Annotated in this window: 53 protein-coding genes (2 of these 53 cut by a window edge); 20 read left to right on the top strand and 33 right to left on the bottom strand. The window is 63.5% G+C overall.

From position 1 onward, the window contains the following. Together olsB and HU760_RS05530 are read left to right on the top strand one after the other, a co-directional pair. Positions 1-14: the 3' end of an L-ornithine N(alpha)-acyltransferase gene (gene olsB / locus HU760_RS05535; RefSeq protein WP_186675104.1), read on the top strand. Its footprint begins 742 nt before the window's first position; only the last 14 of its 756 coding nucleotides appear in the window; the start codon falls outside the window, past its left edge; its stop codon occupies positions 12-14. After that, a complete protein-coding gene (locus HU760_RS05530; RefSeq protein WP_186675105.1) occupies positions 14-802 on the top strand; it encodes a lysophospholipid acyltransferase family protein in 789 nt (262 codons plus the stop codon). Before olsB ends, HU760_RS05530 begins: the two co-directional genes overlap by 1 nt. A gap of 32 nt (positions 803-834) precedes the next feature. Here HU760_RS05530 and HU760_RS05525 read toward each other — a convergent pair whose 3' ends face one another. After that, entirely contained in the window at positions 835-1,410 is a 576-nt protein-coding gene (locus HU760_RS05525; protein ID WP_186675106.1) for an acyl carrier protein phosphodiesterase, read from the bottom strand. Positions 1,411-1,560: 150 nt separating this feature from the next. Here HU760_RS05525 and HU760_RS05520 point away from each other — a divergent pair, with 150 nt between their 5' ends. Continuing rightward, complete coding sequence (locus HU760_RS05520) at positions 1,561-1,863, top strand: ArsR/SmtB family transcription factor (protein WP_170032314.1); 303 nt, start codon at positions 1,561-1,563, stop codon at positions 1,861-1,863. 17 nt (positions 1,864-1,880) lie between these two features. After that, on the top strand, positions 1,881-2,930 hold the full coding sequence (locus tag HU760_RS05515) for an alkene reductase (RefSeq protein ID WP_186675107.1): 1,050 nt from the start codon (positions 1,881-1,883) through the stop codon (positions 2,928-2,930). 108 nt (positions 2,931-3,038) lie between these two features. Here the strand turns inward: HU760_RS05515 and HU760_RS05510 are convergent, their stop codons facing one another. The 3 genes from HU760_RS05510 to HU760_RS05500 all read right to left on the bottom strand — a co-directional run bounded on the left by HU760_RS05510 (position 3,039) and on the right by HU760_RS05500 (position 5,931). After that, entirely contained in the window at positions 3,039-3,908 is an 870-nt protein-coding gene (locus HU760_RS05510) for an ATPase (RefSeq protein ID WP_186675108.1), read from the bottom strand. Positions 3,909-3,995: 87 nt separating this feature from the next. Beyond that, entirely contained in the window at positions 3,996-4,991 is a 996-nt protein-coding gene (locus HU760_RS05505) for an NAD-dependent epimerase/dehydratase family protein (RefSeq protein ID WP_186675109.1), read from the bottom strand. A gap of 49 nt (positions 4,992-5,040) precedes the next feature. Then, positions 5,041-5,931, bottom strand: a complete 891-nt coding sequence (locus HU760_RS05500) for a LysR family transcriptional regulator ArgP (RefSeq protein WP_186675110.1) — start codon at positions 5,929-5,931, stop codon at positions 5,041-5,043. Positions 5,932-6,032: 101 nt separating this feature from the next. Here HU760_RS05500 and HU760_RS05495 point away from each other — a divergent pair, with 101 nt between their 5' ends. Beyond that, entirely contained in the window at positions 6,033-6,632 is a 600-nt protein-coding gene (locus HU760_RS05495) for a LysE/ArgO family amino acid transporter (protein ID WP_186675111.1), read from the top strand. A 237-nt stretch (positions 6,633-6,869) separates the two neighbouring features. Next, on the top strand, positions 6,870-7,466 hold the full coding sequence (locus tag HU760_RS05490) for a superoxide dismutase (RefSeq protein WP_003255187.1): 597 nt from the start codon (positions 6,870-6,872) through the stop codon (positions 7,464-7,466). Positions 7,467-7,588: 122 nt separating this feature from the next. On the opposite strand, the gene HU760_RS05485 is transcribed toward HU760_RS05490, so the two are convergent. Beyond that, positions 7,589-8,338 (bottom strand): hydroxypyruvate isomerase family protein, encoded by a 750-nt coding sequence (locus HU760_RS05485; protein WP_186675112.1) that lies wholly within the window; start codon positions 8,336-8,338, stop codon positions 7,589-7,591. Between the two features lie 232 nt (positions 8,339-8,570). Here HU760_RS05485 and HU760_RS05480 point away from each other — a divergent pair, with 232 nt between their 5' ends. The 7 genes from HU760_RS05480 (at position 8,571) to HU760_RS05450 (ending at position 20,418) form a co-directional block, all read left to right on the top strand. Then, the gene (locus tag HU760_RS05480; RefSeq protein ID WP_186675113.1) at positions 8,571-10,625 is read left to right on the top strand and encodes a putative bifunctional diguanylate cyclase/phosphodiesterase; all 2,055 of its coding nucleotides are present in this window, start codon (positions 8,571-8,573) and stop codon (positions 10,623-10,625) included. A gap of 158 nt (positions 10,626-10,783) precedes the next feature. Then, positions 10,784-12,121 (top strand): imelysin family protein, encoded by a 1,338-nt coding sequence (locus HU760_RS05475; protein WP_186675114.1) that lies wholly within the window; start codon positions 10,784-10,786, stop codon positions 12,119-12,121. 244 nt (positions 12,122-12,365) lie between these two features. After that, on the top strand, positions 12,366-13,793 hold the full coding sequence (locus HU760_RS05470) for a di-heme oxidoreductase family protein (protein WP_186675115.1): 1,428 nt from the start codon (positions 12,366-12,368) through the stop codon (positions 13,791-13,793). Between the two features lie 21 nt (positions 13,794-13,814). Further along, positions 13,815-14,879 (top strand): imelysin family protein, encoded by a 1,065-nt coding sequence (locus HU760_RS05465; protein ID WP_186675116.1) that lies wholly within the window; start codon positions 13,815-13,817, stop codon positions 14,877-14,879. Positions 14,880-14,881: 2 nt separating this feature from the next. Further along, a complete protein-coding gene (locus tag HU760_RS05460; protein WP_186675117.1) occupies positions 14,882-15,979 on the top strand; it encodes a DUF1513 domain-containing protein in 1,098 nt (365 codons plus the stop codon). 233 nt (positions 15,980-16,212) lie between these two features. Beyond that, positions 16,213-17,361 (top strand): efflux RND transporter periplasmic adaptor subunit, encoded by a 1,149-nt coding sequence (locus HU760_RS05455; RefSeq protein WP_186675118.1) that lies wholly within the window; start codon positions 16,213-16,215, stop codon positions 17,359-17,361. Between the two features lie 12 nt (positions 17,362-17,373). Next, positions 17,374-20,418 (top strand): multidrug efflux RND transporter permease subunit, encoded by a 3,045-nt coding sequence (locus HU760_RS05450; protein WP_186675119.1) that lies wholly within the window; start codon positions 17,374-17,376, stop codon positions 20,416-20,418. Positions 20,419-20,506: 88 nt separating this feature from the next. On the opposite strand, the gene HU760_RS05445 is transcribed toward HU760_RS05450, so the two are convergent. The 5 genes from HU760_RS05445 to colR form a co-directional block, all read right to left on the bottom strand. Further along, positions 20,507-20,740, bottom strand: a complete 234-nt coding sequence (locus HU760_RS05445) for a hypothetical protein (protein ID WP_186675120.1) — start codon at positions 20,738-20,740, stop codon at positions 20,507-20,509. Continuing rightward, positions 20,737-21,438: a lipopolysaccharide kinase InaA family protein gene (locus HU760_RS05440; protein WP_186675121.1), complete on the bottom strand. Its 702-nt coding sequence runs from the start codon at positions 21,436-21,438 to the stop codon at positions 20,737-20,739. Before HU760_RS05440 ends, HU760_RS05445 begins: the two co-directional genes overlap by 4 nt. Before the next feature lie 6 nt (positions 21,439-21,444). Continuing rightward, on the bottom strand, positions 21,445-22,128 hold the full coding sequence (locus tag HU760_RS05435) for a class I SAM-dependent methyltransferase (protein ID WP_186675122.1): 684 nt from the start codon (positions 22,126-22,128) through the stop codon (positions 21,445-21,447). 107 nt (positions 22,129-22,235) lie between these two features. Then, positions 22,236-23,540 carry a sensor histidine kinase gene (locus HU760_RS05430; RefSeq protein WP_186675123.1) on the bottom strand — a complete coding sequence of 435 codons (1,305 nt, stop codon included), beginning with the start codon at positions 23,538-23,540 and terminating at the stop codon, positions 22,236-22,238. Further along, positions 23,530-24,213 (bottom strand): two-component system response regulator ColR, encoded by a 684-nt coding sequence (gene colR, locus HU760_RS05425; RefSeq protein WP_186675124.1) that lies wholly within the window; start codon positions 24,211-24,213, stop codon positions 23,530-23,532. The genes HU760_RS05430 and colR overlap by 11 nt, the downstream gene beginning before the upstream one ends. 181 nt (positions 24,214-24,394) lie before the next feature. On the opposite strand from colR, the gene HU760_RS05420 reads away from it, so the two are divergent. Beyond that, positions 24,395-25,123 carry a phosphatase PAP2 family protein gene (locus tag HU760_RS05420; protein WP_186675125.1) on the top strand — a complete coding sequence of 243 codons (729 nt, stop codon included), beginning with the start codon at positions 24,395-24,397 and terminating at the stop codon, positions 25,121-25,123. A 99-nt stretch (positions 25,124-25,222) separates the two neighbouring features. On the opposite strand, the gene groL is transcribed toward HU760_RS05420, so the two are convergent. The 5 genes from groL to HU760_RS05395 form a co-directional block, all read right to left on the bottom strand. Then, a complete protein-coding gene (gene groL / locus HU760_RS05415; protein WP_170032376.1) occupies positions 25,223-26,863 on the bottom strand; it encodes a chaperonin GroEL in 1,641 nt (546 codons plus the stop codon). Positions 26,864-26,910: 47 nt separating this feature from the next. Continuing rightward, complete coding sequence (locus tag HU760_RS05410) at positions 26,911-27,204, bottom strand: co-chaperone GroES (RefSeq protein ID WP_003260750.1); 294 nt, start codon at positions 27,202-27,204, stop codon at positions 26,911-26,913. Positions 27,205-27,453: 249 nt separating this feature from the next. Further along, a complete protein-coding gene (locus HU760_RS05405) occupies positions 27,454-27,915 on the bottom strand; it encodes an FxsA family protein (RefSeq protein ID WP_186675126.1) in 462 nt (153 codons plus the stop codon). Positions 27,916-27,982: 67 nt separating this feature from the next. Further along, positions 27,983-28,714 carry a HugZ family pyridoxamine 5'-phosphate oxidase gene (locus HU760_RS05400; RefSeq protein ID WP_186675127.1) on the bottom strand — a complete coding sequence of 244 codons (732 nt, stop codon included), beginning with the start codon at positions 28,712-28,714 and terminating at the stop codon, positions 27,983-27,985. Between the two features lie 143 nt (positions 28,715-28,857). After that, the gene (locus HU760_RS05395) at positions 28,858-29,868 is read right to left on the bottom strand and encodes a DUF481 domain-containing protein (protein ID WP_186675128.1); all 1,011 of its coding nucleotides are present in this window, start codon (positions 29,866-29,868) and stop codon (positions 28,858-28,860) included. A gap of 151 nt (positions 29,869-30,019) precedes the next feature. Here HU760_RS05395 and HU760_RS05390 point away from each other — a divergent pair, with 151 nt between their 5' ends. Together HU760_RS05390 and HU760_RS05385 are read left to right on the top strand one after the other, a co-directional pair. Further along, positions 30,020-30,373: an MGMT family protein gene (locus HU760_RS05390; protein WP_186675129.1), complete on the top strand. Its 354-nt coding sequence runs from the start codon at positions 30,020-30,022 to the stop codon at positions 30,371-30,373. A gap of 43 nt (positions 30,374-30,416) precedes the next feature. Further along, complete coding sequence (locus tag HU760_RS05385) at positions 30,417-31,964, top strand: AmpG family muropeptide MFS transporter (RefSeq protein ID WP_186675130.1); 1,548 nt, start codon at positions 30,417-30,419, stop codon at positions 31,962-31,964. A gap of 69 nt (positions 31,965-32,033) precedes the next feature. Here the strand turns inward: HU760_RS05385 and HU760_RS05380 are convergent, their stop codons facing one another. The 3 genes from HU760_RS05380 to HU760_RS05370 all read right to left on the bottom strand — a co-directional run bounded on the left by HU760_RS05380 (position 32,034) and on the right by HU760_RS05370 (position 34,853). After that, the gene (locus HU760_RS05380) at positions 32,034-33,278 is read right to left on the bottom strand and encodes an MFS transporter (RefSeq protein WP_186675131.1); all 1,245 of its coding nucleotides are present in this window, start codon (positions 33,276-33,278) and stop codon (positions 32,034-32,036) included. A gap of 133 nt (positions 33,279-33,411) precedes the next feature. Then, complete coding sequence (locus HU760_RS05375) at positions 33,412-34,254, bottom strand: mechanosensitive ion channel family protein (RefSeq protein ID WP_186675132.1); 843 nt, start codon at positions 34,252-34,254, stop codon at positions 33,412-33,414. Positions 34,255-34,367: 113 nt separating this feature from the next. Further along, complete coding sequence (locus tag HU760_RS05370; protein WP_170032394.1) at positions 34,368-34,853, bottom strand: YajQ family cyclic di-GMP-binding protein; 486 nt, start codon at positions 34,851-34,853, stop codon at positions 34,368-34,370. Positions 34,854-34,953: 100 nt separating this feature from the next. On the opposite strand from HU760_RS05370, the gene HU760_RS05365 reads away from it, so the two are divergent. Genes HU760_RS05365 through HU760_RS05355 form a run of 3 tightly spaced genes read left to right on the top strand, consistent with a single transcriptional unit; the run spans position 34,954 to position 38,508 of the window. After that, positions 34,954-35,871, top strand: coding sequence for a putative 2-dehydropantoate 2-reductase (locus HU760_RS05365; RefSeq protein WP_186675133.1), 918 nt, complete (start codon positions 34,954-34,956; stop codon positions 35,869-35,871). Positions 35,872-35,909: 38 nt separating this feature from the next. Beyond that, on the top strand, positions 35,910-37,940 hold the full coding sequence (locus HU760_RS05360; protein ID WP_186675134.1) for a sensor histidine kinase: 2,031 nt from the start codon (positions 35,910-35,912) through the stop codon (positions 37,938-37,940). A gap of 1 nt (position 37,941) precedes the next feature. Further along, entirely contained in the window at positions 37,942-38,508 is a 567-nt protein-coding gene (locus tag HU760_RS05355) for a cob(I)yrinic acid a,c-diamide adenosyltransferase (protein WP_186675135.1), read from the top strand. Between the two features lie 38 nt (positions 38,509-38,546). Here HU760_RS05355 and HU760_RS05350 read toward each other — a convergent pair whose 3' ends face one another. The 4 genes from HU760_RS05350 to secA form a co-directional block, all read right to left on the bottom strand. Beyond that, entirely contained in the window at positions 38,547-39,491 is a 945-nt protein-coding gene (locus HU760_RS05350; RefSeq protein ID WP_186675136.1) for a Nudix family hydrolase, read from the bottom strand. Continuing rightward, on the bottom strand, positions 39,488-40,120 hold the full coding sequence (locus HU760_RS05345) for a glutathione S-transferase family protein (protein WP_186675137.1): 633 nt from the start codon (positions 40,118-40,120) through the stop codon (positions 39,488-39,490). The genes HU760_RS05350 and HU760_RS05345 overlap by 4 nt, the downstream gene beginning before the upstream one ends. 136 nt (positions 40,121-40,256) lie before the next feature. Further along, positions 40,257-41,474 carry a bifunctional glutamate N-acetyltransferase/amino-acid acetyltransferase ArgJ gene (gene argJ, locus HU760_RS05340; protein WP_186675138.1) on the bottom strand — a complete coding sequence of 406 codons (1,218 nt, stop codon included), beginning with the start codon at positions 41,472-41,474 and terminating at the stop codon, positions 40,257-40,259. Between the two features lie 172 nt (positions 41,475-41,646). Continuing rightward, positions 41,647-44,382 (bottom strand): preprotein translocase subunit SecA, encoded by a 2,736-nt coding sequence (gene secA, locus HU760_RS05335; protein ID WP_186675139.1) that lies wholly within the window; start codon positions 44,380-44,382, stop codon positions 41,647-41,649. A gap of 392 nt (positions 44,383-44,774) precedes the next feature. Between secA and HU760_RS05330 the strand changes: the two genes are divergently transcribed. Then, positions 44,775-45,230 (top strand): DUF721 domain-containing protein, encoded by a 456-nt coding sequence (locus HU760_RS05330; protein WP_186675140.1) that lies wholly within the window; start codon positions 44,775-44,777, stop codon positions 45,228-45,230. 47 nt (positions 45,231-45,277) lie between these two features. On the opposite strand, the gene lpxC is transcribed toward HU760_RS05330, so the two are convergent. From lpxC to HU760_RS05275, 11 genes are all read right to left on the bottom strand, one after another. Then, positions 45,278-46,189 carry a UDP-3-O-acyl-N-acetylglucosamine deacetylase gene (gene lpxC / locus HU760_RS05325; protein ID WP_186675141.1) on the bottom strand — a complete coding sequence of 304 codons (912 nt, stop codon included), beginning with the start codon at positions 46,187-46,189 and terminating at the stop codon, positions 45,278-45,280. A gap of 112 nt (positions 46,190-46,301) precedes the next feature. Then, entirely contained in the window at positions 46,302-47,498 is a 1,197-nt protein-coding gene (gene ftsZ, locus HU760_RS05320) for a cell division protein FtsZ (protein ID WP_003251871.1), read from the bottom strand. A 55-nt stretch (positions 47,499-47,553) separates the two neighbouring features. Continuing rightward, positions 47,554-48,810 (bottom strand): cell division protein FtsA, encoded by a 1,257-nt coding sequence (gene ftsA, locus HU760_RS05315; protein WP_015271706.1) that lies wholly within the window; start codon positions 48,808-48,810, stop codon positions 47,554-47,556. Between the two features lie 14 nt (positions 48,811-48,824). Continuing rightward, on the bottom strand, positions 48,825-49,694 hold the full coding sequence (locus HU760_RS05310) for a cell division protein FtsQ/DivIB (protein WP_186675142.1): 870 nt from the start codon (positions 49,692-49,694) through the stop codon (positions 48,825-48,827). 5 nt (positions 49,695-49,699) lie between these two features. Then, positions 49,700-50,656, bottom strand: coding sequence for a D-alanine--D-alanine ligase (locus HU760_RS05305; protein ID WP_186675143.1), 957 nt, complete (start codon positions 50,654-50,656; stop codon positions 49,700-49,702). Continuing rightward, positions 50,653-52,101, bottom strand: a complete 1,449-nt coding sequence (gene murC, locus HU760_RS05300) for a UDP-N-acetylmuramate--L-alanine ligase (protein ID WP_003251860.1) — start codon at positions 52,099-52,101, stop codon at positions 50,653-50,655. Before murC ends, HU760_RS05305 begins: the two co-directional genes overlap by 4 nt. Then, on the bottom strand, positions 52,094-53,173 hold the full coding sequence (gene murG, locus HU760_RS05295; RefSeq protein ID WP_186675144.1) for an undecaprenyldiphospho-muramoylpentapeptide beta-N-acetylglucosaminyltransferase: 1,080 nt from the start codon (positions 53,171-53,173) through the stop codon (positions 52,094-52,096). Before murG ends, murC begins: the two co-directional genes overlap by 8 nt. Continuing rightward, entirely contained in the window at positions 53,163-54,377 is a 1,215-nt protein-coding gene (gene ftsW / locus HU760_RS05290; protein ID WP_189665465.1) for a putative lipid II flippase FtsW, read from the bottom strand. The genes murG and ftsW overlap by 11 nt, the downstream gene beginning before the upstream one ends. Further along, the gene (gene murD / locus HU760_RS05285; protein ID WP_186675145.1) at positions 54,374-55,720 is read right to left on the bottom strand and encodes a UDP-N-acetylmuramoyl-L-alanine--D-glutamate ligase; all 1,347 of its coding nucleotides are present in this window, start codon (positions 55,718-55,720) and stop codon (positions 54,374-54,376) included. The genes ftsW and murD overlap by 4 nt, the downstream gene beginning before the upstream one ends. 6 nt (positions 55,721-55,726) lie before the next feature. Beyond that, positions 55,727-56,809 carry a phospho-N-acetylmuramoyl-pentapeptide-transferase gene (mraY, locus tag HU760_RS05280; RefSeq protein ID WP_015271711.1) on the bottom strand — a complete coding sequence of 361 codons (1,083 nt, stop codon included), beginning with the start codon at positions 56,807-56,809 and terminating at the stop codon, positions 55,727-55,729. After that, positions 56,809-57,156: the 3' portion of a UDP-N-acetylmuramoyl-tripeptide--D-alanyl-D-alanine ligase gene (locus tag HU760_RS05275; protein WP_186675146.1), read on the bottom strand. The gene runs 1,020 nt beyond the window's last position; only the last 348 of its 1,368 coding nucleotides appear in the window; the start codon falls outside the window, past its right edge; its stop codon occupies positions 56,809-56,811. The genes mraY and HU760_RS05275 overlap by 1 nt, the downstream gene beginning before the upstream one ends.

Raw genomic sequence — 57,156 nt, 5'->3', positions numbered from 1 at the left:
AGGCGGCGGTCTGATGCCGAAGCTGCGGGTACTGGCCCGCCTGACACGACTGCTGCTGGTACTGCTGCTGGGCATGCTGCTGGCCAGTGCGATCACCTTGGGCGAACGCTTGGGCTTCAAGCCATCGATAGAGCGCCGCCAGCGCTGGACCTGCCTGTTCATGAAACGCCTGGTCGCGGCGCTGCCGTTCGACGTGCGGGTGCTCGGCGAGCTGCCGCAGCGGCCAATGCTGTGGGTCAGCAACCATGTGTCGTGGACCGACATCCCTTTGCTCGGCATGCTGCTGCCACTGTCGTTCCTGTCCAAGGCCGAAGTGCGCCACTGGCCGGTGGCCGGCTGGCTGGCGGAAAAGGCCGGCACGCTGTTCATCCGCCGAGGTGGTGGTGACAGCCAGCGCCTGCGCGAACAGATCGCCGGGCAACTGGGCCTGGCCCGCCCGCTGCTGATCTTCCCCGAAGGCACCACCACCAGCGGACGAACCCTGCGCACCTTCCATGGCCGCCTGCTGGCAGGCGCCATCGACCGTGGTGTGGCAGTACAACCGGTGGCCATCCAGTACTTGCGCAACGGCCAGATCGACCCGATTGCGCCCTTCATCGGTGAGGATGACCTGGTGTCGCATCTGCTGCGCCTGTTCTCCCAGCCGCGAAGTGAAGTGTGCATCCACCTGTTGCAGCCGATCGGCAGCGTAGGCAAGGAGCGGGCGGTGCTGGCGTTGCAGGCGCAACAGGCCATTCAGCTGGCGTTGTTCGGGGCTGCAGAAGTTGAAGTGGGGACTCGGCGGCAGGCGCGGGCAGCCTGAGCTGCTGCTTTTTCCGGACTGCTCTAAGTGTCTTAGGTGCGCCCCAACGCCGCGAACGCCTGCAACTGTGGATAGAATTCGCGAAAATCCGCCAGCAACGGCTCATACAGCCGCGCCAGCTCATCCATCACCCCAACCATCCCCTCCGGCCGCGACAGCCTTCGGGCAATGCCGTTGAACACCTGTTCCAGCGTGGCGAAATCACCATATGCACCGAGCCAGTCATCCGCCGCCATGAATGGCGCAATCCGCGCCAGCCGCCCGGGCAGTTCGGGTTCCGCCAGCAGCACCCGATAAAACGCCTCGGTGAACTGCGCCAGCGGCTGCTCGGCATAATCCTGCCAATGCCGGGCCAGGCAATGATCGAAGAACACATCCAGAACGATGCCGGCAAAGCGCCGCCGCTCCCGTGGAAAGCGTGCCAGTGCCGCCAGTACCAACGGATGCTGGTCGGTATAGCTGTCGATACGGCGATGTAGCCTGATGGCCGCCTCCAGCGTTGGCGGAAAGCGCCCTTCCAGCGAGCCTTTGACGAAGTCGCCATACAGGCTGCCAAGCAGTTGTTGCGGCGCCGGGCCGCCCAGGTGCAGGTGTGCGAGGTAGTTCATGGCCGCAGTCTAGCACCGTCCGCCGCTGTATCGTTATAACGCGATATAGCGATTCGCACTCAGCTCAGAACCTCTTGGTATTTGTATATCGGCATTTCACGATTTACATTTCGTCCTATCGCGATATACCGCTACCACGAGCCTCAACCCATGCCTCTCGATCTCGACGAAATCATAAAAGCGCTGGCCCACCCGGTCAGGCGAGAAATCCTCGGTTGGCTGAAAGACCCGGCAACGCAGTTCCCGGACCAGTACCACAGCACCGAGAACGGTGTCTGCGCCGGGCAGATCGACCAACGCTGCGGCCTGTCGCAGTCGACCGTTTCCGCCCACCTGGCCACCCTGCAACGCGCCGGGCTGGTCAGCAGCCAGAAGATTGGCCAGTGGCACTTTTTCAAACGCAACGAAACCACCATCCAGGCGTTTCTCGAACAATTGCGCCAAGCACTCTGAACAGGCAGGTAACCGTCATGACCACGCTTTTCGATCCAATCACCCTGGGCGACCTGCAATTGCCCAACCGCATCATCATGGCCCCACTCACCCGCTGCCGCGCCGATGAAGGCCGCGTGCCCAATGCACTGATGGCCGAATACTACGTACAGCGCGCCAGTGCCGGGCTGATCCTCAGCGAGGCGACCTCGGTCAGCCCGATGGGCGTCGGCTACCCGGATACCCCTGGCATCTGGAACGATGAGCAGGTGCGGGGCTGGAACAATGTAACCAAAGCCGTGCACGCTGCGGGCGGGCGCATCTTCCTGCAGCTGTGGCACGTTGGCCGCATCTCCCATCCCAGCTACCTGAACGGCGAACTGCCCGTAGCCCCCAGCGCAATCCAGCCCAAGGGCCATGTGAGCCTGGTTCGCCCGCTCAGTGACTACCCCACCCCGCGGGCGCTGGAGACCGAAGAAATCGCCGATATCGTCGAGGCCTACCGCAGCGGTGCCGAGAATGCCAAGGCAGCCGGCTTCGATGGCGTGGAGATCCACGGTGCCAACGGCTACCTGCTCGACCAGTTCCTGCAAAGCAGTACCAACCAGCGCACCGACCGTTACGGCGGCTCGCTGGAAAATCGTGCGCGCCTGCTGCTGGAGGTGACCGATGCGGCCATCGAGGTGTGGGGGGCGAGCCGTGTTGGCGTGCACCTGGCGCCGCGTGCCGATGCCCATGACATGGGCGATGCCGACCGCGCCAAAACCTTTACCTATGTGGCCCGGGAGCTGGGCAAGCGGGGCATTGCTTTCATCTGCTCACGGGAACGGGAAGCCGACGACAGCATTGGCCCATTGATCAAGCAAGCGTTCGGCGGCCCGTACATCGTCAACGAGCGGTTCGACAAGGCCAGTGCCAATGCGGCCCTGGCCAGTGGCAAGGCGGATGCGGTGGCGTTCGGCGTGCCGTTCATCGCCAACCCCGACCTGCCGGCGCGGCTGGCGGCAGACGCACCGTTGAACGAGGCCCGGCCGGAGACCTTCTATGGCAAGGGCCCGGTGGGATACATCGACTATCCACGGTTGTGATTGAGGGCTATTCGTGGGCTCGCCCGCTCCCACAGGTACGGCGACAAGCTTGAAGATTGTGCTGTTCCTGTGGGAGCGGGCGAGCCCGCGAAGAAGACTCAGGTGATTTCAGGGCCGGGCGTTGATCTGCTGCTGCAGGTTCTGGATCTGGCTCTGCAAGGTATTCAGGTTGCGGGTCGTCTGCGCCCGGAAGGCATCGAACTCCTGCACCGAAGCCCCACTGGAGGCCGCCGCAGCCGGGCGATTGTCGATCTGGCTCTTGAGCACCAGGATGTCCTGCTCCAAATCCTGGATAGCCGCGCTCGGGTTACCTTGCTTCTTCAGCGCTGCCACCTCGCTGCTCAGGCTCTTGAGCTGGCCATCAAGCTTGCCACCGTCGGCCTGCGCGGCCTTCAGTGCCGCAACCTGCTCGTTCAGGCCCTTGAGCTGGGTATCCAGCTTGCCCCCATCGACCTGGCCCGAGCGCAACGCGGCCAACTCGCCGTTCACCTGCTTCAATTGCGCCTGCAGTTGGCCTTGCAGCTCGGTCACAGCCTTCTGCTGTTCACGGGTATCCGCCAGCACCTGCTCCAGGCGCTTGCCCAGGTCACCGGTCTGTCCGGCCATCCCCTGCTGCAACTGGCGCAGTTGCAGCTTCAGCGCCTCGCTATTGGTCATGGCACCCGACTCGCTGGCCGCCACCTTGCCGCTGATGGCCTGCAGGCGCCCGGCCGCTTCCTCGCTGATGCGGGCAAAGCTCTCCTGGGTTGCCACCAGCTGCTGCTCCATCAGGGAAATCTGCTGGAAGCTCCACCAGCCGAGGCCCGCCAAGGCGATGAACGAGGCGCCGAGCAATGCCCACAGCGGTGCCGTACTGGCCCCGCGGGCGGCTTTCTGACGGCTGCGCACCACGTGCGCCGGCATCAGTTCGTCATCGTCATGGGTGCCGGCCCGCAAGCCAGGCACTTCATCGTAGTCATCGTGGGCATGGTTACGCATGGATACATTCAACCGCGGTAGTCGCAAAGAGGCACGAGTATAAACCGCCCGCGCGGCGCGTTGATGACCGTCGTCGGCCCGGCGGCTTCATTGCCCTGGCGGCAGGTGCTGCCACCAGGCACAGAATTCGTCCAGCGCCGTCCACACGCTGACCTTGGGCTGGTAGTCCAGGTATTGCCGGGCGCGGCTGATATCCAGGGTGAAATCGCGGCTCATCACCTGCATCCCCAGGCGTGACAGGGTCGGTTGCGGGCGCCCCGGCCATAGCAGGCAAGCCGCCTCGTTCAGCGCCGCCAGGCTGTAGGCCAGGCCGTAGGAACGGTAGCGAGTGACCTGCGGCAGCTGCATCTTACGCATCACATAGTTGACCACGTCCCATAGCGGCAATGGCTGACCGTTGCTGATGTTGTAGGCCTGGCCCAGCGCCCGCTCGTCAGCGAACAGGGCGCTGAGCAGCGCCTCGTTGAGGTTGTGCACGCTGGTGAAATCGACCTTGTTCAGGCCGTTGCCGATGATCGCCATGCGGCCCTTGCGCTGCATCTGCAGCAACCGCGGGAAGATACTCGCATCGCCAGCCCCGGTGACGAAACGAGGACGCAGCGCCAACACCTCGAGGCCGAACTCCTGGGCGCCGAACACCTTCTGCTCGGCCAGGTACTTGGTCTGCCCGTAGTGGTCATGGAGGCGACGTGGCACCTGATCTTCACGAATGCCCAGGCGCGAGCGGCCAGTGAAATAGATCGACGGCGAGGACAGGTGCACCAGACGTCTTACGTGCTCCTTCAAGCAGCCCTCGACCACGTTCTCGGTGACTACCACGTTGCCTTGATAGAAGTCCTGATAACGCCCCCAATTGCCCACCGCGCCAGCACAGTGCACCACGGCCTCGACCCCCTGGCACAGGCGGCGAGCGAGCTCGGCATCGCCCAGGTCGCCGGGGATGAACTGGGCGCCGCGCTTGACCAGGTGCTCGACCCCTTCCGCGCGGCGGCCGCTGACCCGCACGTCCAGGCCTTGCTCCAGGGCAAAGCGCGCAAAGCGCCCGCCAATGAAGCCGCTCGCGCCGGTGACCAGAATTCGCATGTAAGACTCCGTCTTGCCAGATTTCAGATGCAACTGACGCCAGCCGTGGCTACAAGGGCACCAGCCATTGCCTTGCGCAGTGGCGCAGGTGCTCGGTCAGTTGCGTGAGCAGTTGCCCGCCGTTGCGCCAATGATGCCAGTACAACGGCACATCGATGGGAGTATCGCGGCAGATTTCCACCAACTGCCCGGTCGCGAGCTGCTCCCGGGCCTGCAGTTCGGGCACCAGGCCCCAGCCCAGGCCGGCTTCGGTCATACGCAGGAAGCCTTCCGAGGACGGGCACAGGTGGTGCAGGAAACCGCCTTCGATGCCCAGCGATGCCAGGTAGCGGTGCTGCAGGAAGTCGTCCGGGCCATAGACGATCGCCGGGGTACGGGCCAGGCGGCTGGCGGCAAAACCCTGCGGGAAATGCTGCGCCATGAACCCGGGGCTGGCCAGCGCCCGATAGCGCATGGCCCCCAGCGGCAGGCTACGCGCGCCAGCCACCGGCCGCTCGCTACTGCACAGGCAGGCCGCCACTTCGCCGGCGCGCATGCGTTTGAGGCCGACCTCCTGGTCTTCCACGACGAAGTCGGTCAGCAGCTTGTGCTGCGCACAAAAGTTGCCCACCGCTGCCGCCCACCAGGTGGCCAGGCTGTCGGCGTTGAGGGCAATGCGCAGGCGCTCCGGCATGCCCTCCTCGTCCAGCGCCGGCACCTGGCGCTGCAGGTCACGCTCGAGCAGGCGCACCTGTTGTACATGGTTGAGCAACTGGCGGCCGACCTCGGTCGGGCTCGGCGGCGTGGCCCGCACCAGCACCGGTTGGCCGACCCGTGCCTCGAGCAGCTTGATGCGCTGCGATATGGCCGACTGCGACAAACCCAGCACCTGCGCCGCGCGCTCGAAACCACCCTGTTCGATCACCGCCGCGAGGGCGGCCAGCAGTTTGTAGTCGAACATCGATTTTCCTAATGGCGGATCAGCTTTATTTGTTTTTCTTATACAGCCCGTTTCCACACAATTGCCAGCATCTTTTCTCGACATACATGGAGAGCGGGCCCATGTGGCAAAGCTATCTCAACGGCATGCTGGTGGCTTTCGGCCTGATCATGGCCATCGGTGCCCAGAACGCCTTCGTCCTCGCCCAGAGCCTGCGCCGTGAGCATCACCTGCCGGTGGCGGCGCTGTGCGTCCTGTGTGATGCGATCCTGGTGGCTGCCGGGGTGTTCGGCCTGGCAACCGTGCTGGCGCACAATCCGACCTTGCTGGCGGTCGCCCGCTGGGGCGGCGCGGTATTCCTGGTCTGGTATGGCGCCAAGGCGTTGCGCAGCGCCTGTTCCAGGCAGAGCCTGCAGCACCAGCAGGGCCAGGGCACGCGTTCACGCCGCGCGGTACTGCTCAGCGCCTTGGCGGTGACCCTGTTGAACCCGCATGTGTATCTCGACACGGTGTTGCTGATCGGCTCGCTGGGAGCCCAGCAGACCGCGCCTGGCGCCTATGTGGCCGGGGCTGCCAGCGCCTCGCTGGTGTGGTTCTCGACCCTGGCGGTCGGCGCGGCCTGGCTGGCGCCGTGGCTGGCACGGCCAGCGACCTGGCGCATGCTCGACCTGATGGTCGCCGTCATGATGTTCGCGGTGGCGGCGCAGTTGATCTTCGATTGACCCTGCCGCTACAGGGCCCCGCGCAGGGCTGCCAGCCTGGAAACGACCACCGCCGGTCAGCACCCGCCAACCGCTCTGGAACCTCTATTCCCTATCTTTGTTGCGTGGTTATGCGCCGGGCCCGGTGCTATGATCCAGCCCTTGCGTCGCAAAGAGTACAATCTCGCTGACGCTGATCGGGCCGCCCGTGATCGGCCTTGCGCAAACCGCAAACAGACCTGAATCAGGAGATCCACCATGGCTTTTGAATTGCCGCCGCTGCCGTACGCCCACGATGCCCTGCAGCCGCACATCTCCAAGGAAACCCTGGAGTATCACCACGACAAGCACCACAACACCTATGTCGTGAACCTGAACAACCTGGTCCCAGGCACCGAATTCGAAGGCAAGACCCTGGAAGAGATCGTCAAGAGCTCTTCGGGCGGCATCTTCAACAACGCCGCTCAAGTCTGGAACCACACCTTCTACTGGAACTGCCTGTCGCCAAACGGTGGCGGCCAGCCGACCGGTGCCCTGGCTGACGCCATCAATGCCGCTTTCGGCTCCTTCGACAAGTTCAAGGAAGAGTTCACCAAGACTTCGGTTGGCACCTTCGGTTCCGGCTGGGGCTGGCTGGTGAAGAAGGCTGACGGTTCCCTGGCCCTGGCCAGCACCATCGGCGCCGGCTGCCCGCTGACCAGCGGCGACACCCCGCTGCTGACCTGCGACGTCTGGGAACACGCCTACTACATCGACTACCGCAATCTGCGCCCCAAGTACGTCGAGGCATTCTGGAACCTGGTCAACTGGGCCTTCGTTGCCGAACAGTTCGAAGGCAAGACCTTCAAGGCCTGAATCATCCAGCCTTGAGCGAGAAGCCCGGCATCTGCGCCGGGCCTCTTGCCAGACACCGATGCCAGTCTCCCTGGCATCGGTTTTTTTTCAGGGCGTTGGCAGGGGCTCGGCGCGCAGGGCTGTCATGACACGTACTGATCAAGCCAGCCAAGGCTATCCGCAGTAGCCCCCGCAGGCCGGTATTCACACCCGACCCACCCCGCATAGCCGCGCTGGTCCAGCATCGTGAACAACCCGGCAATGTCCATCTGCCCTGTCCCCGGCTGATGCCGCCCCGGACAATCGGCTACCTGCACATGCACCGTCCGCGCAAAGAACTGCTCCAGCATATCGGCAGCATTCCCGGTCAGCACCTGCGCATGGTAAAGATCAAAGATCAGCCCGACACTCGCATGCGCCTCCAGCACCTGCTGTGCCTTGCTGAAGTCGGCCATGTAGTATCCGGGCATTTCCTGCGCGCAGATCACCTCGATCAACGGCCGCAGCCCCTGGTCCTCGAAGTACTTCACGGCATAGTCCAGGTTGCTCGCGTACACTTTGCCGGCGTCCTCATCATGGGTTATGCCGGACATCAGGTGTACATCCGTACACGCCAATGTGCGGGCATAGCTGACCGCCTGCCGCAACCCGTCACGGAACTCGGCTTCCTTGCCCGCCACCGCAGCGAGGCCCTTGGCAACGCCAGCCGGTGCAGCAAACTGGACCAATGGCAAAGCATGCTGCGCCAGTTGATCAGCCAGCAGGCTCGCATCGAACTCGTAGGGCGAGGGGAATTCTACCGCGCGAAATCCAGCAGCAGCGGCGGCTTCGACACGCTGCAGAAAAGGCAGTTCGTTGAACTGGAAGCCAAGGTGAGCATTGAACTTGAGCATGCGTACACATCCATCCTGGAAAAAACGTTCGTTGATTCAAAGGCTGAGTCGCGCCACCCGCAAAACGCTTGCTCAGCCCGCATACCACGCTAACATCAAACCTCTGGAAGATTGATACAGCGCATTCAAGTTGCGGGGTCGGGCAACCGATACACTGCTCATGATCGGCCGGTAGTGTATCGTCATCGTTGATGGCAAAATGATGCCATGCGCATGGATTAAGGAAACCCCATTGAAGCTGGAATTGCGGAACAGCTTGTCGGTCAAGTTGCTCAGGGTCGTGTTGCTGTCGGCGCTGGCGGTCGGCGTCGTGCTCAGCTGTGCGCAAATCATCTATGACACCTACAAGACCCGCCAGTCCGTGAACAACGATGCCCAGCGCATCCTCGACATGTTCCGCGACCCTTCGACCCAGGCGGTGTACAGCCTCGACCGCGAAATGGGTATGCAGGTAATGGAAGGCCTGTTCCAGGATGAGTCGGTGCGCATGGCTTCCATCGGCCACCCCAACGAAACCATGCTGGCCGAAAAGTCCCGCCCGCTGCAGGACATGGCCATGCGCTGGCTGACCGACCTGATCCTCGGCCAGGAACGCACCTACACCACGCAACTGGTCGGCCGCGGCCCCTACAGCGAATACTACGGTGACCTCAGCATCACCCTCGACACCTCGTCCTATGGCAAGGACTTCCTGATCAACGCCGTGATCATCTTCATCTCCGGCGTGCTGCGGGCCCTGGCCATGGGCCTGGTGCTGTACCTTGTCTACCACTGGCTGCTGACCAAGCCACTGTCGAAGCTCATCGAGCACCTCACCCAGATCAACCCCGACCGCCCCAGTCAGCACCAGTTGCCGCTGCTCAAGGGCCACGAAAAGAACGAACTGGGCCTGTGGGTGAATACCGCCAACCAGTTGCTGGCCTCGATCGAGCGCAACACCCACTTGCGCCACGAGGCAGAAAACAGCCTGCAACGCATGGCCCAGTACGATTTCCTCACGGGCTTGCCCAACCGCCAGCAGTTGCAGCAGCAACTGGACAAGATCCTTGTCGACGGCGGCCGTCTGCAACACCGTGTGGCAGTGCTGTGTGTGGGCCTGGATGATTTCAAGGGTATCAACGAGCAGTTCAGCTACCAGGTCGGCGACCAACTGCTGCTGGCCCTGGCTGACCGCCTGCGCGCCCACAGTGGCCGCCTGGGTGCCCTGGCGCGGCTGGGCGGCGACCAGTTCGCCCTGGTGCAGGCCAACATCGAGCAACCCTACGAGGCGGCCGAACTGGCGCAAAGCATCCTCGATGACCTGGAAGTACCGTTCGACCTCGACCACCATCAGCAGATCCGCCTGCGCGCCACCATCGGCATCACCCTGTTCCCCGAAGACGGCGACAGCACCGAAAAGCTGCTGCAGAAAGCCGAACAGACCATGACCCTGGCCAAGGCCCGTTCGCGTAACCGCTACCAGTTCTACATCGCCAGCGTCGACAGCGAGATGCGCCGACGCCGCGAGCTGGAAAAGGACCTTCGCGAAGCGCTGCCGCGCAACCAGCTATATCTGGTGTACCAACCACAGATCAGCTACCGCGACCACCGGGTGGTCGGTGTCGAGGCACTGCTGCGCTGGCAGCACCCGGAGCTGGGCATGGTGCCACCAGACCAGTTCATTCCCCTGGCCGAACAGAATGGCAGCATCATCGGCATTGGCGAATGGGTGCTCGACCAGGCCTGCCGGCAATTGCGCGAATGGCATGACATGGGCTTCAGTGACCTGCGCATGGCGGTCAACCTGTCCACCGTGCAACTGCACCACAACGAACTGCCGCGGGTGGTCAACAACCTGCTGCAGGCCTACCGCCTGCCCCCGCGCAGCCTGGAGCTGGAGGTGACCGAAACCGGCCTGATGGAAGACATCAGCACCGCCGCGCAGCACCTGCTGAGCCTGCGCCGCTCCGGGGCGCTGATTGCCATCGACGACTTCGGCACCGGCTACTCGTCGCTCAGCTACCTGAAATCGCTGCCGCTGGACAAGATCAAGATCGACAAGAGCTTCGTTCAGGACCTGCTGGACGATGATGACGACGCCACCATCGTTCGCGCCATCATCCAGCTGGGCAAAAGCCTGGGTATGCAGGTGATTGCCGAAGGCGTGGAAACCGCCGAGCAGGAAACCTATATCGTTGCCCAGGGTTGTCATGAGGGCCAGGGCTATCACTACAGCAAACCGCTGTCGGCCCGAGAGCTGACCAACTTCCTCAAACAGGCGCAGCGCAACCAGGTCTCGATGTCCTGAAGTTACCCCGGGCATCCGCAGGCCGTGAGTGACATTCGCGCAATTTACATACCCGCCCCTTTACAGCAAATGCAAATCTTTCGCATGATGTTGTAGTTTCGCGTGCCACGGCGCACGGTCTCCCCCTTGGTCCAACCACACGACGCAGGAAACCAACAATGATTCGAATGCCTCTGGCCTCCGCCAGTCTGCTGGCCATCGCCATCGCTCTCGCCGGTTGCGGTGAAGGCAAGGACGACAAGGCCGCCGCGCCGCAAGCCCAGGCACCGGCTGCCGCCAGCACCGCCGCTGCAGCGCCCGGGGCTGTCGACGAAGCCGCCGGCAAGGCCGTAGTCAAGCATTACGCCGAGCTGGTGTACGCCGTGTACAGCGACTCCCTTAGCACCGCCAAGGCCCTGCAGAGCGCTGTCGACGCGTTCCTGGCCAAACCCAACGACGAAACCCTGAAGGCCGCCCGGGAAGCCTGGGTCGCCTCGCGCGTACCGTACCTGCAGAGCGAAGCCTTCCGCTTCGGCAACACCATCATCGACGACTGGGAAGGCCAGGTGAACGCCTGGCCGCTGGACGAAGGCCTGATCGACTACGTCGACAAGAGCTACGAGCACGCCCTGGGCAACCCGGCGGCCAGCGCCAACATCATTGCCAACACCGAGATCCAGGTAGGCGAAGAGAAGATCGACGTCCAACAGATCACCCCCGAGAAGCTGGCCAGCCTCAACGAGCTGGGCGGTTCCGAAGCCAACGTCGCCACCGGCTACCATGCCATCGAGTTCCTGCTCTGGGGCCAGGACCTGAACGGCACCGGCCCGGGCGCGGGCAATCGTCCGGCCTCGGACTACCTGGAAGGCAAGGGTGCCACCGGCGGCCACAACGACCGCCGTCGGGCCTACCTGAAAGCGGTTACCGACCTGCTGGTCAAGGACCTGGAAGAGATGGTCGGCAACTGGGCACCGAACGTCGCCGACAACTACCGCGCCAAGCTGGAAGGCGAGCCAGTCAACGATGGCCTGCGCAAGATGCTGTTCGGCATGGGCAGCCTGTCGCTGGGTGAACTGGCAGGCGAACGCATGAAGGTTTCGCTGGAAGCCAATTCGCCGGAAGACGAGCACGACTGCTTCAGCGACAACACCCACTACTCGCACTTCTACGACGCCAAGGGCATCCGTAACGTCTACCTGGGCGAGTACACCCGCCCGGACGGCAGCAAGGTGACCGGCCCGAGCCTGTCATCGCTGGTGGCCAAGGTCGACCCGGCCACCGACGCCACCCTCAAGGCCGATCTGGAAGCCACCGAAGCCAAGATCCAGGTAATCGTCGATCACGCCCTCAAGGGCGAACACTACGACCAGCTGATCGCCGCCGACAACGCTGCCGGCAACCAGATCGTGCGTGACGCCATCGCCGCCCTGGTCAAACAGACGGGTGCGATCGAACAGGCCGCCGGCAAGCTGGGCATTGCCAACCTGAACCCGGATACCGCAGATCACGAGTTCTGATCGGCCAACGGCGCTTCACCCAGACGCCCGGCCTTGTGCCGGGCGTTTTCGTTTGCCTGGCAATCGCAATGGTGGCAACGACAACCTGATCGTCAGCCCGGTCAACCGACAATTCGAGCTGGACATGGCCTGACCTGTTTTATGCGGCGACGATTTCATCAAGCAAACGCAAATTGCTCTTATTCAAAGATCCTGGGCCTGCTAAGCTTGCACGCCGGTTTTTCGCTCACGCCCAGGATCCTCGATGTCCTCGTCGCTGTTTCGACTCTCTCCCCTGCTGCTGGCCTTTGCCCTCGCCGCCTGTGACGACGCCCCGCGTTTCACCCAGGCCGAGCCCGGCGAAGCATTGTCGGCTGGCCAGGCGACCGTGCAGCGCAATGACCGCAACGCTTATTCCCTGCCCTCGGCCAACCTCTCGCCCGAACGGCGCCTGGACTTCGCCGTGGGCAACAGTTTCTTCCGCAACCCCTGGGTCATCGCGCCGTCCACCACCACTGCACGTGACGGCCTGGGCCCCCTGTTCAACACCAATGCCTGCCAGAACTGCCACGTGCGCGACGGTCGCGGCCACCCGCCAGAGCCGGGCGACAGCAACGCAGTGTCGATGCTGGTGCGCCTGTCGATCCCCGACCAGCCGTACCTGGCCAAGGTGGTCGAGCGCCTCGGCGTGGTGCCGGAGCCGGTCTATGGCACCCAGTTACAGGACATGGCCATTCCCGGCGTGGCACCAGAAGGCAAGGTACGGGTCAGCTACACCCACCAGACGCTGGCGTTCAAGGATGGTTATCAGGTCGAGCTGCGCAAGCCGGCCCTGCAGATCACCCAGCTAGGCTATGGCGTGATGCACCCCGACACGCGCTTTTCGGCACGCGTGGCACCGCCGATGATCGGCCTTGGTCTGCTCGAAGCCATTCCCGAAGCCGACCTGCTGGCCAATGAAGACCCTGACGACCGCAACCACGACGGCATCCGCGGGCGCGCCAACCGGGTATGGGACGATGCCCAGGGCAAGACTGTGATCGGCCGCTTCGGCTGGAAGGCCGGGCAGCCCAACGTCAACCAGCAGAACGTGCACGCCTTTGCCGGCGACATGGGCCTGACCAGCGCGCTGCAACCGAACGACGATTGCACCCCGGCCCAGGCTGATTGCCTGGCCGCAGCCAACGGCGATGGCGCCGGCGGCGAGAAGGAAGTCAGCGACAACATTCTGCGCCTGGTCACCTTCTACACCCGTAACCTGGCCGTGCCAGCGCGCCGCGATGTGGGCACGCCTGAGGTACTGGCAGGCAAGAACCTGTTCTACCAGGCCGGCTGCCAAGGCTGCCACACACCGCAGTTCACCACTGCGGCCAATGCCGCCGAGCCCGAGCTGGCCAATCAGCTGATTCGCCCCTACAGCGACTTGCTGTTGCATGACATGGGCCCGGGCCTGGCCGATGAACGCACCGAATTCGCCGCCAACGGCCAGGACTGGCGTACCCCGCCATTATGGGGCATCGGCCTGAGCGAAACGGTCAGTGGCCACAGCCAGTTCCTGCACGACGGCCGCGCCCGCAACCTGCTCGAAGCCGTACTCTGGCACGGTGGCGAGGCCGAGGCAGCGCGCAATTTCGTCCTCACTTTCGATGCCGGGCAGCGCGCCGCGCTGCTGGCGTTCCTGAACTCACTTTAAAAAAGCGCAAAGGAGCCGGGCATGTTCCGACCCAAACTGTTGTTCACCAGCCTCGCCGCACTCGCCCTCGGCGCCTGCTCACCGCAGGATCCGCAAGCCGTGACCTCCGCTGCCATCGCCAAGCAGGTGATCCTGCCCACCTACAGCCGCTGGGTCGAAGCCGACCGCATGCTGGCCGCCAGCGCCCTGGCCTACTGCGAAGGCAAGGAAACCCTGGACAAGGCCCGTGCCGACTTCCTCAACGCGCAAAAAGCCTGGGCCGAACTGCAACCGCTGCTGGTCGGCCCGCTGGCCGAAGGCAACCGCGCCTGGCAGGTACAGTTCTGGCCCGACAAGAAGAACCTGGTCGGTCGCCAAGTCGAGCAACTGGTCAACGCCGAGACTCCGGTCGATGCCGCAGCCCTGGGCAAGGCCAGCGTCGTGGTGCGTGGTCTCTCGGCCTACGAGTACATCCTGTTCGATAGCAAGCCGGACATCGCCACGGCCGAGCAGAAGGCCCGCTACTGCCCGCTGCTGGTGGCCATTGGCGAACACCAGAAGGCGCTGGCCGAAGACATCCTCAAGAGCTGGAACAGCACCGACGGCATGCTTTCGCAGATGACCAAGTTCCCCAACCAGCGCTACGCCGACTCCCATGAGGCCATTGCCGACCTGCTGCGTGCCCAGGTCACCGCGCTGGACAGCCTGAAGAAGAAGCTTGGTGCGCCGATGGGCCGCCAGAGCAAAGGCATCCCGCAGCCGCTGCAGGCCGAAGCCTGGCGCAGCCACAACTCGCTGAACAGCCTGCAGGCCAGCCTCAAGGCCGCCGAAGCGGTGTGGGTCGGGGTCGACAACCAGGGCCTGCGAGGCCTGCTGCCCAGCGACCAGAAAGCGCTGGCAGCCAAGATCGACGATGCCTACGCGACCGCGCTCAAACTGCTGGCCGACAACCACAAGACCCTGGGCGAACTGCTGGCCGACGACGCCGGCCAGCAAACCCTCAACCAGATCTACGACAGCCTCAACGTCGTCCACCGCCTGCACGAAGGCGACCTGGCCAAGGCGTTGAACATCCAGCTGGGCTTCAATGCCAACGACGGTGACTGATCATGCTGCGACGCCAGGCGCTCAAACTCGGTAGCGTATTGCTCAGCGCCCTCACCCTGGGCGGCTGGAGCCTGTTCCGCAACAAAGGCAGCGAACCGCTGCTGCTGTCGGCGCGTGACGACGGCGATGGCAAGCACTATGCGGTCGGGTTCCGCCTGGACGGCACCCAGGTGTTCAGCACCCAGGTCGCCCAGCGTTGCCATGCCATCATCCATCACCCGCAGCTGCCGATCGCCCTGTTCGTCGCCCGCCGCCCCGGTACCGAAAGCTACCTGGTCGATCTGCGCGACGGGCGCCTGTTGCAGACTGTCCACGCGCAACCGAACCGGCACTTCTACGGCCATGCGGTGGTGCACAAGAGTGGCGAATGGCTGTACGCCACCGAGAACGACACCACCGACCCGGGGCGTGGCGTCCTCGGCGTATACCGCTTCGAAGGCGAATGCCTGGTGCACAGCGGCGAGCTTCCGACCCACGGCATCGGCCCGCACGAGCTGGCCTGGCTGCCGGACGGCGAGACGCTGGTGGTGGCCAACGGTGGTATCCGCACCGAAGCCGAAAGCCGGGTGGAGATGAACCTCGACGCCATGGAGCCGAGCCTGGTGCTGATGCAGCGCGACGGCACCCTGCTGAGCAAGGAAACCTTGGCCCAGCAGATGAACAGCGTGCGCCACCTGGCGGTGGGTAGCGACGGCACAATCGCCGCATGCCAGCAATTCATGGGCGCTGCCGACGAAACCGCCGAGCTGTTGGCGATCAAGCGCCCAGGCGAGCCGTTCCGGGCCTTCCCGGTAGCGGAGCGGCAGTTGCAGGCCATGGCCCAGTACACCGCCAGTGTCGCCATCCACAGCGAATTGCGGCTGGTCGCACTGACCGCGCCACGGGCCAACCGCCTGTTCGTCTGGGACCTGGACAGCGGCGCGGTGCGGCTGGACGCACCGATGCCCGATTGCGCCGGGGTCGGCGCGGTACAGGACGGTTTCGTGGTCACCTCCGGTCAGGGCCGTTGCCGCTTCTATGATTGCCGCAAAGCCGAACTGGTCGGCCAGCCGCTGAACCTGCCGTCCGGTTTCTGGGACAACCACCTGCATCTGGTCTGATCGTTCTGCTGCCTGCACCGGCCTCTTCGCGGGCACGCCCGCTCCCACAGGGGCCGCGTAACCCGCTGATTGCGCGGTTCCTGTGGGAACGGGCGTGCCCGCGAAGAGGCCAGCACAGGCATTTCACTCCCCTTCCTGCAGAAAACAGTCGATAATCCCCCCATCCACACGTGGGCAGGAACGCCCGTTGTCGTGTCCAAGCGAATAACAACTGCATCCAAGGAAACGGACCTATGCTGCGCCGCCGCATGCTCATCATGTTGGCCGTGGTTCTGCTGATCGTGTTGGCCCTGGGGGGCTACAAAGCCTTCTCGATCTACCAGCAGATCCAGCTGTTCACTGCCCCACGCCCCCCCATCACCGTGGCTGCCGCCCTGGCCGAGCAGCGCCCGTGGCAAGAGCGCCTGCCCGCCGTTGGCAGCCTCAAGGCGCTGCAGGGTGTGGAGCTGAGCCTGGAGGTGGAGGGCATCGTCAAGGCCTTGCACTTCGACTCCGGCCAGCAGGTCAAGGCCGGGCAACTGTTGCTGCAGCTCAATGACGACCAGGAAACCGCCCTGCTCGGTACCGCCCAGGCCGACCTGGGCCTGGCCAAGGTGGATTTCGGTCGCGGCAGCCAACTGGTCGGTGACGCGGCCATCTCCCGTGGCGAGTTCGACCGCCTCACAGCGCAGTACCGGCGCAACCAGGCACTGGTCGATCAACTCAAGGCATCGAAGACCAAGAAGAGCATCAGCGCCCCGTTCAGCGGCACCATCGGCATTCGTCAGGTGGATGTCGGCGACTACCTGGCCGCTGGCACCGTGATCGCAACCCTGCAGGACCTGTCCAGCCTCTACGTCGACTTCAACGTACCGGAGCAGGCCCTGCCACGCCTGAGCGTAGGCCAGCAGGTGCTGGTGCAGGTGGCCGCGTACCCCGGCCAGACCTTTCCTGCCAGCCTGAGCGCCATCAACCCTAAGGTCGACGAGGCCACGCGTAACCTGCTGGTGCGCGCAACCATGGCCAACCCGGACGGCAAGCTGTTGCCGGGCATGTTCGCCAACCTGCTGATCCTGTTGCCCAACCCGCAGCCACGAGTGGTGGTGCCGGAAAGCGCCATCACCTACACCCTGTACGGCAATTCGGTGTATGTCGCGACGCCGAAGAAGGACAAGGACGGCAGGCCGGTAAACGACGACAAGGGCCAGCCGCAGCTTACCGCCGAGCAACGCACGGTGCAGACCGGCGAGCGCCGTGACGGTGTGGTGGTGGTCAGCAAGGGCCTGCAGGCCGGGGAGCAGGTGGTCACCGCCGGTCAACTGAAACTGACCCCCGGGGCCGCGATCCGCATCGGCGAGGACAAAGCCCTCAAGCCCGTAGCGGGCGCGCCGGGCAAGGACTGACAGGAGGCTGGCATGGCATTCACCGACCCGTTCATCCGTCGCCCGGTGCTGGCCAGCGTGGTCAGCCTGCTGATCCTGTTGCTGGGCTTCCAGGCCTGGAACAAGCTGCAGATCCGCCAGTACCCGCAAATGGAAAACGCCCTGATCACGGTCACCACCGCCTACCCCGGTGCCAACGCCGAAACCATCCAGGGCTACATCACCCAACCATTGCAGCAAAGCCTGGCCAGCGCCGAAGGCATCGACTACATGACCTCGGTGAGCCGGCAGAACTTCTCGGTCATCTCCATCTACGCGCGCATCGGCGCCGACAGCGACCGGCTGTTCACCGAGTTGCTGGCCAAGGCCAACGAGGTGCGCAACAAGCTGCCTCAGGATGCCGAGGATCCGGTCCTGAGCAAGGAAGCCGCCGATGCTTCGGCGCTGATGTACATCAGCTTCTACAGCAAGGAAATGAGCAACCCGCAGATTACCGACTACCTGTCGCGGGTCATCCAGCCCAAGCTGGCCACCCTGCCGGGCATGGCCGAGGCAGAAATCCTCGGCAACCAGGTGTTCGCCATGCGTATCTGGCTCGACCCGGTGAAACTGGCAGGCTACGGCCTGTCGACCAGCGACGTGACCACTGCCGTGCGCCGCTACAACTTCCTCTCCGCCGCCGGCGAGGTGAAGGGCGAGTATGTGGTCACCAGCATCAACGCCAGCACCGAGCTGAAGTCGGCCGAGGCCTTCGCGGCCCTGCCAGTCAAGACCAGCGGTGACAGCCGCGTACTGCTGGGCGATGTGGCGCGGGTCGAGATGGGGGCGGAAAACTACGACACGGTCAGCTCATTCGACGGCACCCCGTCGGTGTACATCGGCATCAAGGCCACCCCGGCGGCCAACCCGCTGGACGTGATCAAGGAAGTACGGCGCATCATGCCCGAGCTGGAAAGCCAGCTGCCCTCGGCGCTGAAGGTATCGATCGCCTACGACGCCACGCTGTTCATCCAGGCCTCCATCGACGAAGTGATCAAGACCCTCGGCGAAGCGGTGCTGATCGTCATCGTGGTGGTGTTCCTGTTCCTCGGCGCCCTGCGTTCGGTGCTGATCCCGGTGGTGACCATCCCGCTGTCGATGATCGGCGTGCTGTTTTTCATGCAGATGATGGGCTACTCGCTCAACCTGCTGACCCTGCTGGCCATGGTGCTGGCCATCGGCCTGGTGGTGGATGATGCCATTGTCGTGGTGGAGAACATCCACCGGCACATGGAAGAGGGTAAGTCGCCGTTCGATGCCGCCCTCGAGGGTGCCCGCGAAATCGCCATGCCCGTGGTGTCGATGACCATCACCCTGGCGGCGGTGTATGCGCCGATCGGCTTCCTTACCGGGCTCACCGGCGCACTGTTCAAGGAGTTCGCCCTGACCTTGGCCGGTGCGGTGATCATCTCCGGTATCGTTGCCCTCACCCTGTCGCCGATGATGTGCGCGCTGCTGCTGCGCCAGGAACAGAACCCCAGCGGCCTGGCGCATCGCCTCGACGTGCTGTTCGAGCGCCTCAAGGTGCGCTATCAGCGCCTGCTGCACGCCACTCTCGACAGCCGGCCGGTCGTGCTGGTCTTTGCCGTGATCATCCTGTGCCTGATCCCGGTGTTGCTGAAGTTCACCCAGAACGAACTGGCGCCCAACGAGGACCAGGGGGTGATCTTCATGATGAGCAGCTCGCCGCAAACGGCCAACCTGGATTACCTCAACGCCTATACCGACACGTTCACCCCGCTGTTCAAGACCTTCCCCGAGTATTACTCGTCGTTCCAGATCAATGGTTTCAATGGCGTGCAGACCGGTATCGGTGGCTTCCTGCTGAAACCGTGGAACGAGCGCGAGCGCACGCAAATGGAACTGCTGCCGCTGGTGCAAGCCAAGCTCGAGGAAATCGGCGGCCTGCAGATCTTCGGTTTCAACCTGCCATCGCTGCCCGGCACCGGCGAAGGCCTGCCGTTCCAGTTCGTGATCAATAGTGCCGGTGACTACCCTGCCCTGCTGGAAGTTGCCCAGCGCATCAAGGCCCGCGCCCAGGAGTCGGGCAAGTTCGCCTTCCTAGACATCGACCTGGCGTTCGACAAACCCGAGGTAGTGGTGGACATCGACCGCGCCAAGGCGGCGCAGATGGGGGTGTCGATGGACACCCTCGGCGGCACCCTGGCGACCTTGCTGGGCGAGGGGGAAATCAACCGCTTCACCCTCGAAGGTCGCAGCTACAAGGTGATTGCCCAGGTCGAACGGCCTTACCGCGACAACCCCGGCTGGCTGAACAACTACTATGTGAAGAACGACCAGGGCCAGTTGCTGCCCTTGTCGACCCTGATCACCCTCAGCGATCGCGCCCGCCCGCGCCAGCTCAACCAGTTCCAGCAACTGAACTCGGCGATAATCCAGGGTGTGCCGATGGTCAGCCTCGGCGAGGCACTGCAGACCGTGCAGGGTATCGCCCGCGAGGAGGCCCCGGAGGGCTTCGCCTTCGACTATGCCGGGGTAGCTCGCCAGTACGTGCAGGAAGGCAGCGCATTGTGGGTGACCTTCGGCCTGGCGTTGGCGATCATTTTCCTGGTGCTGGCGGCGCAATTCGAAAGCTTCCGCGACCCGCTGGTAATTCTGGTGACGGTACCGTTGTCGATCTGCGGCGCATTGCTGCCGCTGTTCCTCGGCGTATCGAGCATGAACATCTACACCCAGGTCGGGCTGGTGACGCTGATCGGCCTGATCAGCAAGCATGGCATCCTGATCGTCGAGTTCGCCAACCAGTTGCGTGAAGAAATGGGCCTGAGCGTACGTGAGGCGATCGAGGAAGCCGCGGCGATTCGCCTGCGGCCGGTGTTGATGACCACGGCGGCGATGGTGTTTGGCATGGTGCCGCTGATTCTGGCGACCGGGGCGGGAGCAGTCAGCCGTTTTGACATAGGTACGGTGATTGCCACCGGCATGTCGATCGGTACGCTGTTTACCCTGTTCGTGTTGCCTTGCATCTACACCTTGCTGGCGCACAAGGAGGTGGCCAGGGAGCCATCGGTTGCCTGAACCGGCCTCTTCGCGGGCAAGGCAGATACACAAATGCCAGAGGCCCCGCAATCGCGGGGCCTCTGGCATTTCTATCTACTGCCGGGATTCAACCAAACGGCCGCAACCCCTGGCGCATACCGAACAGGAACAACAGCAGGTCCTGATCCGGCGCGACCTTGGCCTGCTGCTGCGGTTTCACTTCCCGCGGCAACACGCACTGGTCGGCCATCTCGGCCTTGCTGAACACTGTCGGCCTCGGCTCTTCCCATGCAGCCACCGCCACGGTGGTCACCGCCAGGCCAGCTACCAGAAACAAAGCTCGAGTAATTTCTAGTTTCATTGCTCTAACCCTTTGACAGCGCTGCCAAACGCCATCTGGTAAAAATAGAGCAAGGTTTGCCACTCCGCGTCGTTCAACGACGAATGGCGGCGCAGCTGGCGCAGGTCATTGCCCGCTGCACGCTGGCAGCTGATGCGCCGCCGGCACTTTTCCAGGTCCAGCAACGCGACCTCGACCCGTGCCTGCTCGCCCTCGCCAATCACCTTGACGAAGACATGCTTGCCATACAGGCAACCGTGCTGCCAGTGGCCCAGGTGCATGCGCGCCAGGTTGTCCGCCAGGTCCTTGAGCATGCGCTCATGCACCACCTGTGGATAACGCTCACGGGCACCTTCGGCATGCCAGGTGTCGAGTTCGACGAAACCGTCGAGTGCTTCACTTACCAACAGCGCACGCCATTGATGATCGGCATCGCGCTCGGCACCACAGAAGACGATGCGCGGCACGCGCACACCCAACTGCTCGAAACTGTTCAACGCATCGAGTTCGCGCAATACGGTCGGCCGGCCGAAAGGGTGCAGCAAGCTGCGGTAGATATGCCCGACCTGGCGTTTGGCATACAGCAGCTTGCCATCGGCATCGTTCAGGCGTTGCACGCCACTTTCACCACCACGCCGCTGGTTTGGCTCCTCGACCCACTCGCCTTGCTGGCGCCAGTAAAAATCGAACCGCGACTCCCCTTTCTGGGCTACAGCCATCAAACACTACCCCTTACGCAATACATACACTCGCCACATGGCATAGAACGGCAGGAAGTCGAGGCGTTCCTGGATTCTGAAACCGGCGGCCTTGAATTCTTCTTCGACCGTGTCGGCCGGTAACACGAAACGGTTCTGGTAATTGTCCTGCTCGGCTTTGCGGGCCCTGCGGCGCTGCTCCAGCTTTTTCCGGCGCCAGGCCTTGAAATTACCATCCACCCACAATGACAGGATCACACTATCACGGCTAACCCGTTGAAATTCCGAAAGAATGGTCTTTCTGTGGGCCGCTTCGCCAATATGGTGGAACAGCCGCATGCAGAAAATGCTGTCTACCGAGTTGTCCGGCAGGTCGATGGCAAACGCCGAAGTCTGCAAGGGGCGTACCCGAGCCACTACCTCTGGCGGTTGCGCGGCACAGGCTGTCTCGATCATCGCCTCGGAATTGTCGGCGCCAATGATTACCCGGTTGGGCTTTTCGGCCAGCAATGGCCAGAAACGGCCGGCACCGCATGGCAGGTCGAGGACCAGGCCAGGCTCACCCGCCAGTGCCAGGGCGCGACGCGCCAGTTGCTCATCTCGCTTGTGGGAAAGGCGTCGCGCCAAGCCATCCTGATGTTTGAGAAAGTACTCACGGGCGTGTTCTTTGTCGTACTTCTCGGAAAATTCAAGCTTGATGGGACTACGCATTGGGCATCTCCTGACTCCATTCCACCCACATTAGGCAAGCGAGCGTAGGAATCAGGTCATACCCATGTGAAAAAAACGTCATTTGCCGATGGAGCTGTTACAAAGGTTTACTCTGCCTCAGGGTCGCCCTTTGCCGCGGTATTGCTCAGGTCCACGTGGAACCGGCAGCCATGCGGCAAGGTCGAGGTCAGGGTGACCTGCCACCCCTGGTCGTCGCAGATCCGCTGCACCAGCGACAGGCCCAGGCCCAGGCCCTCGCCACGCCGCTCATCGCCGCGCACGAATGGCCGGAACATGGCTTCGCGCTGCTCTTCGGGAATGCCCACGCCACTGTCCTCGACACTGAAACCGTTGGCTTCGAGGCTCAGGCGGATATAGCCACTGTCGGTATAGTGCGCAGCATTGCGCAACAGGTTGCCCATCACCGACTGCAGGAAGGTGGCGTTGTACAGCACCGGGCTGGCACTGACGCGTCCGTCGAAATACAGGGCCAGGCCCTTCTGCTCGATGGTGTCACGCCACACTCCGACCAGTTCGTCAGCCACTTCATGAAGGGTCGCGCGCGACGCTACCGCGCCTTCGTCGCGCTGCGCCCGAGCCAGCATCAGGAAAGTCTTGACCAGTTCGCGCATTTCCTCTGTAGCCCGTGCCACACGCTCCACCTGGCTGCGTGAGCGGGCATCGAGGTTGGGGTTTTCCATCAGCAGTTCGCATGAAGTGGCCAGCACCATCAATGGCGTGCGCAGCTCGTGGCTGACATCACTGGTGAACAGCCTTTCCCGGGTCAACGCGTCACGCAGGCGGCCCAGGGTATCGTCGAACGCCACCGCCAGTTGGCCGACTTCGTCGGCCGCATAGTCCGGCGCCAGTGGTGGGGCCAGGCCCAGCAACTGGTCACGATGGCGCACCTGGCGCGCCAGGCGAATCACCGGCGCCATCACCCGGCGCGCCACCAGCCAGCCGAGGATCACTGCCAGTACCAGGCTGAGCACGAAGCCCACCACCACCACGGCGAACAGCAAGCGCTCGCGTTCTTCGAAGTCGCTTTGGTCCTGCAGCAGGACGTAGCGGCGGCCATCGACGATCTCGACCATGGCGTGGTACGACAGCTGGTCGCGGAACACCTCGTGGAAGCCCCGGTCGAGGTGGCGCAGGTCTTTGGGCAGCTCGAAGTCGTCACGCCCGCCGCTGAAGTAGAACAGCTGGTCGGGCCGCGGCCGGTGGCTCCAGTCACTGACGCTGTCCATGCGCAGCAGGCGCTGCAGGTCACCGCCCAGAACAGAGGAAATCAGCCGTTCCTCGACCAGATGCACGGTACCGACGATGCCAAAGGCGAAGGCCCCGGCCACCAGAGCACTCATCAGGGCAAAGGCGATGATGATGCGCTGGGCAAGGCTTTGCTTAAACTCCATCGCGGCCCTCGGCGAGGCGGTAGCCGACGCCATGGACGGTGTGCAGCAGCGGTTTTTCGAACGGTTTGTCGATCACCTGGCGCAGCTGGTGCACGTGGCTGCGCAGGCTGTCGCTGTCGGGGCAGTCATCGCCCCACAGGGCTTCCTCCAGCACTTCGCGGCGCAATACGTGCGGGCTCTTCTGCATCAATACCGCGAGCAGCTTGAGGCCCACCGGGTTGAGCTTGAGCAGGCGCCCCTGGCGGGTGACTTCAAGGGTGTCGAGGTCGTAGCTGAGGTCAGCCACCTGCAGGGTGCGGCGACCACCGCCCTGGGCGCGGCGCAGCACCGCTTCGATGCGTGCGGCCAGCTCCGACAGGGCAAACGGCTTGAGCAGATAATCGTCAGCGCCGGAGCGGAAGCCCTGCAGGCGGTCATCCAGCTGGTCGCGGGCAGTGAGCATGATCACCGGCGTGTCGCGACGGGCATCTTCGCGCAGACGTTTGCACAGGGTATAGCCGTCGATGCCGGGCAGCATGATGTCGAGCACGATCAGGTCGTAGTGTTCGGTGGCGGCCAGGTGCAGGCCGGACAGGCCATCCTGCGCGCAGTCTACGGTGTAGCCTTTCATGCTCAGGTAATCGGCCAGGTTGGCCAGGATATCGCGGTTGTCTTCAACCAAAAGAATGCGCATCGGTTTCTCCTGTGCGGCGCTTCTCGCTGTGGCGCGGCAGGCGCAGCTTAAGGCCTATGCCTGCAGGGTGCCAGCCCTACGAAGAATTCACCGACCTTGACGGTTTTTTCACTGATCCTTCACGGACACAGGATAGCGGGCAGCCGACAATGCCCGATCTTTTTCGCGTCCTGGAGCCGCCATGCAGCATCGAAGCCATCCTCGCCCCATCAATTTCTGGCTGTACCTGGGCCTGCCCCTGGCAACCGCGCTGGGCTTGATCCTGCTGGAACTGACCTCGGTCGACATGGACATCGCCAACCTGTTCTTCGACCCCATTGCCGGGCAGTTCATCGGTCGCCACAGCTATCTGCTGGAAAATATCCTGCATGACCGGGTCAAGCAGGGGGTGATCCTGCTTGGAGTGCTGTCGTTGGTCACCTTTGCCGCAAGCTTCTTCTGGAAGCGCCTGTTCGGCTGGCGTCGCGAACTGGGCTGTCTGGTGCTGGCGCTGGGCCTGTCCACGGCGTTCGTCACGCCACTGAAAAAGGTGACCCAGGTGCAATGCCCGTGGAGCCTGACCCAGTTTGGCGGCAGCGAAACCTACAGCAAGCTGCTGGAACCCCGTCCGGCGACCGACAAGCCCGGGCTGTGCTGGCCGGGCGGGCATGCAGCGACCGGGTTCTGCCTGTTCGGCCTGTTCTTCATGCTGCGTGACCGCAAACCGCGGTTGGCCCGGGCAGCATTGGCGCTGGCCTTCGTGGCCGGGTCGGTACTGTCGCTGGGACGGATGATGCAAGGGGCGCACTTCCTGTCGCACAACGTCTGGACGGCGGTGTTCTGCTGGTTGATCGGGTTGGGGTCGTATTACCTGGTCCTGTATCGGCGGGGGGCGGCCGAGGTGCCTGCCGTGGAGCGCAGCGTCGCCTGAACCGGGGCCGCCTTGCGGCACCATGGCCCTCACAGGCAAAAAAAAAGCCCCGGTTCTCGCGAACCGGGGCTTTCTGTTGGTGCAGGGGGAAAGGCTGGCTTACATCATGCCGCCCATGCCACCCATGCCGCCCATGTCAGGCATGCCAGCAGCTGGCTTGTCTTCCGGCAGGTCGGCAACCATGGCTTCGGTGGTGATCATCAGACCGCCGATCGAAGCAGCCGCTTGCAGCGCCGAACGGGTGACCTTGGCTGGGTCCAGGATACCCATCTCGATCATGTCGCCGTATTCGCCGGTAGCAGCGTTGTAACCGAAGTTACCCGAACCTTGCTTGACCTTGTCAGCGACAACGCTTGGCTCGTCGCCGGCGTTGGCAGTGATCTGGCGCAGCGGCGCTTCGACAGCGCGACGCAGCAGGGCGATACCGACGTTCTGGTCTTCGTTGTCGCCTTTGAGGTTGGCAATGGCCGCCAGCGAGCGAACCAGGGCCACACCACCGCCAGGCACCACGCCTTCTTCAACGGCTGCACGGGTAGCGTGCAGGGCGTCTTCAACGCGGGCTTTCTTCTCTTTCATTTCAACTTCGGTGCCGGCACCAACCTTGATCACGGCAACACCGCCAGCCAGTTTGGCCAGACGCTCTTGCAGCTTCTCACGGTCGTAGTCCGAGGAAGTTTCTTCGATCTGGGCACGGATCTGCTTGACGCGTGCTTCGATCTCGCCGTCGGCGCCAGCGCCGTCGATGATGGTGGTGTTTTCCTTGGACAGGATGACGCGCTTGGCGTTACCCAGGTGCTCCAGGGTAGCGGTTTCCAGGGACAGGCCGATTTCTTCGGAGATGACCTGGCCGCCGGTCAGGACGGCGATGTCCTGCAGCATGGCCTTGCGGCGGTCGCCGAAGCCCGGAGCCTTGACCGCAGCAACCTTGACGATGCCGCGCATGTTGTTGACCACCAGGGTAGCCAGCGCTTCGCCTTCGACGTCTTCGGCAACGATCAGCAGTGGACGGCCGGCCTTGGCAACGGCTTCCAGTACTGGCAGCAGCTCACGGATGTTGGAGATCTTCTTGTCGACCAGCAGCAGCAGCGGGCCTTCCAGCTCGGCAACCATGGTGTCCGGCTTGTTCACGAAGTACGGCGACAGGTAGCCACGGTCGAACTGCATGCCTTCAACGACGGACAGTTCGTTTTCCAGGCCCGAGCCTTCTTCGACGGTGATCACGCCTTCTTTACCGACTTTTTCCATGGCTTCGGCAATGATTTCACCGATGGAGCTGTCGGAGTTGGCAGAAATGGTACCTACCTGGGCGATGGCCTTGGAGTCGGCACATGGCTTGGACAGGTTCTTCAGCTCGGCGACGACGGCAGCAGTGGCCTTGTCGATGCCGCGCTTCAGGTCCATCGGGTTCATGCCGGCAGCGACGGCCTTCAGGCCTTCGTTGACGATGGCCTGAGCCAGGACGGTAGCGGTGGTGGTGCCGTCACCGGCAGCGTCGTTGGCCTTGGAAGCAACTTCCTTGACCAGCTGGGCGCCCATGTTCTCGAAGGCGTCCTTCAGTTCGATTTCCTTGGCGACGGAAACGCCGTCCTTGGTGATGGTCGGCGCGCCGAAGCTCTTGGCCAGCACCACGTTGCGGCCTTTCGGGCCCAGGGTGGCTTTTACTGCGTCAGCCAGAACGTTGACACCAACCAGCATTTTCTTACGAGCGGAATCGCCGAATTTTACGTCTTTAGCAGCCATGATCGTTTAATCCTTGAAATTCTGGAGTAACGGGAAGTCGGGGGAAATCAGCCTTCGATTACGGCGAGGATTTCGTTTTCGGCCATGACCAGCAGGTCTTCGCCATCGACTTTCACGGTGTTGCTGCCCGAGTAAGGGCCGAAAACCACTTTGTCACCCACTTTCACTGCCAACGCGCGAACTTCGCCGTTGTCCAGGATGCGACCGGTGCCGACGGCGACTACTTCGCCGCGGTTTGGCTTTTCAGCGGCCGAACCCGGCAGGACGATACCGCCAGCGGTTTTCGATTCTTCTTCGCTGCGACGGATAACGACGCGGTCATGCAGAGGACGAAGCTTCATTGTCGATCTCTCCCAAATTGTGGTTTTCATCGGCCGGTGTCGACACCGGCGGGTTGATGCTGTCCGGCGTAGCCGGAAGGCAGCTCGCGCAGGGCGAACCGCCTGAGTAATGTCTGGTGTTGCCACCAGAAACCTTGCGGTGACCACATACATGAGGCCGCCATATTCAATTACAAGGCTTGCTTCAGAAAATTTTTCATTAGCGTCTTGGCCCGCAAAAAGCTGGGGCCGCTTTGCGGCCCCCGGTCATTACTTGTCGCGGCGCTCGTACTCGCCTTCGATCACATTCGGGCGGTGGTCGCCATCACGCGGTCGGGCCTGGAACGGGTCGTCCTGGAAGGCGCGCTGGCGCATGGCCTGAGCCTCGGCACGCTCACGCATCTTGCGGGCGGCCAAGTGACGGGTGAATGGCAGCAGGCACAGCAGGCCCAACACGTCGCTGATGAAGCCTGGCAACAACAACAGGCCACCACCGACGGCCAGCATCATGCCCTGGAACATGTCCTCGGCGGGCAATTCGCCACGCTGCAGGCTTTCCCGCGCGCGCAACGCAGTGGCCAGCCCGGCCACCCGCATCACCAGTACTCCCAGAGCGGAACCGGCGATGATCAACAGCAGCGCCGGGAAGAAACCAATGGCGGCGCTGACCTTCACGAAAACGAACAGCTCCAGCACGGGAAACAGGAGAAACAGCAGTAGAAAAGCACGCATCAAAGCATTCCTCGGCGGAAGAGAACCTTCCTGTAAGACCAACAGATGGATGCGTGCGCTCGGCTTTTCAACCCTCGGCGCCCATCACAACCGGCCACTGGTCGGCGCGCGCCAGCAAAACCAGGGCTTCGCGGACTTGTGTCGGCGTGTTGCAGGTGCCCGGGAAAGGCAACCAGTACACCGCCTGGCCAATACGCAAATGCATGCCCTCGCTGTCCACACCGACCAGTGACGCCGGTGCATGGCGGGGCAAGTGGGTCAGTTCCACGTAATGGGCAATGGCGTTGGCGTGGTCACTGTTCATATGTTCGACCATGCTCGCCTCGGCCTTGCCGGCGAACGGGTTGGCCAGGGTTACCTGGTCAAGCCAGTGGATCGCGCCGAAGCCGCCGATGTAGCGGTGACGTACAGGTTGCAGCACCCAGAAATCGAAATCGTGGGCCTTGTGGTAGTTGCCTGCGTCCGGGAAGTAACGGTAGTAGCGTTCGGCGGCGGCCTCGATGACGGCCTCGTCCTCCAGCTTGTGCGCTTCGGCCATTACCGTCAGGCGCCCCACCGCTTGTACGTCCTCGGCCTCGCGCTCACCGACCAGCAGCGAGCATTTAGGATCTTTCTGCAGGTTGTGGGTGTGCTGGGCGATGCGGCTGATGAGGATCAGCGGGTTGCCCTCGGCGTCCAGGCAGTACGGCACGACCGAGCCGAACGGGTAACCAGGCATCGACCTGGAATGGGTCGAGAGCACGCCGCGGTACTCCTTGAGCAGCAGTTCCCGGGCGGGGCGGATGGCGGTGGTACTCACTGGGCGGGCTCCTGGCGGCAGGTTGGGTGGCCACACGATAGCATTTTCAGGTCCCGTGCCAATGGGCTGCTGCGCAACCCATCGCGATACAAGCCCGCACCTGCAAGGGGACCGCGTGCCTGCTGCACTGCGCCCCCGGCGATTTACCAGGTCACGCCGAAGCCTGCTGTATAGCGGGTCTTGTCCAGGTCACTCTCACGCGTACCGGTGATGATGTCCTTCTCTGCCTTGAGGTTGAGCGAGGCCCACTCGGTCACCTTGTAGCGCAGGCCAACCTCGGCATCCAGCGCATAATCGGCCACCCCGCCCAGCGGCTTGGCGAACTCGCCGTTGGTGAATAGCTGCACATTCTTGCCGATCAGGTAACGGGTGTAGTCCCACTTCAGCGCCGCCGAATAGAAGTTGTCCTTGGCCCCATCCTGGTATTCGAAGTCGGTGCGGTTGATCAGTGAACCCAGCGAGAACGCACCCAGTTCATCATCCCAGAACTGATAACCCGGGCCGGTACCCACGGTGCGCTGGCGGGCCAGGTCTTCGACGTGGTCGCGCTTGTATTCCATGCGCCCTTGCCAGAACCATTTCTCGGTGAGGAAGCGGTCCAGGGCGTACTCGGCGCTCCAGTTATTGGTGGTGGTGACGTCGTCCTTGGTCTCGCGGTTGTATTCGCCTTCGGCATTGTGCCGCCAGCGACCGTGGCGGGCACTGGTCTTGAAGCCGACGTCATAGTCGTCGGTATCGTTCTCCGCGCGTTTGTAGTCCAGCGCCACGTCGACGTTGCCCTTCCACACGAAATCCTCGACCAGCGGCTTGGGCTTCATGATCTGCTCGATGCTGGCCAGCTCCACGGTCTTCGGCGCCTCGCCATTGGCCAGGGTTACCTTGCCGGGCTCGGCAGCCTTCAGCGACTTGGCCCGCTCACCGTTGTAGGCGTCCTGTTTGACCAGCAGCTCCTGGTCACTCTCCAGGGTCTGGACCTGCTTCCAGTCCAGGGCGATGGAACCGCCATAAGGGGTTTCCAGCAGCAGCTTGCCGCCATCGAAGACTTTGATCTTGCCGCTGAGCCGGTCACCGTTCTTCATCCACACGGTGTCGGCGAACACCGGCGAGGCGCACAGGGAAACAGCAAGCAGAAACAACAAGGATCTAGAATACATAAACGCACTACGGGTTCGATTTGACAAAAAAGCCGGGCATTATCCAGATACCGACAACCAGAGCAAGGACAGACCGGCAGCCTGCCGTTGAGTTCAACTCTCATTTATCGCACCGTCGGTCCGGTTTCATCTGCCGCCCAAGGAGGGCCTGATGACTGTTGCATATGAGCACGCCCTCGACGACGCCGAGGGCCGACGAATGGCGCTGTATTCGGTATTGGGCCAAGTACCCGCCGGCAAGGTGGTGAGCTATGGTCAACTGGCCGAGCTGGCCGGGCTTGGCCGGGCGGCACGCTGGGTCGGGCGCACCCTCGGGCAACTGCCCTCGGACACTCGCCTGCCATGGCACCGGGTGCTCGGTGCGGGCGGCAGGCTGAGCCTGGCACTGGGTACCCCGTCGGGGGATGAACAACGGGCGCGGCTGCGCGCGGAGGGTGTGAATGTAACCAACAATCGTGTGGATATGACGCGCCATGGCTGGCGCCCGATGGAGCACAGCGGTTAGAGTGCGCGTTTTGTTTTCGCAAACTTGAGGCAGATGTTGGCCCATGCCCCGTAAAACCTGGCGCGCTGCGCTTGCTGCCTATGCCAGCCCGTCAACCTTGGTACTTTTGCTACTCGGCTTCGCCGCCGGTCTGCCCTACATGCTGGTGTTCTCCACCCTCTCGGTGTGGTTGCGCGAAGCGGGCGTGGCCCGCGAGACCATTGGTTACGCCAGCCTGATCGGCCTGGCCTACGCCTTCAAGTGGGTGTGGTCGCCGCTGCTCGATCAATGGCGCCTGCCCCTGCTCGGCAGCCTGGGGCGTCGTCGGTCCTGGCTGCTGCTGTCGCAATCGCTGGTGGTGATCGGGCTGGTCGGCATGAGCCTGTGTGACCCACAGCAGCACCTGTCCTGGCTGATTGCCCTGGCGGTACTGGTGGCCTTCGCTTCGGCGACCCAGGACATCGCCGTCGACGCCTACCGCCTGGAAATCGCCGATGACCAGCGCCAGGCTGCGCTCGCCGCCAGCTACATGGCCGGCTACCGGGTAGCCGCCCTGCTGGCGACGGCGGGCGCCCTGTTCTTCGCCGAGTGGTTCGGCTCCACCGGCTTCAGTTACCTGCACAAGGCCTGGGCCGGCACCTACGTCATGTTCGCGGTGATGATGCTGCCTGCAGTATTCACTACCCTGATCATGCGCGAACCGCCCGTACCCATGCGTACCCAGTTGTCGGCAGCGCGCTATGGGCTGGTGCACCAGCTGGCGTCGGTGTTCGTGCTGATCATCCTGCTGGTATCGGTACCGGCCAGCTTCACCCAGATGTTCAACACCGGCTGGGCCAGCGTCATCTCAGGTGATGCCAGCCCCCTGGACCTACTGCTCGAAGACCGTGCCTTCCTGCGCCTGATCCTCTATGTACTGCTGACCTGGGCATGCCTGTCGAGCCTGGGCCGCCGCGGCCTGGCCCCAGTCCTGACCCCGGTGAACGACTTCATTGCCCGCTACCGCTGGCAGGCTTTGCTGTTGCTCGGCCTGATCGCCACGTATCGCATGTCGGATACGGTGATGGGCGTGATGGCCAACGTGTTCTATATCGACATGGGCTTCACCAAGGACCAGATCGCCAGTGTCAGCAAGATCTTCGGCCTGATCATGACCCTGGTCGGCGCCGGGGTTGGCGGCCTGCTGATCGTACGCTTCGGCATCATGCCGATCCTGTTCATCGGTGGTGCAGCATCGGCGGCTACCAACATCCTGTTCCTGATGCTGGCCGACATGGGCCCGAACCTGCAGATGCTGGTGGTGACCATTTCGCTGGACAACTTCAGCTCCGGCCTGGCCACCTCGGCCTTCGTCGCTTACCTGTCGAGCCTGACCAACCTGAAGTTCTCGGCAACCCAGTACGCCTTGCTCAGCTCGATCATGCTGCTGTTGCCGCGCCTGATCGGCGGCTATTCGGGGGTCATGGTGGAGAAGTTCGGTTACCACGACTTCTTCCTGATCACCGCCTTGCTGGGCGTACCGACCCTGATCCTGATTGCGCTGCAGTGGCGCCAGGAGGCTGGGCCGGGCAAACCGGTGGCAGCGGAAAACTCAGCAGCCGAGCGGCCCTGAGAGAGCTCTACAGTCCGACCCGAGCTCTTCGCGGGCTTACCCGCGAGGAGCTCGGGTCAGACAAAAAGATCATTCGGCAACAGCCCCTGCCCCAGGCCGCTGCCCCACCACGAACCACAACGGCCACAGCGCCAGTACCCCCGCCACACCTGCCGCCAGGGCAAAATGCAGCAAACTGGCGCCGGCGCCAATCATTGCCAGCAGCGCGCCGCCCAACCCCAGCAAGGCAATGGTGATCATCCCCAGCATGGCCGAGACCAGGCCCTTGCTCTGCTCACTGGCGAATAGTGTCATGCGATACAGCACCGCATTGGCCACGCCCAGCCCCAGCGCATACAGCGACATGCCTGCCACCACGCTGCTCACGCTCGGCCAGTACCAGGTCGCCAGCACCATCAGGCCCAGGCCGGCCAGATATGGCCACAGCGCGCCACGCACCAGCGACGCTAGCGGGTAACGCTCGGCGATACGGTTGATGATCAGGTTGCCCAGGATCAACCCGCCAAATACCGGCAGTTGCCACAAGGCGTATTCCAGTGTGCTCAGCCCCTCATCGTGGATCAGCAGCACCGGCGACAAGCCGATCCAGGCAATCAACGGCAGGCCGACCAGGCCCAGGGCTGCGCTACCAGCGACAAAACGGCGGTTGGCCAGCAACTGGCCGTAGCCGGCCAGCAGCGGCAACAGGTGAATCGGCGTGAATGCCAGGCGCGAACCGTCCCGGCGCTCCACTCCCAGGGTTTCCGGCATCAGCCGGTACAGCAGCAGCCAGGCCAGGACCGCGCCCACGGCAAAGGCGACGAACAGCCAGCGCCAATCCAGCCACTGCAGCAACAAGGTACCCACCAGCGGCCCGAGCAGGGGCGACAACAATGCGATATTGGCCAGCAGCGCCATCATGCGCACGGCGTCTGCCTCGCTGAAGGCTTCGTTCAGGGCCGGGTAGCTGACCGTGACCACAAAGCCCAGGCCAATGCCCTGCAGCAGGCGCAACAGGTTGAACAGGCCGATGTTGTCGACCCAGAAGGTTGCCAGGCAGGCCAGGCCAAAGCAGGCACAGCCGGCCAGCAGCAACGGGCGCCGGCCATAGCGGTCGGCCAGCGGGCCGATCAGCCACTGCAGTACCACCCCACCCAGCAGGTACAGGTTGAGCGCGTGGGGAATGTATTCGGGGCTGGCGTTCAGGTCGCCGATCACCACCGGCATGGCTGGCATGACCGCGTCGCTGGCCAGGTAGGTGAGCAGCTCGAACAGGGCCAAGGTAAGGCCGAACAGCAAGGCACGCAGGGGAGTGATGTACAGCAGTGGTTTCATGATGGCGTATCGGGTGTGGCAGGTGGGTCAGGCTATATGCCAGAAATGACCCGGTGTTGCTGTGAACAAGTGTAACCAGGGTGCAGAAAAGACAGGGGCCGCTGTTGCGGCCCCGGTCGATGACAACACGGTGTTACTGCGCTGCAGTCTCCTGCACCACACGAATCACCCGCTGCGGGAACGGAATGTCGATCCCTTCGGCCTTCAACCGGTCGCGCGCATGCTCGTTGAGCATGAACATCACGTCCCAGTAATCGGCGGTCTTGGTCCACAGGCGCAACGACACGGTAATGGCGCTGTCGCCCAGGGTAGCGACCACCGCTTGCGGCGCAGGGTCCTGCAGCACGCGCGGGTCCCGCGCCAGCTTCAGCAGCACGTTGCGCGCCTTCTGCAGGTCGGCCTCGTAATCCACGCCCACATCGAACACCACCTTGCGCGTCGGCTGGCGGTTGGTGTTGGTGATGATGCCGTTGGACAGGCTGCCGTTAGGCATGATCACGGTCTTGTTGTCACCGGTGCGCAGCACGGTATGGAAGATCTGGATGCTGTCGACGGTGCCGGCCACGCCCTGCGCCTCGATCCAGTCACCGATGCGGAACGGGCGGAACATCAGAATCAGCACGCCACCGGCGAAGTTCGCCAGGCTGCCTTGCAAGGCCAGGCCGATGGCCAGGCCGGCGGCACCGATGGCGGCCACGAACGAGGTGGTCTCGATACCGATCATCGACGCCACGCTGACCAGCAGCAGCACCTTCAGCACGATGTTCGACAGGGTGCTGATGAAACCCTGCAGCGCCAGGTCGGCGTTACGCAGGCCGACCAGCTTGCCCAGGCGGGCGCTGACCTTGTTGATGATCCACCAGCCGACCGCCAGGGTCAGCAATGCCAGCAGCACACGGCTGCCGTATTCCATGATCAAGGGAATCCAGGTCTGCGATTGGCGGACCAGCTGATCGACTTCAGCGTTCAAATCCATATTCATCTCCTGATGCCGAGCGGCAAGTACACGGTAGAACAGGCCGCGCATGTTTGCGCAGCCCGGGCCCCATGGACATCATTTCGCCATCCGGGTTCCGGGTGGCACTTGCATCAGTCGCGGAAGTTGTTGAACTGCAGCGGCATGTCGAATTCCTTGGTCCGCAGCAGGGCGATGGCTTCCTGCAGGTCGTCACGCTTCTTGCCGGTAACGCGTACCTGCTCGCCCTGGATGGCGGCCTGCACCTTCAGCTTGGCGTCCTTGATGGTGGCCACGATCTTCTTCGCCAGGTCCTTGTCGATGCCTTCGCGGAACTTGGCCTCCTGTTTCTTTTCCTTGCCCGAGGCGTAAGGGTCCTTGGTTTCCAGGCACTTCACGTCGATCTTGCGCTTGACCAGCGCCAGGCGCAGGATTTCCAGCATCGCTTCGAGCTGGAACTCTTCCTCGGCGGTGAGCATCACGGTCTGCTCCTTGTCCTTGAACTCGAAGCTGCCCTTGCCCTTGAGGTCGTAGCGGCGGTCCAGGTCCTTGATGGCGTTGTCGACCGCGTTCTGCACTTCGTGCTTGTCCAGTTCCGATACCACGTCGAACGAAGGCATGGTTGTTCTCCCAAAATAAAAGCGCGCTCAGGCTGAAGATGGAGCGCGCTGGGTTTGACGGTTAAAATGCGGGCTCATTATAACGGGTTGCGAAACGCATATGAGCAGCACCTGGCATATTCTCGGCGCCGGTAGCCTGGGCAGCCTGTGGGCTTGCCGCCTGGCGCGCGCGGGCAAGGCAGTGCGCCTGATCCTGCGCGACGGGCAACGGTTGCAGGCCTACCAGCAGGCTGGCGGCCTGACCCTGGTGGAACAGGACCAGCCGCGCCACTACGCCATCCCGGCCGAAACCGCGCAGGCCCATGGCCCGATCCACCGCCTGCTGGTGGCCTGCAAGGCCTACGACGCCGCCGCGGCGATTGCCGGCGTGGCCGCACGGCTGGCCGACGACGCCGAGGTACTGCTGCTGCAGAATGGCCTGGGCAGCCAGGACGAGGTCGCCGACCTGGTCCCGCGCGCACGCTGCATCTTCGCCTCCAGCACCGAAGGTGCGTTTCGCGAGGGCGACTGGCAGGTACGGTTTGCCGGCCACGGTTTCAACTGGCTGGGCGACCCGCGCAACCCCGCGGTCCCGGCCTGGTTCGATGACCTGCACGAAGCCGCCATCCCTGGCGAATGGACGGTGGACATCCTCACCCGCCTATGGCGCAAACTGGCGCTCAATTGCGCGATCAACCCGCTGACCGTGCTGCACGACTGCCAGAACGGCGGGCTGCTGGGGCACCTGGACGAAGTGGACGCACTGTGCGCCGAGCTGGCCCAGCTGCTGCGCCGCTGCGGTCAGCCGCAGGCAGCGGTGGAACTGAACGAGGAAGTCCAGCGGGTGATCGTCGCCACCGCAGCCAACTACTCTTCCATGTACCAGGACGTTCGCGCCGGCCGCCGCACCGAGGTGCATTACCTGCTCGGCCATGCCTGCCGCGCCGCCGGCCGGCATGGCCTGCAACTGCCAGCGCTGGAACGCCTGCAGCAGCGCCTGGTCGATAACCTGCGCCTGCGTGGTTTGCCCTGCGACTGACGCGGCCCTTTCAACCGGATAAGGACATTGCCTCGCCCATGACCCTGCGCCAACGCCTGGAAAACCTCCCGGTCGGGCAGAAGCTGCTGGCGGCCCTGCTGGTACTGCTGGTGACCATCCTGCTGGTGGCCAACCTCACCTTCATCAGCGCCGCCTACTGGATCACCCAGGAGAGCATGGCGCCCCAGGCGCTGCACACCATCGGCCGGCTGGTGGCCAACCCACAACTGGCAGCCCGCGCCGGCGACAACCCAGACGCCGCCAGCGCCCTGCTCAAGGAGCTGGACAGCTACACACCGCTGCGCGCCGCCGCCGTCTACGGTGGCGACGGCCGCATGCTGGCGCAGCTGCAGCATGGCGAGCCGCTGACCCTGCCCACGCGCTTTCGCAACATCGATGGCTGGCGCCTGATGGAGTTTCGCAGCACCCAGCTGATCCGCATGCCACGCGAGGCCAACCCGCCGGCCCACCTGCTGCTGGTGGCCAGCAGCGAACTGCCTACTGCCTTCTACACCGGCACCCTAAGCGCCAGCCTGGCCATCCTGGTGTTCAGCATCCTGCTGTGGATCTTCATTGCCCGGCAGATCAAACGCCTGATCACCCAACCGATCAACCAGCTCGAGGAACTCAGCCGCCAGGTCACCCGCGAAGAAAGCTACGCCCTGCGCGCCCAGCGCGGCAATGACGACGAAATCGGCAGCCTGGCCGAAGCGTTCAACACCATGCTTTCACGCATCGAAGCCCGCGAGCAGCAGCTCAAGCGTACCCGCGACGAGTTCCAGGAAGCCTATGACCAGGCCCAGGGCCTGGCCGAGGAAACCCGCCACACCAACCGCAAGCTGGAGCTGGAAGTGCAGGTGCGCAGCAAGATCGAGAAGAAGCTCACCGGTTTCCAGAACTACCTCAACAGCATCATCGACTCGATGCCCTCGGCACTGATCGCCCTCGACGAGCAGCTCTACGTAACGCAGTGGAACCACGAAGCCACGGTGCTTTCCGGCACGCCGCTGGACGAGGCGCTGAACCAGCCGATCTTCATTGCCTTCGAACCGCTCAAGCCGTTCCTGCCGCAACTGAAGGAAACCGTGGAAAAGCACCGGGTGGCGAAGATCGAGCGGGTCACCTGGCCCAAGGGCGACGACCTGCGCCACTACGCCCTGACCTTCTACCCGCTGACCGGCGGCGGTGGCCGTGGCGTGGTCATCCGCATCGACGACATCACCCAGCGCCTGTCGCTGGAAGAAATGATGGTGCAATCGGAGAAAATGCTTTCGGTCGGCGGCCTGGCAGCCGGCATGGCCCACGAGATCAACAACCCGCTGGGCGCGATTCTGCATAACGTGCAGAACATCCGCCGGCGCCTGTCGCCGGAGCTGCCACGCAACCTGGAGCAGGCCGAAGAGCTGGGCATCGACCTGGCTACGGTCAACCGCTATCTGGAAAGCCGCGATGTACCGCAATTGCTCGACGGCATCCAGCAGGCCGGCGCCCGGGCGGCGAAGATCGTCACCCACATGCTCAGTTTCAGCCGCCGCAGCAACCGCCAGCTGGCGCCGTGCGACCTGCCGGCACTGATCGACCAGGCGGTGGAGATTGCCGGCAACGACTTCGACCTGGCCATCGGCTTCGACTTCAAGGGCACGGCCATCGTGCGCCAGTTCGATCCCGAACTGGGCCCGGTGCCTTGCACCGCCAACGAACTGGAGCAAGTGCTGCTCAACCTGCTGAAGAACGCCGCCCAGGCCATCCACCAACGGCCGCAGCCCAGCGAGCCGGGGCGTATCACCTTGCGCACCCGGCTGAACCCGCCATGGGCGGAAATCCAGGTCGAGGATAACGGCGTCGGCATGCCCGAGGGGGTGCGCAAACGCACTTTCGAGCCGTTTTTCACCACCAAGGAGATTGGCCAGGGCACCGGGCTGGGCCTGTCGGTCTCGTACTTCATCATCACCAACAACCACAAGGGGCAGATGGAAGTGCAGTCCACGCCCGGCCAGGGCACCTGCTTCACCCTGCGCCTGCCCCTTGGCCAGCCGGCTGCGACGGCGCCGGCCAAGACGGAGGCATGACATGGGCTATCGCCTGTCGAAGATCTACACACGCACTGGCGACAAGGGCGAAACCGGGCTGGGCGACGGTCGCCGGGTACCCAAGGACCACCCGCGGATCGAGGCGATCGGCGAGGTGGACAGCCTGAACAGCCAGTTGGGATTGCTGCTGGCAGGGCTGGCCGAACAAGGGCTGGATGAAGTGAGCCAGGTACTCGCGCCCTGCCAGCACCGCTTGTTCGACCTGGGCGGTGAGCTGGCCATGCCCAGCTACCAGGCGCTGGACCTGGCGGAGGTGGAGCGCCTGGAGGCCGCGATCGATGTGTGGAATGAAGAGCTGGGGCCTCTGAAGAACTTCATCTTGCCCAGTGGTTCGGCGCTGGTGGCACAGGCGCATGTGTGCCGCAGTCTGGCGCGCAGTGCGGAGCGGCGTTGTCAGCAGTTGAATGCTGTGGAACCGTTGGCAGGGGTTGGGTTGGCGTATATCAACCGGCTATCCGATCTGCTGTTCGTGGCGGCGCGGATCATCGGGCGTCGTCAGGGGGTTGCCGAAGTGTTGTGGCAGCCTGCTGCCAAATCTGAAGGCTGAGATTTTGGGGCTGCTTTGCAGCCCCAGTTACAGGTGACTCAAATCTCCGGCCAGAACGCCCGGATCCCGGCCACACCCTGCGCCCCGGCAGCCCAGGCCTGGTCCCGCTCACCCGGGCCGACCCCACCCAGCAGATAGACCGGCTTGTTGAACCCGGCAACCATCCGCTGCGCTTCGTCCCACCCCAGCGGTACCGCGTCGGGGTGAGTCTGGGTCGCCTGCACTGGCGACAAGGTCACGAAATCCACACCCATCTGTTCCGCCAGCGCCAGCTCTTCGGCGCTATGGCAGGAGGCAGCCAGCCAGCGCTCCTTGGGGAACGGCCGCCCGTTGGGCGCATACTTGCGCAATTGCGCGGCGGTCAGGTGCCAACCCGCCGAAGGGAAGTCGCCCAACCATTCCAGCGGCCCCTTGAGCATCAGCTGTGCCTTGCCCGCACACAGCCCGACCGCGTCTACCGCCACGTCGCGGTACTTGGGGTCGTACATGTCCGGGGCACGCAACTGGATCAGGCGCATGCCGCCGGCCACCGCTTTCTGGATACCCTTGAGCAGTTGCGGCACTTCCAGGCCATCCGGGGTGATCAGGTACTGGTCCGGCAGGCGTGCGGCGGCAACGATCGGCTTGTTGGCCTCGGGGAATTCGTATTGCGGCAGATCGCGCGGGGCAACCCATGCAAGCGGCTGGCCTTCGGCACCATGAGGTTCGCCGGTAAACGCCTCGACTTCACGAACGTCCAGCAGCACCTGCTTGTCCGGGTAATCGTGGCTGACCTTGATCAGCGCGCGCGAACGACTCACCTCGATGCCTAGCTCCTCGCGCAGTTCGCGGGCCAGCGCCGCTTCGACGCCTTCGCCCTCTTCTACCTTGCCGCCCGGGAATTCCCACAGACCGCCCTGGTGCTGGGTATCGGCGCGCCGTGCGATCAGAATACGGCCGTCAGTACCGCGAATGACAGCAGCTACAACATGAATCCGTTTCACCCTTCACGCTCCGCCAGGCCAGCCCGCTGCCAGGCCTGGAAGGCCGGCCATTGATAAATGGTCTCGATATAGGCCGCCGCCTCGGCGGGCACTTCCACGCGGTAGGTACGCAGGCGCACCGCCACCGGGGCGAAGAAAGCATCGGCCAGGCTCGCCTTGCCGAACAGGAACCCACCGCTTTCCTTGGCCACCAGGCGGCATTCGGACCACAGTGCAACGATACGGTCGATATCGATTTGTACCTCCAGCGGCGCGCTGTCCAGCGCCTGGTCGCGCGACAGATCGAACGGCATGGCACTGCGCAAGGCGAGGAAACCGCTGTGCATCTGCGCGCAGGCCGAGCGGGCCTGGGCTCGAGCTGCCACGTCGGCCGGCCACAGCTGGGCGTCAGGGTGGCGTTCGTTGAGGTATTCGGCGATAGCCAGCGAGTCGGCGATCACACCGTGCTCGGTCTTGAGCAACGGCACCTTGCCGGTGGCGGAAAAGGCCAGGATGCGCTGGCGGGTGTCAGGCTGGTTGAGTTTGATCAGGGTTTCTTCGTAGGGCACGCCAGCCAGTTCGAGGGCCAGCGCGCCGCGCAGCGACCAGGAGGAATACAGCTTGTCGCCGATGATCAGTTGGTAGCTCATGGTTCGGCTCCATGGATCTGGGGATTTTGGGGCTGTTTGCAGCCCTTCCGCGGATAAATCCGCTCCTACAAAGACCGCATAGCCCCTGTAGGAGCGGATTTATCCGCGAAAGGGCCGCAAAGCGGCCCCATTTGAATCAGGTACGGTACTCGGCGTTGATCTTCACGTACTCGTGGGACAGGTCGGTGGTCCAGATGGTTTCGCTGCACTGGCCGCGGCCCAGCTCGATGCGGATGGTGATTTCCTCCTGGGCCATGACCTTGGCACCCTGGTCTTCGGTGTAGCTCGGGCTGCGCCCGCCTTTGCTGGCGATGCATACGCTGTCCAGGTACACGTCGATCAGGTTCACATCCAGCTCCGGCACGCCGGCACGGCCGACAGCGGCGAGGATGCGGCCCCAGTTCGGGTCGGAGGCAAACAGCGCGGTCTTGATCAGTGGCGAGTGGGCCACGGCGTATCCGACGTCCAGGCATTCCTGGTGGTTGCCACCGCCGTTGACCTGCACGGTAACGAACTTGGTGGCACCTTCGCCGTCACGGACGATGGCCTGGGCCACTTCCATGCACACTTCGAACACGGCCTTCTTCAACGCTTCGAACAGTGCGCCGCTGGCTTCGGTGACTTCCGGCAGGTTGGCCTTGCCGGTGGCAATCAGCATGCAGCAGTCGTTGGTCGAGGTGTCGCCATCGATGGTGATGCGGTTGAACGACTTGTTGGCGCCGTCGAGGATCAGGTCCTTGAGCAGCGCCGGGGCAACCTTGGCATCAGTGGCGATGTAGCCGAGCATGGTGGCCATGTTCGGGCGGATCATGCCTGCACCCTTGCTGATGCCCGTCACGGTAACGGTCACGCCATCGTGCTGGAACTGGCGGCTGGCGCCCTTGGGCAGGGTGTCGGTGGTCATGATGCCGGTGGCGGCTTCGGCCCAGTGGTTCTCCGACAGGTTATCGAGGGCGGCCTGCAACGCGCCTTCGATCTTCTCGACCGGCAGCGGTTCGCCGATCACGCCGGTGGAGAACGGCAGTACCGACTCGGCCGGTACACCGGCCAGCTCGGCCAGTTTGGCGCAGGTGCGCTCGGCGGCAGCCAGGCCTGGCGCGCCGGTACCGGCGTTGGCGTTGCCGGTGTTGGTCAGCAGGTAGCGCACGGTACCCTGTACACGCTGCTTGGACAGGATCACTGGCGCTGCGCAGAAGGCATTGAGGGTGAACACGCCGGCCACGCTGGAACCTTCGGCACAGCGCATGACCACCACATCCTTGCGCCCCGGGCGCTTGATGCCGGCAGAAGCAATGCCGAGTTCAAAACCCGGTACCGGGTGCAGGGTGGGCAAAGGACCAAGACCAACAGCCATTAGAGCGCTCCTAGAAAAATCGATTGATTTACAAAGACGGGGCCGCTTGGCGCCCCATCGCGACACAAGGCCGCGCCTACAGAACTGTCGCGATTCCTGTAGGAGCGGCCTTGTGTCGCGAAGGGCCGCAAAGCGGCCCCCGGATGCATCAGGTTGAAACAGCTCGGTCAGATCATTCGATCTGCCCGTGGCAATGCTTGAACTTCTTGCCCGAACCACACCAGCACGGCTCGTTGCGGCCCAGCTTCTGGTCGTTGCGTACCGGCGCCGAGGCAACCGCCACTTCGGCGCCCTCTTCGCTCAGTTGCTCGCTTTCCAGGCCCGGGGCTGCGGCGTGCTGGAACTGCATGCGGCTGGCCAGTTCCTCGGCCTCGCGGCGCAGGCGGGCTTCCTCTTCGGCCGGGTCTTCGCGGCGAACCTGAACGTGCGACAGCACGCGGATGGTGTCGCGCTTGATCGACTCGAGCAGCTCCTGGAACAGGCTGAAGGATTCGCGCTTGTACTCCTGCTTCGGGTTCTTCTGCGCATATCCACGCAGGTGGATACCGTGACGCAGGTGGTCCATGGTCGACAGGTGGTCTTTCCACAGGTCGTCCAGCACACGCAGCAGGATCTGCTTCTCGAAGGTACGCAGCGCTTCGATACCGGCCTGGTCTTCCTTCTCGGTGTAGGCGCTGGTGATTTCGTTCAACAGCTTCTCGCGCAGGGTTTCCTCGTAGAGGCGATCGTCCTCGTCGAGCCACTGCTGGATCGGCAGCTTGATGGCAAAATCACTGGCCAACGAAGCTTCCAGGCCGGCCACGTCCCACTGCTCGGGCAGCGACTGCGGCGGAATGTGCTGGCTGATGGTAGCGTCCAGCACTTCCTTGCGGAATTCGACGATGGTGTCGCCGATGTTCTCGGCGGCCAGCAGGCTGTTGCGCATGTGGTAGATCACCTTGCGCTGCTCGTTGGCCACGTCGTCGTATTCGAGCAATTGCTTGCGGATGTCGAAGTTGCGGCCTTCGACCTTGCGCTGGGCCTTTTCGATGGCGTTGGTGACCATGCGGTGTTCGATCGCTTCGCCCGACTGCATGCCCAGCGCCTTCATGAAGTTCTTCACCCGGTCAGAGGCGAAGATACGCATCAGGCTGTCTTCCAGCGACAGGTAGAAGCGGCTGGAACCCGGGTCGCCCTGACGACCGGAGCGGCCACGCAGCTGGTTGTCGATACGGCGCGACTCGTGGCGCTCGGAGGCGATCACGTGCAGGCCACCCGACTCGATCACCTGCTGGTGACGCTTCTGCCAGTCGGCCTTGATCTGGGCGATCTGCTCGGCGGTGGGGTTTTCCAGGGCGGCCACTTCGGCCTCCCAGTTACCGCCCAGCAGAATGTCGGTACCACGGCCGGCCATGTTGGTGGCGATGGTCAGGGCACCTGGCGCACCCGCCTGGGCGATGATCTCGGCTTCCTTCTCGTGGTACTTGGCGTTGAGCACCTTGTGGTCGATACCTTCCTTTTTCAGGAGGTTGGACATGTGCTCCGACGTTTCGATGGTCGCCGTACCGACCAGCACCGGGCGGCCCTGCTTCATGCTTTCCTTGATGTCGGCGATGATCGCGGCGTATTTCTCGTCGGCAGTCAGGTACACCAGGTCGTTGAAGTCCTTGCGCGCCAGCGGCTTGTTCGGCGGAATGACCATCACGTTGAGGCCGTAGATCGACTGGAACTCGAACGCTTCGGTGTCGGCGGTACCGGTCATGCCGGACAGCTTGGTGTACAGGCGGAAGTAGTTCTGGAAGGTGGTCGAAGCCAGGGTCTGGCTCTCGGCCTGGATGTTCAGGTTCTCTTTGGCTTCGATGGCCTGGTGCAGGCCTTCGGACAGACGACGGCCCGGCATGGTACGGCCGGTGTGCTCGTCGATCAGCAGGACCTGGCCGTCCTGGACGATGTATTCGATGTTGCGGTGGAACAGCTTGTGCGCACGCAGGCCGGCATAGACGTGGGTCAGCAGGCTCAGGTTGTGCGCCGAGTACAGGCTCTCGCCCTCGGCCAGCAGGCCGGACTGGGTGAGCATCTCTTCGATGAACTGGTGACCGGCTTCGTTCAGCTCGACCTGGCGGCTCTTCTCGTCGATGGTGAAGTGGCCTTCCTGGGTGACCTGGCCTTCCACTTCCTCGATATGCTGCTTCAGGCGCGGAATCAGGCGGTTGATCTCGATGTACAGCTTGGAGCTGTCCTCGGCCTGGCCGGAGATGATCAGCGGGGTACGCGCTTCGTCGATGAGGATGGAGTCGACTTCGTCGATCACCGCGAAGTTCAGCTCGCGCTGGAACTTCTCTTCCTGGCTGAACGCCATGTTGTCGCGCAGGTAGTCGAAACCGAATTCGTTGTTGGTACCGTAGGTGATGTCGGCCGCGTAGGCGGCGCGCTTTTCTTCCGGCGGCTGGAAGGCCGAAACGATGCCCACGGACAGACCGAGGAACTCGTACAGCGGGCGCATCCAGTTGGCGTCACGACGGGCCAGGTAGTCGTTGACGGTGACCACGTGCACGCCCTTGCCGGACAATGCGTTCAGGTACACGGCCAGGGTACCGACCAAGGTCTTGCCTTCACCGGTGCGCATTTCTGCGATCATGCCTTCGTGCAAGGTCATGCCACCGATCAGCTGCACGTCGAAGTGGCGCATGCCCATGACACGCTTGCCGGCCTCGCGGGCCACGGCGAAGGCTTCCGGCAGCAACTGGTCCAGTGTCTCGCCTTTGGCCAGGCGCTCCTTGAACTCTGCGGTCTTGCCCCGCAGTTGCTCGTCGGAGAGGGCCACCATCTTCTCTTCGAGAGCATTGACGATGTTCACCGTCTTGAGCATGCGTTTGACTTCACGCTCGTTCTTGCTTCCAAAAAGTTTCTTTAACAAAGGCGCAAACATATCGGCAGGATCTTCCACACGTAGGGATGGAGGGCGGCCCCATGAGTCGCCCGTGCAGCCCTGAGGCCGCATGCGAACGAGCATTCTACCCGGAAACGATGGTGAGGAAAGTGGTGGATTTCCACGATGCTGGCACAGCGCTTTGGCGGGGGCCCGTTTTAGATAAGGGCATTTTCCCTGAGTTCAAGGTTCGGGAAGATGAAACGTATCGAGAATGAGTCTTGTCCTTGGTTGCCTGTGCCGGCCTCTTCGCGGGCTTGCCCGCTCCCACAGGATCACCACAGGTCTCAAGTGTTGCGCAATACCTGTGGGAGCGGGCAAGCCCGCGAAGAGGCCGGTGCAGGCCACAAGAGGTGTTAAACTGCCGATCTTGTAACCTCATGCACATACCCATGGCCTACAAACCCTCCCCCGCCCAGCCGCCCTCGGCCCTGCTCCGCCAGGTCCGCCCGCTGCGCCTGCTGCTGAACCAGGCCGAACGCCTGGAGCACCTGCAGCGCCTGCTGGAAAGCCAGCTGCAACCGGCCGCCCGCGAGCATTGCCATGTGGCGTCGTGGCGGGATGGCACATTGTTGCTGGTGGTAACCGACGGCCACTGGGCAACCCGCCTGCGCTATCAGCAGAAACGCTTGATGTCGGCATTACAGGCCATGGAGGCATTCGCCAACCTCAGACGCATCCTGTACAAAGTCCAGCCCCCGCTGGTGCCAGCCAAGCGCGGTAGCCAAGCTGCAGAACTGTCGAGCAATGCAGCCGAGAGCCTGCGTGATACTGCCGAGGGCATCACTGACCCCAAGCTGCGCGCAGCACTGGAACGGTTGGCCGCCCACGCCCGGGAAAAGCCATAAAAAAGGCCACCCGAAGGTGGCCTTAATGAACTAGAGAGTGTTCGAACTTACACGGCCGCAACAGGGCGCATGTACGAGATCGGTGCCGTGCTGGCATCTTCGAAAGTGACCACTTCCCAGGCATCGGTTTCGGCCATCAGCTTGCGCAACAGCTGGTTGTTCAGCGCGTGCCCGGACTTGTAGCCCTTGAACTCGCCGATCAGGCTGTTGCCCAGCAGGTAAAGGTCGCCAATGGCGTCGAGGATCTTGTGCTTGACGAATTCGTCATCGGAACGAAGGCCGTCTTCGTTGAGCACACCGGTCTCGTCGACCACGATGGCGTTCTCGACACTGCCACCCAACGCAAGGTTGTGCTTGCGCAGGTACTCGATGTCACGCATGAAGCCGAAGGTACGGGCGCGGCTGACTTCCTTCACGAACGAGGTGCTGGAGAAGTCGACGACCGCACTCTGGGTCTGGCCCTTGAGGACCGGGTGATCGAAGTCGATCTCGAAGCTCACCTTGAAACCGTCGAAAGGCAGGAAAGTGGCGCGCTTGTCGCCCTCTTCCACGGTAACCTCACGCAGGATGCGGATGAACTTCTTGGCTGCGTCCTGTTCTTCCAGGCCGGCAGACTGAATCAGGAATACAAAGGGTCCGGCGCTGCCATCCATGATCGGCACTTCCGAGGCGGAGAGCTCGACGTAGGCGTTATCGATGCCCAGGCCCGCCATGGCGGAGAGCAGGTGCTCGACCGTATCGACCTTGACGTCACCGTTGACCAGCGTCGTCGACATGGTTGTCTCGCCGACGTTGGCCGCGCGCGCCGGAATTTCGACCACAGGGTCGAGGTCGGCGCGGCGGAAGACGATGCCGGTGTCAACAGGTGCAGGCTTGAGGGTCAGGTAAACCTTCTCCCCGGAGTGCAGACCGACACCTGTGGCACGGATGGTATTCTTCAGGGTGCGTTGTTTAATCATGGCATTGGCCGCTTCAGCGCAAATTGCGAACAGGTATCAACAAAGGCTGGGGATGATAACAGACCCAACCTTTGATGAATACCAATCACCTTTATACCCCTGATAAATTCCATTAATCAGCCTGACGACGCAGGAATGCCGGGATATCGAGGTAGTCCAGGTCATCCTGCGGGTTGAGTTTAGCCGCTGCAGCAGCACCTGCATGGGCCTGGTTGCGCATGACGGTCGGGCGCTCCAGGTCACGGTAGTTGACCGCAGGCTGCTCCTGGCGAACCGGCGCCGGGTTGGACGCTTCATACGCCTGCTGGGCAGTCTGCAGGGTATTGTCGACCACTTTCACAGGCTTCTCGATGCGCGCACCCAGGCCAGTGGCCACCACGGTCACGTGCAGCTCGTCACGCATGTCCGGGTCGATCACGGTACCGACCTTGACCATGGCGTGGTCGGAGGCGAAGGCTTCGATGATGCTACCCACGTCGGAGTACTCACCCAGCGACAGGTCCGGGCCGGCGGTGATGTTCACCAGGATGCCGCGGGCGCCCTGCAGGTTGACGTCTTCCAGCAGCGGGTTGCGGATGGCCGCCTCGGTCGCTTCACGCGCACGGTTCGGGCCGCTGGCGCAGCCGGTACCCATCATGGCCATGCCCATTTCACCCATCACGGTGCGCACGTCGGCGAAGTCGACGTTGATCATGCCCGGGCGCTTGATGATGTCGGAAATGCCGCGCACCGCACCGGCGAGTACGTCGTCAGCCTTGGCGAAGGCGGACAGCAGGCTGGCATCCTTGCCCAGGATGGTCAGCAGCTTCTCGTTCGGGATGGTGATCAGCGAGTCGACGCTTTCGGCCAGCATGCGGATGCCTTCATCGGCGATCTGCATGCGCTTGCGGCCTTCGAACGGGAACGGACGGGTCACCACGGCAACGGTGAGAATGCCCATTTCCTTGGCCACTTCGGCGATGATCGGCGCAGCACCGGTACCGGTACCGCCGCCCATGCCAGTGGTGATGAACACCATGTTGGTGCCCTGCAGCACTTCAGCGATGCGCTCACGGTCTTCCAGCGCGGCCTGGCGGCCGACTTCCGGGTTGGCACCGGCACCCAGGCCCTTGGTCACGCCAGTGCCCAATTGCAGGATGGTGCGCGCGCCGATGTTCTTCAGCGCCTGGGCATCGGTGTTGGCGCAGATGAATTCCACGCCTTCGATGCTGCTCTTGACCATGTGGTTGACGGCGTTGCCGCCACCACCGCCAACGCCGATCACCTTGATGACCGGACTTTGCGGGACGTTGTCTACGAGCTCGAACATTTTCCCTCTCCTTACAGTTCTCTAGTTGTCGCGCCTACCACTACTGCTTTGAAACTTAGAAGTTGCCCTGGACCCAGCGCTTGAAGCGTTCAAGCACCGGGGCCTTCGGTTCATCGCCATAGCTGTTGTTGCTGCTGTTACCGGTCAGGGGCAGGTCTTCGGTCTGCTTCTGCAGGCCGTAGGTGAGCAAGCCCACGCCGGTGGAATAGATCGGGTTGCGCACCACGTCGCTCAGCCCCCGAACGCTGTGCGGTACGCCCAGGCGTACCGGCATGTGGAAGATTTCCTCGGCCAGTTCCACGGCGCCTTCCATCTTCGCGGTGCCGCCGGTCAGGACGATGCCGGCCGGCACCAGGTCCTCGTAGCCGCTGCGGCGCAGCTCGGCCTGGATCAGGGTGAAGAGCTCGTCGTAACGCGGCTCCACCACTTCGGCCAGGGCCTGGCGCGACAGCTCGCGCGGTGGGCGGTCGCCCACGCTCGGCACCTTGATGGTTTCGCCGGCACCCGCCAGCTTGGCCAGGGCGCAGGCGTAGCGAATCTTGATTTCTTCGGCGTACTGGGTAGGGGTACGCAGGGCCATGGCGATGTCGTTGGTCACCTGGTCGCCGGCGATCGGGATCACCGCGGTGTGACGGATCGCGCCCTCGGTGAAGATGGCGATATCAGTGGTGCCGCCACCAATGTCCACCAGGCACACGCCCAGTTCTTTTTCATCGTCGGTCAGCACCGAGTAGGCCGAGGCCAGCTGCTCGAGGATGATGTCGTCGATTTCCAGGCCACAGCGGCGTACGCACTTCTCGATGTTCTGCGCCGCGTTGACCGCGCAGGTGACCACGTGGACCTTGGCTTCCAGACGTACGCCAGACATGCCCAGCGGCTCGCGCACGCCTTCCTGGTTGTCGATCACGTAGTCCTGCGGCAGGGTGTGCAGCACCCGCTGGTCGGCCGGGATGGCCACGGCCTGGGCGGCATCGAGCACGCGCTCCAGGTCGGCCAGGCTGACTTCACGGTCGCGGATGGCGACGATGCCGTGGGAATTCAGGCTGCGGATGTGGTTGCCGGCCACACCGACGAACGCCGAGTGGATGCGGCAGCCGGCCATCAGCTGCGCTTCTTCGACAGCGCGCTGGATCGACTGCACGGTGGACTCGATGTTCACCACCACGCCTTTCTTCAGGCCGCGGGACGGATGAGTACCGATCCCGACGATTTCCAGGGTGCCGTCCTCGCCCACTTCGCCCACCAGCGCCACCACCTTGGAGGTGCCGATGTCCAGCCCGACGATCATTTTGCCGCTATGCGCGTTTGCCATGGTCCTGCCTCTCTCTAATTCTTCGCAACGGCGGGTTGGGCCGTCGTCGGTGCAATCGGTTCCCGCCATCCAACGGCAAGTCCGTTGGCGTATCGCAGATCAATGCGGGCGATGTTGGTGATCTGCTCTTTAAGCGTCTTGTCGTAAATGGCAATGAAACGGCGCATCTTCTCCACCAGATGGTCGCGCCCCAGCAGCAGCTCGATACCCGGCCCGGCGCTGCTCGCACCGGTGGTCAGGAACCAGCTGCCTCGCTCGCGCAGCTCCAGGCGAGCGATGGAAAAGCCCAAGGGGCGCAGCATCTGGCTCAATACCTGATACTGCTGCATGACTTGTTGCTGCGCACGCTGCGGCCCGGCCAGCTGCGGCAGGTGCTCGTAGTTGGCCAGTTCGCGCGGGGTGAAGGCCTGGCCCTGGTTGTTGAGCAGGGCCTCGTCACCCCAGCGTGCTACCGGCAACTGTTCTTCCAGGTGGATCACCACCTCGTCCGGCCACACTCGGCGCACTTCGGCATGGGCGATCCACGGCATCTGCTCGAGCTCGGCACGCATCGCCGGCAAGTCGACACTGAAGAAGCTCGCCGCGACGTAGGGCGCAATGCGTTGCTGCACCGACTGCTGGCTGATGTAGCTGAGGTCGCCCTGCACATCGATCTTGGTGATCGGCCGGTCGGCGTACGGCATCAGGCGAATGGCGCCTTCATAGGCACCAAAGCCGGCTGCCACCAGCACCACCGGCCACAGCAGGCGCTTGAGGCCACCCAGGCTGGGCCGCGGCAGGCGCGCCGATACAGGCTCGTCGGCCACCAGCCGACTGGCACCACGCGGCACCGGCTTGCTACGGCCGGTAACGGGTTGCTGCTGACGTATCATCGCGCCTTGCATGGTTGTTAACCTCGCGTCGCCACGCTTTCGGCCAGGATCGCCAGCACCAGTTGCTGGAAGTCCAGGCCGGCCGCGCGGGCCGCCATGGGCACCAGGCTATGGTCGGTCATGCCGGGTGCGGTGTTGACTTCGAGCAGCCAGAACCGGCCCTGCTCGTCCTGCATCACGTCCAGCCGCCCCCAGCCTTCGATGCCGATGGCATCGCAGGCGCGCGCGGTCAGGTCGATCAGTTCCTGTTCCTTGACACTGTCCAGGCCGCACGGAATGCGGTACTGGGTATCGTTGGCGATGTACTTGGCGTCGTAGTCGTAGAACACGTGCGGCGTACCCAGGGCGATCGGCGGCAACACCTGGCCGCGCAATACCGCGACGGTGAACTCCGGGCCGTGGATCCACTGCTCCACCAGTACCTGGGAATCGTAATTGGCGGCGTCCTGCCAGGCGGCGACCAGTTCCTCGGTGCTGTTCACCTTGGCCATGCCGATGCTGGAACCTTCATGGGCAGGTTTGACGATCAGCGGGAAGCCCAGTTCCGTAGCGGCCAGGCGGCAATCGTCTGCGCTCGCGAGCACGGCATGACGCGGGGTCGGAATGCCCAGGCTCTGCCACACCTGCTTGGTGCGCAACTTGTCCATGGCCAGCGCCGAGGCAAGGATGCCACTGCCGGTGTAAGGGATGCCCAGGCACTCGAGCAGGCCTTGCATGCTGCCGTCTTCACCGCCACGGCCGTGGAGGATGATGAAGGCGCGGTCGATCTTCTCGCGTTGCAGGCGATCGAGCAGGTCGTCACCCACGTCGATGGCGACGACGTCGACACCGGCGGTGGTCAGCGCGTCGATCACCGCAGCGCCAGACTTCAGCGACACTTCCCGTTCGGCACTCTTGCCGCCGTACAGCACCGCGACGCGGCCGAACGCCTTGACGTCCAGGGTCGAATGCAGTTTTTCGTAGGCGCTGGTCATTTCGACTTCTCCTGCTTGGCGCCTGCGAACAGCGGGCTTTTCATCAATTGCGGGGCCAGCCCGCCGACATCACCGGCACCCTGGCAGATCAGGATGTCGCCAGCGCGCAGCAGTGGCTTGACCAGCGGCGCCAGCTCGACGCCACGTTCGATGTAGATCGGGTCCAGCTTGCCGCGCTGGCGGATGCTGTGGCACAGCTGGCGGCTGTCGGCACCGGGGATCGGCTCTTCGCCTGCCGGGTAGACTTCCATCAGCAGCAGCACGTTGGCATCGCCCAGCACCTGGACGAAATCGTCGTACAGGTCGCGGGTGCGGCTGTAGCGGTGCGGCTGATAGACGATCACCAGGCGACGGCTTGGCCAGCCACCACGCACGGCCTTGATCACCGCAGCCACTTCGGTCGGGTGGTGGCCGTAGTCGTCGACCAGCATCACGCTGCCGCCTTCGACCGGCAGTTCGCCGTACACCTGGAAGCGCCGGCCGACGCCCTGGAAGCCGGACAGGCCCTGGACGATGGCCTCGTCGGTGATGCCTTCGTCAGTGGCGATGGCGATGGTGGCCAAGGCATTGAGCACGTTGTGGTTGCCGGGCATGTTCACCGACACCTCCAGCGGCTCGCGATCGCGGCGCAGCACGGTGAAATGGGTCTGCATGCCCTGCTGGCGCACGTTGATGGCGCGGATGTCGGCCTCTTCGCTGAAGCCGTAGGTCACGGTCGGGCGCTTGACCTGCGGCAGGATCTCCCGCACCACCGGGTCGTCCAGGCACATCACGGCCAGGCCGTAGAACGGCAGGTTGTGCAGGAACTCGACGAAGGTTTTCTTCAGCTTGTTGAAGTCGCCTTCGTAGGTCGCCATGTGGTCGGCGTCGATATTGGTGACCACGGCCACCATCGGTTGCAGGTGCAGGAAGCTGGCGTCGCTTTCGTCTGCTTCGGCGATCAGGTAGCGGCTGGTGCCCAGCTGGGCGTTGGTCCCGGCAGCCGTCAGGCGGCCACCGATGACGAAGGTCGGGTCCAGGCCGCCGGCGGCGAATACCGAGGCCAGCAGGCTGGTGGTGGTGGTCTTGCCGTGGGTACCGGCAACGGCCACGCCATGGCGGTAACGCATCAGCTCGGCGAGCATTTCGGCACGCGGTACCACCGGAATGCGCCGCTCCAGCGCAGTGGCGACTTCCGGGTTGGCCGGGTTGATCGCGCTGGACACCACCAGCACGTCGGCGGTGGCGGCGTTCTCGGCGCGGTGGCCGACGAAGATCTCGGCGCCGAACGATTCCAGGCGCTCGGTCACCGGCGAGGCTTTCAGGTCGGAACCGGACACTTCATAGCCCAGGTTCAGCAACACTTCGGCGATGCCACACATGCCCACGCCGCCGATACCGACGAAATGAATGCGGCGGATACGGCCCATTTTCGGCTGGGGCATGGCTTTCTGGCTCTCAACCATGGGCCACCTCCAGGCAGATATCGACCACGGTGCTGGTTGCAGCAGGTTTGGCCAGGCGCCGCGCGGTGCCTGCCATGACGTTGAGTTTCTCGGGTTGCATCAGCACCTCGTTCAGGCGTTCAGCGAGCTGCGCTGCGCCAGTTGTCGCTTGCGGCATGAGGAAGGCAGCACCTTCCCGGGCCAGATATTGGGCGTTGTGGGTCTGGTGGTCGTCGATGGCGTGGGGCAACGGCACCAGCATCGAAGGCAGGCCCGCTGCCGCCAGCTCGCTGACGGTCAGGGCACCGGCCCGGCACACCACCATGTCGGCCCAGCCATAGGCCTGGGCCATGTCCTTGATGAAGGGCTCTACCTGAGCCTCGACACCGGCCTCGCGGTAACGCTCGGCGGTAATCGGCGCATGTTGCTTGCCGGCCTGGTGGAACACCTCTGGTCGCAGGGCGGCGGGCACTTCGGACAGGGCCTTAGGCAACAATTTGTTCAATGGTTCCGCACCCAGGCTGCCACCGAGCACCAACAGGCGGGCACGGCGTTCAGCCAGGGGCGCGCGTTGTGCGTCCATGAACAGCTCCGGGCGCACCGGGTTGCCGGTGGTACGGCGCTTGTCGCTGGCCTCGAAGGTGTTCGGGAAAGCTTCGCAGACCCGTGCCGAGAGTGGCACCAACAACCGATTGGCGGTACCGGCACGGGCGTTCTGCTCGTGGATTACCAGCGGCACGCCACACAGCCGCGCGGCCACGCCACCAGGGCCGGTCACGTAGCCACCAAAGCCCAGCACGCACACTGGCTTGAGCTGGCGGATGATGCGCCGTGCCTGCAGCACGGCCTTGACCAGGGTGAACGGAGCCTTGAACAACGACAGCTTGCTCTTGCCACGCAGGCCGCTGACCTGGATCAGGTGCAACGGCAGGCCAGCCTGGGGCACCAGCTCGTTCTCGATACCACGCGGGGTACCCAGCCAGTGCACGCTGTAACCGCGGGCCTGGAACTCACGGGCGCAGGCCAGTGCCGGGAACACGTGGCCGCCGGTACCGCCGGCCATGATCAGTACGTTGTTGCCGTCAGCGGCCATGACTGGTCTCCTCGGCAAAATCGCTTTCGCTGAATTCGTGTTCCTCGCTGCCCAGGTGCGTGCGGCTTTCCCACTCGATGCGCAGCAACAGACCGACGCAGGCACAGCAGATCACCAGCGAACTGCCCCCATAACTGAGGAATGGCAGGGTCAGGCCCTTGGTCGGCAGCAGGCCGACGTTCACCCCGATGTTGATCAGGAACTGGCCGATCCACAGGAACGCCAGCCCGAACGCGACATAGGCGGCAAAGAACTGCTTGGCTTTTTCGGCCCACAGGCCAATGTACAAGGCCCGCACGGTGACGAACACGAACAGCGCGATAGTCAGCAGCGAGCCGACCACGCCGAGTTCCTCGGCCAGCACCGAGAACACGAAGTCGGTGTGCGCTTCCGGCAGGTAGAACTGCTTCTGCACACTGTTGCCCAGGCCAACGCCCAGCCACTCGCCACGGCCAAAGGCAATCAGCGCCTGGGTCAGCTGGTAGCCCGAGCCGAACTGATCGGACCACGGGTCGGTAAAGGTGATCAGGCGCGCCATGCGGTAAGGCTGGGCCTGTACCAGGACGAAAACTGCCACCACCGCCAGCACCACCATCAGGCTGAAGCGGAACAGCCCCACACCGCCAAGGAACAGCATGGCCGCCGCCGCACCCATCATTACCACGGTGGCGCCGAAGTCAGGCTCCATCAGCAGCAGGGCAGCCATGGGCAGCAGCACGATGAACGGCTTGAAGAAGCCCATCCAGGTTTCGCGTACCTCGGTCTGCCGGCGTACCAGGTAGCCGGCCAGGTAGATGACCACGAACACCTTGGCGATTTCCGAAGGCTGCACGTTGAAGAAGCTGAAGCCGATCCAGCGCATGGAACCGTTCACTTCGCGGCCGATACCCGGCACCAGCACCAGCACCAGCAGGCCGAAGGCGCCGAGCAGCATCGTGAAGCCCATGCGCTGCCAGGTGGCGATCGGCACCATCATGGTCGCGCCACAGGCCACCAGGCCGAGGAACACGTACACCAGGTGGCGGAACATGTGGTAAAGCGGGTTGCCCGACTGCACCGCCGCCACTTCCGAAGAGGCCGAGGTGATCATGACCAGGCCCAGGCCCAGCAATGCCAGGCAGCCGGCAAGCATCGGGAAGTCCAGGTCGATGCCGCGACCGCTGATCAGCGGCGACGGATAGGGCTTGAGGATGCCGAAGATCATGCGAGGCCTCCTGCTGCCTGGGCGAACAGGCGCCCGCGCTCTTCGAAGTTGCGGAACATGTCGAGGCTGGCGCAGGCTGGCGACAGCAGCACGGCATCGCCGGCCTGGGCCAGCGCAGCGCATTGCTGCACGGCGTCGTCGAGGGTCTTGACCCGCACCAGCGGCACGCCATCGCCCAGAGCCTCGGCCAGGCGCTCGGCATCGCGGCCAAGCAGGACCACGGCGCGGCAGAAGCGTTGGACCGGCTCGCGCAGTGCGGCGAAATCGGCACCCTTGCCGTCACCGCCGACGATCAACACCAGCTTGCCTTCGATATCGGCGCCCAGGCCTTCGATGGCAGCCAGGGCTGCACCGACGTTGGTGGCCTTGGAATCGTCGTACCAGTTCACCCCGTTGCGCTCGCGCACCCACTGGCAACGGTGGGCCAGGCCGGTGAACTCGCGCAAGGCTTCGAGCATGGGTGCGAACGGCAGGCCGGCAGCGTGCCCCAGGGCCAGCGCCGCCAGCGCGTTGCTCTGGTTGTGGGCGCCACGAATCTTCAATTCGCGCACCGGCATCAGCACCTGGAATTCGAACGCCAGGTATTTCTCGCCGTCGACTTCACGCAGGCCAAAGGCCTTGAAATCCGGCTGGTTGAGGCCGAAGGTCCAGCATGGGCGGCCTTCCACCGGCAGCGGCCGGCTCAGCGCGTCCTGGCGATTGACCACGACCTGGCGTGCCCCACGGAAGATCCGGTGCTTGGCCAGGTGGTAGGCCGGCAGGCCGCTGTAGCGGTCCATGTGGTCTTCGCTGATGTTCAGCACGGTCGCCACTTCGGCGTTGAGCTGGTCGGTGGTTTCCAGCTGGAAGCTGGACAGCTCCAGCACGTACAGCTCGACATCGTCGGCCAGCAGGTCCAGCGCCGGGGTACCGAGATTGCCGCCGACCGCGACGCGCTTGCCGGCCTTGGCCGCCATGTCGCCGACCAGCGTGGTCACGGTGCTCTTGGCATTGGAACCACTGATGGCAATGATCGGCGCCTTGGCATGGCGGGCGAACAGTTCGATATCGCCGGACAGCTTCACGCCACGCGCTGCCGCCTGCTGCAGGGCCGGGGTGGCCAGGGCCAGGCCGGGGCTTACATACAGCTCGCTGGCGCGGCACAGGAAGTCCACGTCCAGTTCACCACAGCGCACTTCCACCTGCGGGTAATCACGGCGCAGGGTGTCCAGTTCCGGCGGTTGCTCGCGGGTGTCGGCGACCGCAAAGGCAATGCCCCGGCTCGCCAGGAAGCGAACCAGGGACATGCCGCTCTTGCCGAGGCCGACAACGATGCGGAATTGGTCGGAAGCGATCAAAGACACGCTCATCTACCTCAGTTTCAGGGTTGCCAGGCCGATCAGCACCAGGATCACGGTGATGATCCAGAAGCGGACGATCACCCGTGGCTCTGGCCAGCCCTTGAGTTCAAAGTGGTGGTGGATCGGGGCCATGCGGAACACGCGTTTGCCGGTCAACTTGAAGGAGGCGACCTGGATCACCACCGACAGGGTTTCCATGACGAACACGCCACCCATGATGAACAGCACGATTTCCTGACGGACGATCACCGCGATGGTGCCCAGCGCAGCGCCCAGCGCCAGTGCGCCGACGTCGCCCATGAATACCTGCGCCGGGTAGGTGTTGAACCACAGGAAGCCCAGGCCGGCGCCGATCAGTGCGCCGCAGAACACGATGAGTTCGCCGGAACCCGGCACGTAGGGGATCAGCAGGTATTCGGCGAACTTCACGTTACCCGACAGGTAGCAGAAGATGCCCAGGGCGCCGCCGACCATCACCGTCGGCATGATCGCCAGGCCGTCGAGGCCATCGGTGAGGTTGACCGCGTTGCTCGAGCCGACGATGACGAAGTAGGTCAGCACGACGAAACCGATGCCCAGCGGGATGGTGACATCCTTGATGAACGGCAGGATCAGCGTGGTCTCGACGCTGGTCGGCGCGGTCTTGTACAGGAACACGGCTGCGGCCAGGCCAAACACCGACTGCCAGAAGTACTTCCAGCGGCTCGGCAGGCCACGCGAGTTCTTCTCGATGACCTTGCGGTAGTCGTCGACCCAGCCGATGGCACCGAATGCCAGGGTGACGATGAGCACTACCCACACATAACGGTTGGTCAGGTCGGCCCACAGCAGCGTGCTGACGGCAATGGCGGACAGGATCAGCGCGCCGCCCATGGTCGGGGTACCGGACTTGGACAGGTGCGATTGCGGACCGTCGTTACGTACGGCCTGGCCGATCTGGCGGATTTGCAGGGTACGGATCATCCACGGCCCCAGCCACAGCGCCAGCGACAACGCGGTCAGTACCCCGAGGATCCCGCGCAGGGACAGGTACTGGAAGACCGCGAAGCCTTTGTGGAACTGTTGCAGATACTCGGCCAACAGCAGCAGCATTAATGTTTCTCCCCGCTGGCACCGCACAAAGCCGCCACGACGTTTTCCATCGCAGCGCTGCGCGAGCCCTTGATCAAGATAGTGGTGTCGCTGGCGTTTTCGGCGCGAACCGCGTCGATCAGCTCAGCTTGTGTAGCGAAATGGCGACCATTGGCACCGAATGCCTGTACCGCATGCACCATGTTGGCGCCCACGGCATACAGGGCGTCGACCTTGCCACATGCGTAGGCGCCCACCTGACGGTGACCTTCTTCCGCCCATTGCCCCAGTTCGCCGATATCCCCAAGCACCAAGACGGTGCGCCCGGAAAAGCCGGCGAGTATATCAATGGCCGCGCACATGGAGGT

The sequence above is a fragment of the Pseudomonas oryzicola genome, assembly GCF_014269185.2.
Classification (GTDB): domain Bacteria; phylum Pseudomonadota; class Gammaproteobacteria; order Pseudomonadales; family Pseudomonadaceae; genus Aquipseudomonas; species Aquipseudomonas oryzicola.
Note: the sequence above shows the minus strand (reverse complement) of the source record. Positions and strands in the feature narration are given on the sequence as shown.

Coding starts and splice junctions, on each gene's coding strand:
- HU760_RS05440 (WP_186675121.1), bottom strand. CDS start 21,438: ATGGCTGTAGCCCAGAAAGGGGAGTCGCGGTTCGATTTTTACTGGCGC.
- HU760_RS05455 (WP_186675118.1), top strand. CDS start 16,213: ATGCTGCGCCGCCGCATGCTCATCATGTTGGCCGTGGTTCTGCTGATC.
- HU760_RS05385 (WP_186675130.1), top strand. CDS start 30,417: ATGCCCCGTAAAACCTGGCGCGCTGCGCTTGCTGCCTATGCCAGCCCG.
- secA (WP_186675139.1), bottom strand. CDS start 44,382: ATGTTTGCGCCTTTGTTAAAGAAACTTTTTGGAAGCAAGAACGAGCGT.
- murG (WP_186675144.1), bottom strand. CDS start 53,173: ATGGCCGCTGACGGCAACAACGTACTGATCATGGCCGGCGGTACCGGC.
- HU760_RS05460 (WP_186675117.1), top strand. CDS start 14,882: ATGCTGCGACGCCAGGCGCTCAAACTCGGTAGCGTATTGCTCAGCGCC.
- HU760_RS05370 (WP_170032394.1), bottom strand. CDS start 34,853: ATGCCTTCGTTCGACGTGGTATCGGAACTGGACAAGCACGAAGTGCAG.
- HU760_RS05470 (WP_186675115.1), top strand. CDS start 12,366: ATGTCCTCGTCGCTGTTTCGACTCTCTCCCCTGCTGCTGGCCTTTGCC.
- HU760_RS05505 (WP_186675109.1), bottom strand. CDS start 4,991: ATGCGAATTCTGGTCACCGGCGCGAGCGGCTTCATTGGCGGGCGCTTT.
- HU760_RS05525 (WP_186675106.1), bottom strand. CDS start 1,410: ATGAACTACCTCGCACACCTGCACCTGGGCGGCCCGGCGCCGCAACAA.
- HU760_RS05420 (WP_186675125.1), top strand. CDS start 24,395: ATGCAGCATCGAAGCCATCCTCGCCCCATCAATTTCTGGCTGTACCTG.
- argJ (WP_186675138.1), bottom strand. CDS start 41,474: ATGGCTGTTGGTCTTGGTCCTTTGCCCACCCTGCACCCGGTACCGGGT.
- HU760_RS05445 (WP_186675120.1), bottom strand. CDS start 20,740: ATGAAACTAGAAATTACTCGAGCTTTGTTTCTGGTAGCTGGCCTGGCG.
- HU760_RS05405 (WP_186675126.1), bottom strand. CDS start 27,915: ATGCGTGCTTTTCTACTGCTGTTTCTCCTGTTTCCCGTGCTGGAGCTG.
- HU760_RS05495 (WP_186675111.1), top strand. CDS start 6,033: ATGTGGCAAAGCTATCTCAACGGCATGCTGGTGGCTTTCGGCCTGATC.
- HU760_RS05390 (WP_186675129.1), top strand. CDS start 30,020: ATGACTGTTGCATATGAGCACGCCCTCGACGACGCCGAGGGCCGACGA.
- ftsZ (WP_003251871.1), bottom strand. CDS start 47,498: ATGTTCGAGCTCGTAGACAACGTCCCGCAAAGTCCGGTCATCAAGGTG.
- HU760_RS05310 (WP_186675142.1), bottom strand. CDS start 49,694: ATGCAAGGCGCGATGATACGTCAGCAGCAACCCGTTACCGGCCGTAGC.
- HU760_RS05345 (WP_186675137.1), bottom strand. CDS start 40,120: ATGAGCTACCAACTGATCATCGGCGACAAGCTGTATTCCTCCTGGTCG.
- HU760_RS05330 (WP_186675140.1), top strand. CDS start 44,775: ATGGCCTACAAACCCTCCCCCGCCCAGCCGCCCTCGGCCCTGCTCCGC.
- HU760_RS05490 (WP_003255187.1), top strand. CDS start 6,870: ATGGCTTTTGAATTGCCGCCGCTGCCGTACGCCCACGATGCCCTGCAG.
- HU760_RS05360 (WP_186675134.1), top strand. CDS start 35,910: ATGACCCTGCGCCAACGCCTGGAAAACCTCCCGGTCGGGCAGAAGCTG.
- HU760_RS05520 (WP_170032314.1), top strand. CDS start 1,561: ATGCCTCTCGATCTCGACGAAATCATAAAAGCGCTGGCCCACCCGGTC.
- HU760_RS05530 (WP_186675105.1), top strand. CDS start 14: ATGCCGAAGCTGCGGGTACTGGCCCGCCTGACACGACTGCTGCTGGTA.
- HU760_RS05375 (WP_186675132.1), bottom strand. CDS start 34,254: ATGGATTTGAACGCTGAAGTCGATCAGCTGGTCCGCCAATCGCAGACC.
- HU760_RS05450 (WP_186675119.1), top strand. CDS start 17,374: ATGGCATTCACCGACCCGTTCATCCGTCGCCCGGTGCTGGCCAGCGTG.
- HU760_RS05355 (WP_186675135.1), top strand. CDS start 37,942: ATGGGCTATCGCCTGTCGAAGATCTACACACGCACTGGCGACAAGGGC.
- colR (WP_186675124.1), bottom strand. CDS start 24,213: ATGCGCATTCTTTTGGTTGAAGACAACCGCGATATCCTGGCCAACCTG.
- HU760_RS05485 (WP_186675112.1), bottom strand. CDS start 8,338: ATGCTCAAGTTCAATGCTCACCTTGGCTTCCAGTTCAACGAACTGCCT.
- HU760_RS05430 (WP_186675123.1), bottom strand. CDS start 23,540: ATGGAGTTTAAGCAAAGCCTTGCCCAGCGCATCATCATCGCCTTTGCC.
- HU760_RS05435 (WP_186675122.1), bottom strand. CDS start 22,128: ATGCGTAGTCCCATCAAGCTTGAATTTTCCGAGAAGTACGACAAAGAA.
- mraY (WP_015271711.1), bottom strand. CDS start 56,809: ATGCTGCTGCTGTTGGCCGAGTATCTGCAACAGTTCCACAAAGGCTTC.
- HU760_RS05305 (WP_186675143.1), bottom strand. CDS start 50,656: ATGACCAGCGCCTACGAAAAACTGCATTCGACCCTGGACGTCAAGGCG.
- ftsA (WP_015271706.1), bottom strand. CDS start 48,810: ATGGCAAACGCGCATAGCGGCAAAATGATCGTCGGGCTGGACATCGGC.
- HU760_RS05465 (WP_186675116.1), top strand. CDS start 13,815: ATGTTCCGACCCAAACTGTTGTTCACCAGCCTCGCCGCACTCGCCCTC.
- HU760_RS05475 (WP_186675114.1), top strand. CDS start 10,784: ATGATTCGAATGCCTCTGGCCTCCGCCAGTCTGCTGGCCATCGCCATC.
- HU760_RS05365 (WP_186675133.1), top strand. CDS start 34,954: ATGAGCAGCACCTGGCATATTCTCGGCGCCGGTAGCCTGGGCAGCCTG.
- HU760_RS05515 (WP_186675107.1), top strand. CDS start 1,881: ATGACCACGCTTTTCGATCCAATCACCCTGGGCGACCTGCAATTGCCC.
- HU760_RS05500 (WP_186675110.1), bottom strand. CDS start 5,931: ATGTTCGACTACAAACTGCTGGCCGCCCTCGCGGCGGTGATCGAACAG.
- murC (WP_003251860.1), bottom strand. CDS start 52,101: ATGGTTGAGAGCCAGAAAGCCATGCCCCAGCCGAAAATGGGCCGTATC.
- groL (WP_170032376.1), bottom strand. CDS start 26,863: ATGGCTGCTAAAGACGTAAAATTCGGCGATTCCGCTCGTAAGAAAATG.
- HU760_RS05510 (WP_186675108.1), bottom strand. CDS start 3,908: ATGCGTAACCATGCCCACGATGACTACGATGAAGTGCCTGGCTTGCGG.
- HU760_RS05410 (WP_003260750.1), bottom strand. CDS start 27,204: ATGAAGCTTCGTCCTCTGCATGACCGCGTCGTTATCCGTCGCAGCGAA.
- lpxC (WP_186675141.1), bottom strand. CDS start 46,189: ATGATTAAACAACGCACCCTGAAGAATACCATCCGTGCCACAGGTGTC.
- ftsW (WP_189665465.1), bottom strand. CDS start 54,377: ATGATCTTCGGCATCCTCAAGCCCTATCCGTCGCCGCTGATCAGCGGT.
- HU760_RS05395 (WP_186675128.1), bottom strand. CDS start 29,868: ATGTATTCTAGATCCTTGTTGTTTCTGCTTGCTGTTTCCCTGTGCGCC.
- HU760_RS05380 (WP_186675131.1), bottom strand. CDS start 33,278: ATGAAACCACTGCTGTACATCACTCCCCTGCGTGCCTTGCTGTTCGGC.